General features: G+C 74.2%; 44 protein-coding genes and 2 tRNA genes (2 of these 46 cut by a window edge). 31 read left to right on the top strand and 15 right to left on the bottom strand.

All coding sequences use genetic code 11. From position 1 onward, the window contains the following. The 3 genes from C3V41_RS04660 to C3V41_RS04650 all read left to right on the top strand — a co-directional run. Positions 1–192, top strand: the 3' end of a protein-coding gene (locus C3V41_RS04660) for a DAK2 domain-containing protein (RefSeq protein WP_106110667.1). The gene continues 1719 nt to the left of window position 1, outside the view; only the last 192 of its 1911 coding nucleotides appear in the window; its start codon lies off the left edge, out of view; it ends in the stop codon at positions 190–192. An 85-nt stretch (positions 193–277) separates the two neighbouring features. After that, positions 278–2683 (top strand): ATP-dependent DNA helicase RecG, encoded by a 2406-nt coding sequence (locus C3V41_RS04655; RefSeq protein WP_106110666.1) that lies wholly within the window; start codon positions 278–280, stop codon positions 2681–2683. Positions 2684–2776: 93 nt separating this feature from the next. Beyond that, positions 2777–4156 carry an MFS transporter gene (locus tag C3V41_RS04650; protein ID WP_106109303.1) on the top strand — a complete coding sequence of 460 codons (1380 nt, stop codon included), beginning with the start codon at positions 2777–2779 and terminating at the stop codon, positions 4154–4156. Between the two features lie 8 nt (positions 4157–4164). Here C3V41_RS04650 and C3V41_RS04645 read toward each other — a convergent pair whose 3' ends face one another. Continuing rightward, the gene (locus C3V41_RS04645; RefSeq protein WP_106109302.1) at positions 4165–5169 is read right to left on the bottom strand and encodes a LacI family DNA-binding transcriptional regulator; all 1005 of its coding nucleotides are present in this window, start codon (positions 5167–5169) and stop codon (positions 4165–4167) included. A 62-nt stretch (positions 5170–5231) separates the two neighbouring features. Here C3V41_RS04645 and C3V41_RS04640 point away from each other — a divergent pair, with 62 nt between their 5' ends. Beyond that, positions 5232–6725: a sulfatase-like hydrolase/transferase gene (locus C3V41_RS04640; RefSeq protein WP_106110665.1), complete on the top strand. Its 1494-nt coding sequence runs from the start codon at positions 5232–5234 to the stop codon at positions 6723–6725. An 8-nt stretch (positions 6726–6733) separates the two neighbouring features. Here C3V41_RS04640 and rsmD read toward each other — a convergent pair whose 3' ends face one another. Continuing rightward, positions 6734–7303 carry a 16S rRNA (guanine(966)-N(2))-methyltransferase RsmD gene (rsmD, locus tag C3V41_RS04635; protein WP_106109301.1) on the bottom strand — a complete coding sequence of 190 codons (570 nt, stop codon included), beginning with the start codon at positions 7301–7303 and terminating at the stop codon, positions 6734–6736. Between the two features lie 147 nt (positions 7304–7450). Between rsmD and coaD the strand changes: the two genes are divergently transcribed. From coaD to C3V41_RS04605, 6 genes are all read left to right on the top strand, one after another. Beyond that, positions 7451–7945, top strand: coding sequence for a pantetheine-phosphate adenylyltransferase (gene coaD / locus C3V41_RS04630; RefSeq protein WP_106110664.1), 495 nt, complete (start codon positions 7451–7453; stop codon positions 7943–7945). A gap of 75 nt (positions 7946–8020) precedes the next feature. Continuing rightward, positions 8021–8572 carry an ATPase gene (locus tag C3V41_RS04625; protein ID WP_106109300.1) on the top strand — a complete coding sequence of 184 codons (552 nt, stop codon included), beginning with the start codon at positions 8021–8023 and terminating at the stop codon, positions 8570–8572. 91 nt (positions 8573–8663) lie between these two features. Next, on the top strand, positions 8664–9230 hold the full coding sequence (locus C3V41_RS04620) for a YceD family protein (protein ID WP_106109299.1): 567 nt from the start codon (positions 8664–8666) through the stop codon (positions 9228–9230). Next, complete coding sequence (rnc, locus tag C3V41_RS04615; protein WP_174714796.1) at positions 9227–10036, top strand: ribonuclease III; 810 nt, start codon at positions 9227–9229, stop codon at positions 10034–10036. Before C3V41_RS04620 ends, rnc begins: the two co-directional genes overlap by 4 nt. Continuing rightward, on the top strand, positions 10029–11000 hold the full coding sequence (mutM, locus tag C3V41_RS04610) for a bifunctional DNA-formamidopyrimidine glycosylase/DNA-(apurinic or apyrimidinic site) lyase (RefSeq protein ID WP_106109297.1): 972 nt from the start codon (positions 10029–10031) through the stop codon (positions 10998–11000). The genes rnc and mutM overlap by 8 nt, the downstream gene beginning before the upstream one ends. 138 nt (positions 11001–11138) lie before the next feature. Then, entirely contained in the window at positions 11139–11792 is a 654-nt protein-coding gene (locus tag C3V41_RS04605) for a response regulator (RefSeq protein WP_106109296.1), read from the top strand. 5 nt (positions 11793–11797) lie between these two features. On the opposite strand, the gene C3V41_RS04600 is transcribed toward C3V41_RS04605, so the two are convergent. The 3 genes from C3V41_RS04600 to cydD are packed head-to-tail and all read right to left on the bottom strand — an operon-like array spanning position 11798 to position 17464. After that, positions 11798–13801, bottom strand: a complete 2004-nt coding sequence (locus tag C3V41_RS04600; RefSeq protein WP_106109295.1) for a GAF domain-containing sensor histidine kinase — start codon at positions 13799–13801, stop codon at positions 11798–11800. Continuing rightward, positions 13794–15629, bottom strand: coding sequence for a thiol reductant ABC exporter subunit CydC (cydC, locus tag C3V41_RS04595; RefSeq protein WP_106109294.1), 1836 nt, complete (start codon positions 15627–15629; stop codon positions 13794–13796). The genes C3V41_RS04600 and cydC overlap by 8 nt, the downstream gene beginning before the upstream one ends. Next, a complete protein-coding gene (gene cydD, locus C3V41_RS04590; RefSeq protein ID WP_217350954.1) occupies positions 15626–17464 on the bottom strand; it encodes a thiol reductant ABC exporter subunit CydD in 1839 nt (612 codons plus the stop codon). The genes cydC and cydD overlap by 4 nt, the downstream gene beginning before the upstream one ends. Positions 17465–17633: 169 nt before the next feature. Here cydD and C3V41_RS04585 point away from each other — a divergent pair, with 169 nt between their 5' ends. Both C3V41_RS04585 and C3V41_RS04580 read left to right on the top strand, forming a co-directional pair. Further along, complete coding sequence (locus C3V41_RS04585; protein ID WP_106109292.1) at positions 17634–18665, top strand: LacI family DNA-binding transcriptional regulator; 1032 nt, start codon at positions 17634–17636, stop codon at positions 18663–18665. A gap of 33 nt (positions 18666–18698) precedes the next feature. Further along, positions 18699–19346 carry an ABC transporter substrate-binding protein gene (locus C3V41_RS04580; protein ID WP_106109291.1) on the top strand — a complete coding sequence of 216 codons (648 nt, stop codon included), beginning with the start codon at positions 18699–18701 and terminating at the stop codon, positions 19344–19346. Positions 19347–19677: 331 nt separating this feature from the next. Here the strand turns inward: C3V41_RS04580 and C3V41_RS04575 are convergent, their stop codons facing one another. The 4 genes from C3V41_RS04575 to C3V41_RS04560 all read right to left on the bottom strand — a co-directional run bounded on the left by C3V41_RS04575 (position 19678) and on the right by C3V41_RS04560 (position 25253). Further along, complete coding sequence (locus C3V41_RS04575) at positions 19678–20763, bottom strand: sulfite exporter TauE/SafE family protein (RefSeq protein WP_106109290.1); 1086 nt, start codon at positions 20761–20763, stop codon at positions 19678–19680. Continuing rightward, a complete protein-coding gene (locus tag C3V41_RS04570; RefSeq protein ID WP_106109289.1) occupies positions 20764–22215 on the bottom strand; it encodes an anaerobic sulfatase maturase in 1452 nt (483 codons plus the stop codon). A gap of 388 nt (positions 22216–22603) precedes the next feature. Further along, positions 22604–23734, bottom strand: a complete 1131-nt coding sequence (gene cydB, locus C3V41_RS04565; protein ID WP_106109288.1) for a cytochrome d ubiquinol oxidase subunit II — start codon at positions 23732–23734, stop codon at positions 22604–22606. Between the two features lie 31 nt (positions 23735–23765). Then, positions 23766–25253: a cytochrome ubiquinol oxidase subunit I gene (locus C3V41_RS04560; protein ID WP_106109287.1), complete on the bottom strand. Its 1488-nt coding sequence runs from the start codon at positions 25251–25253 to the stop codon at positions 23766–23768. A gap of 483 nt (positions 25254–25736) precedes the next feature. Between C3V41_RS04560 and C3V41_RS04555 the strand changes: the two genes are divergently transcribed. The 7 genes from C3V41_RS04555 (at position 25737) to C3V41_RS04525 (ending at position 35033) form a co-directional block, all read left to right on the top strand. Beyond that, the gene (locus C3V41_RS04555) at positions 25737–28658 is read left to right on the top strand and encodes an Rne/Rng family ribonuclease (RefSeq protein WP_106109286.1); all 2922 of its coding nucleotides are present in this window, start codon (positions 25737–25739) and stop codon (positions 28656–28658) included. A 294-nt stretch (positions 28659–28952) separates the two neighbouring features. Next, on the top strand, positions 28953–29261 hold the full coding sequence (gene rplU, locus C3V41_RS04550) for a 50S ribosomal protein L21 (protein WP_246742112.1): 309 nt from the start codon (positions 28953–28955) through the stop codon (positions 29259–29261). A 61-nt stretch (positions 29262–29322) separates the two neighbouring features. Further along, positions 29323–29577, top strand: coding sequence for a 50S ribosomal protein L27 (gene rpmA / locus C3V41_RS04545; protein WP_106109284.1), 255 nt, complete (start codon positions 29323–29325; stop codon positions 29575–29577). Between the two features lie 90 nt (positions 29578–29667). Further along, on the top strand, positions 29668–31236 hold the full coding sequence (obgE, locus tag C3V41_RS04540; protein ID WP_106109283.1) for a GTPase ObgE: 1569 nt from the start codon (positions 29668–29670) through the stop codon (positions 31234–31236). A 119-nt stretch (positions 31237–31355) separates the two neighbouring features. Then, positions 31356–32444 carry a glutamate 5-kinase gene (gene proB, locus C3V41_RS04535; RefSeq protein ID WP_106110663.1) on the top strand — a complete coding sequence of 363 codons (1089 nt, stop codon included), beginning with the start codon at positions 31356–31358 and terminating at the stop codon, positions 32442–32444. A gap of 194 nt (positions 32445–32638) precedes the next feature. Further along, positions 32639–33970 carry a glutamate-5-semialdehyde dehydrogenase gene (locus tag C3V41_RS04530; protein WP_106109282.1) on the top strand — a complete coding sequence of 444 codons (1332 nt, stop codon included), beginning with the start codon at positions 32639–32641 and terminating at the stop codon, positions 33968–33970. Further along, positions 33948–35033: a DUF998 domain-containing protein gene (locus C3V41_RS04525; protein ID WP_106109281.1), complete on the top strand. Its 1086-nt coding sequence runs from the start codon at positions 33948–33950 to the stop codon at positions 35031–35033. The genes C3V41_RS04530 and C3V41_RS04525 overlap by 23 nt, the downstream gene beginning before the upstream one ends. A gap of 21 nt (positions 35034–35054) precedes the next feature. Here the strand turns inward: C3V41_RS04525 and gnpA are convergent, their stop codons facing one another. Both gnpA and C3V41_RS04515 read right to left on the bottom strand, forming a co-directional pair. Beyond that, the gene (gene gnpA / locus C3V41_RS04520) at positions 35055–37241 is read right to left on the bottom strand and encodes a 1,3-beta-galactosyl-N-acetylhexosamine phosphorylase (RefSeq protein WP_106109280.1); all 2187 of its coding nucleotides are present in this window, start codon (positions 37239–37241) and stop codon (positions 35055–35057) included. 52 nt (positions 37242–37293) lie between these two features. Further along, positions 37294–38070 (bottom strand): DeoR/GlpR family DNA-binding transcription regulator, encoded by a 777-nt coding sequence (locus C3V41_RS04515; RefSeq protein ID WP_106109279.1) that lies wholly within the window; start codon positions 38068–38070, stop codon positions 37294–37296. A gap of 289 nt (positions 38071–38359) precedes the next feature. On the opposite strand from C3V41_RS04515, the gene nadD reads away from it, so the two are divergent. The 11 genes from nadD to C3V41_RS04460 all read left to right on the top strand — a co-directional run bounded on the left by nadD (position 38360) and on the right by C3V41_RS04460 (position 51890). Then, positions 38360–39001 carry a nicotinate-nucleotide adenylyltransferase gene (gene nadD, locus C3V41_RS04510; RefSeq protein WP_246742216.1) on the top strand — a complete coding sequence of 214 codons (642 nt, stop codon included), beginning with the start codon at positions 38360–38362 and terminating at the stop codon, positions 38999–39001. Beyond that, positions 38994–40577 (top strand): hypothetical protein, encoded by a 1584-nt coding sequence (locus C3V41_RS04505; RefSeq protein ID WP_106109277.1) that lies wholly within the window; start codon positions 38994–38996, stop codon positions 40575–40577. The genes nadD and C3V41_RS04505 overlap by 8 nt, the downstream gene beginning before the upstream one ends. A gap of 27 nt (positions 40578–40604) precedes the next feature. Then, the gene (rsfS, locus tag C3V41_RS04500) at positions 40605–40997 is read left to right on the top strand and encodes a ribosome silencing factor (RefSeq protein ID WP_106109276.1); all 393 of its coding nucleotides are present in this window, start codon (positions 40605–40607) and stop codon (positions 40995–40997) included. A gap of 2 nt (positions 40998–40999) precedes the next feature. Next, entirely contained in the window at positions 41000–41722 is a 723-nt protein-coding gene (locus C3V41_RS04495) for a histidine phosphatase family protein (RefSeq protein WP_106109275.1), read from the top strand. Between the two features lie 138 nt (positions 41723–41860). After that, a tRNA-Ala gene (locus tag C3V41_RS04490) sits at positions 41861–41933 on the top strand. A gap of 18 nt (positions 41934–41951) precedes the next feature. Beyond that, positions 41952–42024 (top strand) — tRNA-Ala (locus tag C3V41_RS04485). Between the two features lie 105 nt (positions 42025–42129). Next, the gene (locus C3V41_RS04480; protein ID WP_106109274.1) at positions 42130–42975 is read left to right on the top strand and encodes a DUF4132 domain-containing protein; all 846 of its coding nucleotides are present in this window, start codon (positions 42130–42132) and stop codon (positions 42973–42975) included. Positions 42976–43340: 365 nt separating this feature from the next. Continuing rightward, positions 43341–45806 carry a hypothetical protein gene (locus tag C3V41_RS12770; protein WP_165271576.1) on the top strand — a complete coding sequence of 822 codons (2466 nt, stop codon included), beginning with the start codon at positions 43341–43343 and terminating at the stop codon, positions 45804–45806. Then, positions 45806–46885, top strand: a complete 1080-nt coding sequence (locus C3V41_RS04470; protein ID WP_106109273.1) for an AAA family ATPase — start codon at positions 45806–45808, stop codon at positions 46883–46885. Before C3V41_RS12770 ends, C3V41_RS04470 begins: the two co-directional genes overlap by 1 nt. After that, the gene (locus C3V41_RS04465) at positions 46882–50229 is read left to right on the top strand and encodes a DUF5682 family protein (RefSeq protein WP_106109272.1); all 3348 of its coding nucleotides are present in this window, start codon (positions 46882–46884) and stop codon (positions 50227–50229) included. The genes C3V41_RS04470 and C3V41_RS04465 overlap by 4 nt, the downstream gene beginning before the upstream one ends. Then, positions 50226–51890, top strand: coding sequence for a hypothetical protein (locus C3V41_RS04460; protein ID WP_106109271.1), 1665 nt, complete (start codon positions 50226–50228; stop codon positions 51888–51890). Before C3V41_RS04465 ends, C3V41_RS04460 begins: the two co-directional genes overlap by 4 nt. Before the next feature lie 9 nt (positions 51891–51899). Here the strand turns inward: C3V41_RS04460 and C3V41_RS04455 are convergent, their stop codons facing one another. The 3 genes from C3V41_RS04455 to C3V41_RS04445 form a co-directional block, all read right to left on the bottom strand. Beyond that, positions 51900–53171, bottom strand: a complete 1272-nt coding sequence (locus C3V41_RS04455) for a beta-ketoacyl-[acyl-carrier-protein] synthase family protein (protein WP_106109270.1) — start codon at positions 53169–53171, stop codon at positions 51900–51902. Beyond that, positions 53171–53416 carry an acyl carrier protein gene (locus C3V41_RS04450; RefSeq protein ID WP_254423718.1) on the bottom strand — a complete coding sequence of 82 codons (246 nt, stop codon included), beginning with the start codon at positions 53414–53416 and terminating at the stop codon, positions 53171–53173. Before C3V41_RS04450 ends, C3V41_RS04455 begins: the two co-directional genes overlap by 1 nt. Positions 53417–53563: 147 nt before the next feature. Further along, positions 53564–54742 carry a PucR family transcriptional regulator gene (locus C3V41_RS04445; protein WP_106109268.1) on the bottom strand — a complete coding sequence of 393 codons (1179 nt, stop codon included), beginning with the start codon at positions 54740–54742 and terminating at the stop codon, positions 53564–53566. A gap of 170 nt (positions 54743–54912) precedes the next feature. Here C3V41_RS04445 and aspA point away from each other — a divergent pair, with 170 nt between their 5' ends. After that, positions 54913–56385, top strand: coding sequence for an aspartate ammonia-lyase (gene aspA / locus C3V41_RS04440; RefSeq protein WP_106109267.1), 1473 nt, complete (start codon positions 54913–54915; stop codon positions 56383–56385). Positions 56386–56442: 57 nt separating this feature from the next. Here aspA and aceE read toward each other — a convergent pair whose 3' ends face one another. After that, positions 56443–57671, bottom strand: partial view of a pyruvate dehydrogenase (acetyl-transferring), homodimeric type gene (aceE, locus tag C3V41_RS04435; protein WP_106109266.1) — the 3' portion only. It continues 1522 nt past the right edge of the window; 1229 of the gene's 2751 nt are visible here — the last part of the coding sequence; the start codon falls outside the window, past its right edge; the stop codon is at positions 56443–56445.

Genomic DNA, 57671 nt, shown 5'->3' with positions numbered 1-57671 from the left:
GAGCTCCTGACCGTCATCCTGGGCCGCGACGCCGTCCCCGACGTCGGCGCCCTGGCCGCCGGTGCCGCCTCGGGGACCTCCCCGGGCGGGGGCGTCCACAGCGCCGACGACCTGGGCGGGGGCGACAGCGTGGAGGTGGTCGTCCACGCCGGCGGCCAGATCCGCCCCGACGTCCTGCTGGCCATTGAGTAGCCGAGCCACCGCCCCGGGGACCGGGCCCACGGGCCGGGGCGCCGTCGTCCCGCCCCCGGAGTCCGTGCCGGTCCTGGAGCGGCCCCTGGGGCGCCTGGTGGGCGGCCGCACCGCCGCCCAGCTCGCCCGGTACGGCCTGGACACTGGCGCCGACCTCATGCGCCACCTGCCCCGCCGCTACGACACCTGGGGGGAGCTGACCGACCTGCGCACCCTGGTCGACGGCGAGCAGGTCACCCTCCAGGCCGAGGTCACCCGCTGCTCCTCGCGCCGCACCCGCAGCGGCCGCCCCCCGGCCGTCCTGGAGGCCACCGTCACCGACGGCGTGGGGGAGATGGACGTCGTCCTGTTCGGGACCGTCAGGCTCATGTCCACCTACGCCACCCGCCTGGCCCCGGGCACCACCGTCCTGCTCAGCGGCAAGGTGGGGCGCCACCACGGGCGCCGCCAGCTGGCCAGCCCCCGCTTCCAGGTCCTGGACGACCTCGACCAGGCCGGGCGCGAGGCCCTCCTGGCCCGCCCCGTCCCCATCTACCCGGCCACCGACGCCCTGCCCTCCTGGCGCGTGGCCACCGCCGTGCGCACCGTGCTGGACCAGCTCGGCCCCGACGACGTCCCCGAGCCCCTGCCACCCGACCTGCGCGCCCGCGAGCAGCTGGTGGACGCCCTGACCGCCTACCAGTGGGTCCACGCACCCGCCACCACCGCGCAGTGGAAGGCGGCCCGACGGCGCCTGCGCCACGAGGAGGCCCTCGTCCTGCTGACCGCCCTGGCCGCCGCCCGCGCCGAGCACGCCGCCACCACCAGCGCCGTGGCCTGGCCCGTCCCCGCGCCCACCGGCTCCCTGCGCGCCGACCTGGACGCCGCCCTGCCCTACGCCCTGACCGGCGCCCAGCAGCGGGTGGGGGAGGAGATCGCCCAGGACCTGGCCTCCACCGTCCCCATGCAGCGCCTCCTGCAGGGTGACGTGGGCAGCGGCAAGACCCTGGTGGCCCTGCGGGCCATGCTCCAGGTGGTCGGGGCCGGCGGGCAGGCCGCCCTCCTGGCTCCCACCGAGGTCCTGGCCGCCCAGCACCGGGACTCCCTGGAGCAGCTGCTGGGGCCCTGCGGGCAGGCCGGGCGCCTGGGCGGGGCGGACGCGGCCGCCCCGCCCGCCCCCGGCGTCGTGGCCCCCGGCTCCACCCCCGTCCCGCCGGCCGGGGACGTCGTGCGCGCCACCCGCGTCCACCTCCTGACCGGCTCCACCCCCGCCCCCCGGCGCCGCGAGATCCTGGCCGCGCTCGCGGGCGGGGAGCCGGCGGTCGTGGTGGGCACCCACGCCCTGCTCGCCGAGACCGTCCAGCTGCCCTTCCTGGGCCTGGTGGTGGTGGACGAGCAGCACCGCTTCGGCGTCGCCCAGCGTGACGCCCTGCGTGAGCGCGGGGCGGTGGCCGACCCCGTCACCGGCGTGCCCCGCACCCCGCACCTGCTGGTCATGACGGCCACCCCCATTCCGCGCACCATCGCCATGACCGTCTTCGGGGACCTGGCCGTCAGCGTCCTGGACGAGCTGCCCGCCGGACGCGGCCGGGTCCAGACCTTCCTGGTGCCCTGGGACCGCCCCGCCTGGGTCGCGGGCCTGTGGCGCCGTGCCGCCCAGGAGGTCGCCGCGGGCGGGCGCGTCTACGTGGTCTGCCCCCGTATCGACGCCACCGACACCGCCGGGGAGGAGGACGGTGCCGGGACGACGGCGGGCGCGGGGGAGGCGGCTGGCCCCGGGCGCGGCGAGCGCGGGCAGGGCCGCGCCAGCCCCGGCCGCCCCACCGGCCCCGGGGGTGCCGGGCGCGGGCAGGGTCGCGGCGGGGCGCCCCCGCCTCCGGGCGAGGCCCCGGGGCGCCCCCTGGCCTCCGTGGCCGAGTGGGCCCGTCTCCTGGCCGCCGAGCCCGCCCTGGCCGGGGTGGGTGTCACCAGCCTGACCGGCCGCATGAGCCCGGCGGACAAGGAGGCGGCCATGCGGGCCTTCGCCTCCGGGCGCTGCCCGCTCATGGTCTCCACCACCGTGGTCGAGGTGGGCGTGGACGTGCCCGAGGCCACCATGATGGTGGTCCTGGACGCCGACCGCTTCGGCCTGTCCCAGCTCCACCAGCTGCGCGGGCGCGTAGGGCGCGGCAGCCGGCCCAGCGTCTGCATGGCGGTCACCGGCGCGGAGGTGGACTCCACCGCCTTCCACCGCCTCAAGGCCTTCGCGGGCACGACCGACGGCTTCGCCCTGGCCGAGGCGGACCTGGAGCTGCGCAGCGAGGGCAACGTCCTGGGGGCCGCCCAGTCCGGGCGCCGCAGCGACCTGGACCTGCTGCGGGTCACCCGGGACGCGGACCTCATTGAGCGGGTGCGGTCCCAGGCGGAGGCGATCGTCGCCGCCGACCCCGGCCTGGAGGACCACCCCGCCCTGGCCGCCGCCATCACCCAGCGCCTCGACGAGGAGAACCAGGCCTACCTTGAGCGGTCCTGAGCGACAGGGGCCGAAAGGTGTCACCATCTGCACTTATCACGTGATAAAGTAGGGCCCACTCGCCCATCCCGCCAGCAAAGGAGCTATAGAGCCATGGGTCAGTCAGCGACGGGCACCGTCTACGTGGACGCGCGCCGGGCCCGCTTCATCAAGCGATGGTCCCCCACCCTCATCGCCTTCGGGGAGTTCATCGACGGCTACGACCTCACCGTCATAGGCGTCGCCATGGTCTTCCTGACCAAGACCTTCACCCTCACCGCGGCGGACAAGGGCCTCCTCGTGGCGATCTCCTTCGTCGGTACCGCCCTGGGGCTGGTCCTCTTCGGCGACATCGCGGACCGGGTGGGCCGCAAGAAGGTCTTCGCCTTCAACCTGTGGGTCTTCATCGTCACCGCCGTCGGCGCCGCGTTCATCACCCAGGTGTGGATGCTGTGGGTGATGCGCTTCCTCATCGGCGTGGCCATCGGCATGGACCTGTCCACCTCCTGCGCCTTCCTCGCCGAGGTCGCCCCCAAGTCCAGCCGCGGCCGCCTGGCCGGCTCCCTGCCCACCATCACCCTCATCCTCGGGGCCATCTTCTCCATCCTCCTGGCGATGTTCCTCAAGGCCGTCGTGCCCGTGGCGCACCACGACTGGGTGTGGCGCGGCATGTTCCTCTTCGCCGCGCTGCCGGCCTTCGGCGTCCTCATGCTGCGCAAGCAGCTGCCTGAGTCCCCCCGCTGGCTCATCCAGAAGGGCCGGGACGAGGAGGCCTGGCAGATACTGGACGCCCTGGAGCTCTCCGAGGAGGTCCTCCAGGCCCCGCCGCGCCGGACCAACCGCGAGTACCGCCGCCTCTTCAAGGGCGAGGCCCGCCGCCGCGTACTCGTGTGCACGGCCTTCTTCATGCTCAACACCACCGCCGGCCCCGTCGTGTCCTTCATGGGCCCGGTCATCTTCGAGCAGGCCGGCGTGCCCGCCGGGAACAACCTCCTGATCTCCCTGATCGCCAACTGCGTGGGCCTGGTGGCCGTCCTCATCGGCGTGCGGCTCATTGACTCCGTCAACCGCCGCAGCCTGGGCCTGGTCACCGCCGCGGTCCTCACCGTCGCGGCCCTGACCATGGGGCTGCTGGGGCAGGCCTCCCAGGTCGCCCTGTTCGGCTCCTTCATCGCCTGGTCCTTCGCCACCTGGCTCGGCCCGGCCGTCCTGTGCCTGGTGTGGGCCTCCGAGGCCTACCCCACCGAGCTGCGGGGCTTCGGGCAGGGGCTCACCCAGTCCCTGTCCCGCATGATGTCGGCGACCACCGCCTTCCTGCTCCCGGGGCTCATTAACGACCACGGCTTCTACGCGATCGCGCCCTTCAGCGTCGTCTACGCGCTCATGTTCCTCCTCGTCCTGCGCAACCCGTGGCTGGCGTCCACCGCCGCCAGCCTGGAGGAGGTCACCGCCACGGCCGACGTGCCTAAGGCCGCGGAGGCCGTCGCCCCATGAGCCCGTCCTCAGCCCCGGGGGGACCGCCCCCGGGGCCGGGTGGTCGTGCGGACCCTGGGACTCGTCCCCAGGGTCCGGCACAGGCCCTTCCTCCCGCCGTCGATGACGGCCTGGACGGCCAGGGCCCCGAGCTCGGCCACGGGCCACGTCACGGTGGACAGCCCCAGCGCCTGGGACACGCTCTGCGTGGCGTCCCCGAAGCCGATGACCTGCAGGTCCTGCGGGACCCTGACGCCGTGCTGGCGGGCCGCGAGGACCGCCCCGGCCGCCAGCTGGTCGTTGGCCCCGAAGAGCAGGTCCGGCGCCCCCTTCTCCAGCAGGGCCGTCATGGCCGTCAGGCCGTCCTCGATGAGCCACCCGTCGGCCCGCACCACCCGGGCCCCGGCCAGCCGCTCCAGGAAGGCCCGGCCGCGCGACCACAGGGGCCCCGGGCCGGTAAGGTGGACCGGGCGGCGCGTCCCCTCCAGGTCCGTGGCGGCCAGGACGGCCCTGACCCCGACCTGCTCGTCCACGCCCAGGCTCACGGCCCCCGGGGCGGGGACGGCCGGCTCGCCGGTACGTACCCACGCCACCGGCACCTCGGCCTTGAGCAGGATCCGGCGGGTGGCGTCGTCGAGGTCCTCCGGACGGCACACCGCCCCGGCCAGGTCGACGTCGCCCAGGGCGTGCACCAGGGCCTGGCCCGGATCCTGGTCCACGGGGACCGGCAGCACGAAGTAGCCCAGGGACCGGGCCCGGTCCATCGCGCCAATGAGGATCTCGTTGACCACCGGCAGGCGCAGCGCGTGGGAGCGGTCGGGGACGACGACGGCCACCACCCGGCTGCGCTGGTAGCGCAGCGTGCGGGCCGAGGCCCGTGGGACGTAGCCGACCTCGGCGGCCGCGGCCCGCACGCGCTCGGCCGTCGCCGGGGCGAACCCCAGCCTCTCCGCGTGCCCGTTCATCACGTGCGACACGGTCGCCAGCGAGACCCCCGCCAGGCGGGCCACGTCCGCCCTGGTCGCACGTCCCATCAGACCTCCCCTGCTCCCGACCAATGATAACGACCAGAGACACCACCCGAGAGGTGATCACCATGACGCAGCCGCACCCCAACGTGCTGGTAGTCCTCACCGATGACCAGGGCCCCTGGGCCATGAGCCGCACGTGCCCCGAGCTCGTCACCCCGGTCCTGGACGACCTCGTGTCCCGCTCGACCAGCTTCGAGAACTACTACTGCGCCTCCCCGGTGTGCTCCCCGTCGCGGGCCTCCCTCCTGACCGGGCGCATGCCCAGCGCGCACGGGGTCCACGACTGGCTCGTGGGGGAGCGCCACCCCGACGCCCACGAGGACGACTACCTCGGCGGCCTGACGACCCTCCCGCAGGCGCTGGAGGAGGCCGGGTACGTGTGCGCCATGGTGGGCAAGTGGCACGTGGGCTCCTCTAAGCGCCCCGCCCCCGGCTTCAGCTACTGGTACGCCCACCGCCTGGGGGGCGGGCCCTACTACGGCGCCCCGGTGTGGACCAGGGACGGGCGACGGGCCGAGGAGGGGCGCTACCTGACCGACGCGATCGCCGAGGAGGCCTGCGCCTTCCTCCGCCAGGCCACCGGCGGCCCGGCCGGGGCGCAGGACGCCACCCGCAGCCCCTTCTACCTGCAGGTCTGCTTCACCGCCCCCCACTCCCCGTGGGTGGACGCCCACCCCAGGGAGCTGACCGACCTGTACGCGGACTGCGACTTCCCCTCCGTCCCGCGGGAGGAGCGCCACCCCTGGGCCCGGGCCCTGGACGACTTCGACGACGCCTGGGCCGACCCGCTGCCCAGCCTGCGCGGCTACGCGGCCAGCCTGTCCGGCGTCGACCGCGCCCTGGGGGCCGTCTTTGACGAGCTGCGCGCGTGCGGGGCGGAGCAGGACACGATTATCGTGTACATGTCGGACAACGGCTTCTCCACCGGTCACCACGGCGTGTGGGGCAAGGGCAACGGCACCTGGCCGCTCAACTTCTGGGAGAGCTCGGTGCGCGTCCCCTTCCTCGTCCACCTCCCCGGCCAGACCCAGGCGCGGCGCGTGACGGCCCACGCCTCGGCCTGCACCTTCCTGGAGACCGTGTGCGAGCTCGCCGGGGTCAGCGCCCCCGAGGACCCCCTGCGCGTGGCCGGCTCCGTGGCCGGGCTCGTCACCGGGCAGGTGCCCGACACCCCGGAGGCGAGCGTCGTCGTCTACGACGAGTACGGTGGCGGGCGCATGATCCGCGACGGGGACCTCAAGCTCATTGAGCGCCACGTCGGCCCCACCGAGCTCTACGACCTGGCCCAGGACCCCCAGGAGCGCGAGAACCTGGCCTCGCTGCCCGCCTACGCCACGGTCGTCTCCGACCTGCACGCCGCCCTGGAGGACTGGTTCGCCGCCCACGAGAACGCGGTGGACCGGGCCTGGGAGCGCGACGTGCGCGGCCGCGGGCAGGTCCACCCCCCGCGCCGCGGCTACGACGACGCCCGCACCTACGTGCCCGGCGGGCCCTCCCTGGACGGGATCCAGGCCGGGGGGGACGACGCCGGGGACGACGCCGGAGAGGACGCTGGCTGAGAGCCGCCTCAGCCCTCCCCGGCCGGAGCGGCGAACCACAGGACGGTCTCGCCGTAGCGCCTGTGGGCCAGGCGCTCCAGGCCCACGGGCCAGGTGGGCTCGGGGGTGCGCGAGGAGCGCTCGACCACGACCACGCCGGCGGGGGCCAGCCACGGGTCCCGCGCGCGCACCAGGGGCGCCAGCATCGCGGCCAGGTCGGCCTCGGGCAGGTGGTAGGGCGGGTCCAGGAGCACCAGCTCCACCGGGGCCCCGGCCACGCCGGCCAGGAAGGGGACCACCTTGGCGGTCACCACGCGCACCCCGCGCAGCCCCAGACAGCGGGTGTTGCGCGCGCACACGGCGGTCGCTGCACGGGAGGAGTCGACCAGGGTGACGTCCGTGGCGCCGCGGCTGGCCGCCTCCAGGCCCAGGGCCCCCGAGCCCGCGCACAGGTCCAGGACCCGGGCGCCGTCGAGCACCCCGTAGTGCCCCAGGCGGGCGAAGAGCGCCTCCCGCACCCGCTCGGAGGTGGGACGTGTCCCGCCGCGGGGCACCTCAATGCGTCGGCCCCCGACGCTGCCTGCCACGATCCTGGTCATACCCGGAGCCTACGTGAGGGCGCGGGGCGGTGGGGGCGGCCGACCTGGGACGACCGTGACCGGACTGTGACGACTCCTGACCGGCGAGGGTCCCCCACCGCCTGACACGCTCCCACTACCCTGCACGCCGTGACCAGCACGCCCAGCATCCCGGCCGGGGAGGCCCTCGCGGTCTGCCCCGGGAGCTTCGACCCCCTGACCCTGGGGCACGTGGACGTCGTGGAGCGGGCCGCGGGCCTGTTCACGCGGGTCGTGCTGGGGGTCGCCCACAACGCCGACAAGGCGGGACGCCACCTGCTGAGCCTGGAGCAGCGCCTGGACACGGCCCGGGCCTCCCTGGCCCACCTGCCGGGGGTGGAGGTGGACGTGGTCCCCGGGCTCCTGGCGGACTACTGCCGCCGGCGCGGGGCCACCGCCATCGTCAGGGGCCTGCGCAACGGAACCGACCTGGACGCCGAGCTGCCCATGGCCCTGCTCAACCGTGACCTGGGGGGCCCCGAGACCGTGTTCCTGGCCGCCGCCCCCGGCCACGCCCACCTCTCCTCCTCCCTGGTCAAGGACGTGGCCCGCCACGGGGGGGACGTCAGCGCCCTGGTGCCGGCCCCCGTCCTGCCCGTCCTGGTGGCGGCCCTGGGCACGTGAGCCCGACGCCGTCACGCCGCACCCGCCCGCGGCAGCCCACACCAACACGCACACCTACCTGACCTAGGGGACGTCATGACCAGTCGTACCGGAGAGCTCCTGACCATCCTGGACGAGCTCGACATCCTCATCTCCACGGCCCGCACCATGCCCATGAGCGCCCTCGTCATCGTCCACCGCGAGGAGGCCCTGGACCTCATCGAGCGGGCCCGGGCCGCCGTGCCCACCTCCGTCCGGGAGGCCCAGAGCGTCCTGGACGAGGCCACCGACCGGGTCGCCCAGGGCCAGGCGGAGGCCGAGCGCATTGTGCGCCGCGCCCAGGACGAGGCCGAGCAGCTCATCGCCTCCGAGAACGTGGTGCGTAACGCCACCCAGCGGGCCGACCTCATTGTGGAGGCCGCCGAGGCCCAGGCCGCCCAGCTGCGCGCCGGGGCCGACGACTACTGCGACAAGGTCCTGGCCGGCCTGGAGAGCGAGCTCGCCCGCGTGGGTGACCAGGTCCGGGCGGGCCGGGAGGTCCTGGCCTCCCGTATCGGGGAGACCGCCGCCCCCCAGGCGCAGCCCGCGGTCGTCGAGGAGCCCCGACGCCGCGCCGTGTGGTCGGTGGACCCCTCCGCCACCCGCTGAGCCGCCCCGGTAGGCCGAGAGGACGCCGGGACGCGGTACATTCGGTACCGCAAGCGCCGGCCACCCGGCAGGACGCACCCCAGGAGGACACGTGAGCGCCCCGAGCGGACTCGTCATTGACATCGTCGACCTGCCCCACGCCGTCGGGGCCACCAAGGACGTCCGCCTGCGGGTCCCCGCCCCGCCCGGCCTGGGCACCGCCGTCATCGGCACCCCCGAGGGCAGCCCGGTCGCCGTGGACGCCACCCTGACCGTCCTCGCGGACGGCGTCCTGGTGCGCGCCACCGCCGACCTGCACGTCCACGGCGAGTGCGTGCGCTGCCTGCAGGACCTGGACGAGGACCGCACGGTGCGCCTCGAGGAGCTCTACCACCTGCCCCGTGGGGCCGCCCAGGACGAGGAGGACCAGGACGTCCTGCTGCTGGGGGAGACCACCCTGGACCTGGAGCCGGCCCTGCGTGACGCCCTGGTCGGGGACCTGCCCTTCCGCCCCCTGTGCCGCCCCGACTGCCGGGGGCTGTGCCCCGGGTGCGGTGAGCGCCTGGACGACCTGCCGCCCGGCCACCACCACCAGGACCGCGACCCCCGCTGGTCGGCGCTGGCCAGCCTCCTGGCCCAGACCCCCCAGGACGACGCCGACGGCCAGGGGCGCGCCTGATGGGCCGTCGCAGCGCCCCCGCCGCCCGCCGTGACGTGGAGACCCTCGTCTTCCGCTGGGGCCCCACGATCGACCCCGACCTGCTCGTCCTGGCCCTGACCCACCGCTCCTTCGCCCACGAGAACGGCGGCCTGCCCACCAACGAGCGCCTGGAGTTCCTGGGGGACTCCGTCCTGGGCCTGGTCGTCACCGAGTACCTCTACCGCGCCCACCCCACGGTCCCCGAGGGGCAGCTGGCCAAGATGCGGGCGGCCACCGTCTCCGAGCCGGCCCTGGCCGCCGTGGGCCGGGACCTGGGCCTGGGGGAGTTCATACGGCTCGGCAAGGGGGAGACCCTCTCAGGGGGCCGGGACAAGGACTCCATCCTGTCCGACACCGTCGAGGCCCTCATCGGCGCCACCTACCTCACCCACGGCCTGGAGCCCACCCGCGTGGTGGTCGAGCGCCTGGTCTCCCGGTTCCTGGCCCAGGCCCGCACCCGCGGCGCCGGGCTGGACTGGAAGACGAGCCTCCAGGAGCTCGCCGCCGTCCACGACCTGGGCGCGCCCGTCTACCAGGTGACCGGCGAGGGCCCCGACCACGCCCGCGTCTTCACCGCCACCGCCGTGATCGACCACGAGGTCTACGGCACGGGCACCGGCAGCTCCAAGAAGGTGGCCGAGCACGACGCCGCCGAGGCCGCCTACGCCGCCATCCTGGCCGCCCGCGGGGACGGGGGCCTGGATCTCCCCGGTGTCAACGACGCCCTGAGGGCCGACCTGGTCGCGCACGCGCAGGACGCCGGCACCACGCCACCCGGTGCCTGAGCTGCCCGAGGTCGAGGTGGTCCGTGCGGGCCTGGAACGCTACCTGGTCGGCCGTGTCGTCAGGGACGTGGAGATCCTCGACCCCCGCCCCCTGCGCCGTCAGGCCGGCGGGCCCCAGGCCCTCGTGCGCACCCTGACCGGTCGCACGCTGACCGCCGTGGTGCGGCGCGGCAAGTTCCTGTGGCTGCCCCTGGACGACGGGCGCGCCCTGAGCGCCCACCTGGGTATGTCCGGGCAGCTGCTGGTGCGCGGGGTGGCCTCCCGCCCGGCCCGGCCCCGGTACGTGCGGGACGTACCTGCGGCGCCACGCCACCTGCGCGTGCGCATGCACCTGGAGCCCGCGGCGGGGGACGACCCCCGCGGGGCCGCCCTGGACCTGGTGGACCAGCGCATGCTCGGCGGGCTGCACACGGTGGACCTGGTCCCCACCCCCGACGGCGCCCCCGGCGGCGCGGGCAGCCCCCTGGCGCTCCTGCCCGCCGACGCCACGCACATTGCCCGCGACCTGCTGGACCCCGACCTCGACCGCGCCGGGGCGCTGGCCCGGACGCGCGCCTCCCGGCGGGCCGTCAAGACCCTCCTGCTGGACCAGGGCCTCGTGTCGGGGATCGGCAACATCTACGCCGACGAGGGCCTGTGGGAGGCCCGCGTCCACGGCCTGCGCCCGGGCACCTGGCTCGGGCCGCGCGTGGCCGACCGCCTCCTGGACCTGGTCGCCGCCGTCATGCGGCGGGCCCTGGCCGCGGGCGGGACCAGCTTCGACGCCCTCTACGTGGACGCCGAGGGCGCTGCCGGGTACTTCGCCCGCGAGCTGGCCGTCTACGGGCGGGCCGGCCAGTCCTGCCGACGCTGCGCCACCGTGCTCCGCCGTGAGACCGTGGGCGCGCGCAGCCACACCTTCTGCCCGCGCTGCCAGAGGCGCCCGCGCCACCCGGCCGGCCCCGCACCCGGCACGTCCGCCTGACGGCATGCCCCGGCCGCCTGCCGGACGCAGCGGCCGCCCGCACCCGGGACGTCCGCCCCGGGCGCGGGCGGGCACGGGCCGGACCGTCCGCCACGATCTGTGTGACGTAGGTCCCCGGGCGCTGCTAGGCTCAGGGGCATGCCGAACGTCCCTTCCGCAGAGACCATCCGCGTCATGATCGTGGATGACCACGAGATCGTCCGCCGTGGAGTGTCTGAGATCATTGACCGCGCCGACGGCATGGAGGTCGTGGCGGAGGCCGGGGGACGCGCCGAGGCGGTCCGCCGTGCCGAGCTCATGCGCCCCGACGTCGTCCTGGTGGACCTCCAGCTGCCCGACGGCACCGGCATTGAGCTCATGCACGAGCTGCGTGACCTCGTCCCGGACGCCTTCCCCATTGTCCTGACCTCCTTCGACGACGACGACGCCCTGGCCGAGGCCCTGGAGGCCGGGGCCCGCGCCTACCTGCTCAAGACCATCCACGGCGCCGAGATCAGCGACGTCGTCCGGGCGGTCGCCTCCGGCCGGGTCCTCCTGGACGAGCGCACCGTCACCCGGCGGCGCGCCGACCACGACGACCCCACCGCGGACCTGACCAACGCCGAGCGCAAGGTCCTCGACCTCATTGGCGACGGCATGTCCAACCGCGAGATCGGGGAGCGCCTGGGCGTGGCGGAGAAGACCGTCAAGAACCACATCACCTCCCTCCTGGCCAAGATGGGCCTCCAGCGGCGCACCCAGGTGGCCGCCTGGGTCGCGGGCCAGCGGGCCAGCGGCTGGCGCAACGGCTGAGGTGCTCAGGCCCCGTCCAGGGGCACCCGCCAGGTGAAGCAGGTGCCGCGGCGCTCCCCGTCGGAGCGGGCCCGCGGCCCGATGACGAAGCTGCCGCCGTGACGTCGCGCCCGCTCGGCCATGTTGGAGGTCCCGGAGCGGCGGGCCACCGTGGGATCCACCCCGACGCCGTCGTCCCGGCAGACGATCTCCACCACCGGGGAGCCGCTGAAGGTCGGCGCGCTGCCCGAGGCGGGGCCCTCGGCGGGCAGCGCCGCGCCCGCCCGCCCGCCCTGCCCCCCCGGCGGCAGGACGCCCTCGAGCTTGACGTCCACGGTCACCGAGGAGGCGTGGGCGTGACGGGCCACATTGGCCAGGCCCTCCCTGACCACGGCCACCATGTCGTCAGCGACCTCCGGGTCCACCGCCGCGTCGATCAGGGCGATGAGCTCGTCCTCCCCGGCCCGGTCGGCCGCGGACAGCCCCCGCCCGTCCACGCTGAGCAGCAGGGAGGGGGCGTAACCCAGGGATGTCCGCGCCAGGGAGGCCTCCCGGCGCAGGCGCTCCACCACCGAGACGTCCTCGTCACGGTCACGCAGGGAGCGCACGATCGAGCGGATCTGGCGCACCGAGTCGTCCACGGCGGCCAGGGAGGCCTCCAGGGCCCGGCAGGCCGTGGCGAGCCGCTGGTCCCGCCCCGCCCCGCAGCCCTCCGACTGGGCCTCCAGGCGCTCCTTGGCCGCCGAGATCTGCATCCCGGTGGCGAAGAGCTGCTGGATAGCCAGGTCGTGCAGGTCGCGCCCGATCCGGTGACGCTCGTCCAGGAGGGTGGCCACCTCCTGGGCGTGCTGGGCGTCAGCCAGCTCAAAGGCCATGGTGGCCTGGCCCGCCACCAGCTCGGCGATCTCCAGGTCCTGGTGGGTGAAGGGGGCGGCGCCCTCCTCGCGCACCAGCAGCATGACCCCCACGCCCCGGCCCCGGTGGAGCATGGGGGCGTACAGGGCGGGGCCCAGGCGCGCCAGGGACTCCACCAGCAGGTCCCCCTCGGCCCAGGCCCGTGCCAGGGACTCCACCAGCAGGCCGGTCTGGTGGGCCAGCGTGGTCAGGGCCCGCCCCCGGGCGGGGAAGCGGACGCCAATGAGCTCCGAGGCGTGGGTGCCCTCGGCGATCTCGCACACCCAGGTGTCCCCGACGCTGGGCAGGATGAGGGCCGCCGTGTCGGCGTGGGCCACCGTGCGCACCCGGCGGGCGATGAGGCTGAGCGCGTCGTCCTCCTCGGCGCCGGAGAGCAGCAGGGTGGTCAGCTCCTGGGAGACCGACATCCACTGCTCGCGCTCGCGGGCCTCGCGGTACAGGCGCGCGTTCTCCACGGCGACGGCGGCGGCCTCCGCCAGGGTCAGGACCACCGTGACGTCGCCGTCGTCGAAGCCACCGGGCTTGTCGCACAGGTAGAGGCGCCCGTAGACCTGGCCGTGCAGGCTCAGCGGCGCGGACAGGACCGAGCTGGCCGCCCCCTCCTCGATGACGCCGGTGAAGGCGCCGGTCACCGCCAGGTCGTTGTCGACCAGGACGCCCGCCTGGTGGGGGCCGGTGGGGCAGGCCGACTCCAGGAGGGAGTCGAGCTGGGCGGGGGAGGCCTCGACCTGCCCGCAGGTCAGGGTGACCGGTGCGTCCTGCCGCTGGGAGGGGTCGGCGTGGCTGAGCACGGAGATGGTGCCCCAGGCGGCCCCGGTGATGGAGCAGGCCGACTCCACGAGCCGGCTCAGCGCCTCGGAGACCTTGAGCGAGCTGGTCAGGCCCAGTGCCGCCCGGACCAGGCGCAGGGTGTCCTCCTGGAGGTGGGGGGCGGCCTGGGAGTGGACGGCGTAGGGGCCGACGGCGTCCTCCTCGGGGCTGGGGCCCGTGGGCAGGACCAGGAGGAGGTCGTCGTCGGGCATCCCCGGGAAGACCGCGGGACGGTCCTGGGACTCCTGGGGCGGGAGGGGCTCCTGGGACCGGGGGAGGTCTGCGGGGGTAGGGGTGTCAGTCATCGCTCTGCTCCTGGGACACGGTCCAACGGTAGTCGTCGTCAGCGGACATGAGGTCGGCGTGGCTGCCCCGGCGCACGATCGTGGCGGGCCCCGACCCGGTTCGGCCCAGGACCAGGACCTCCTCGGCGTGGCCCAGGGCGCTCAGGCGGTGGGTGACCAGGAGGGTCCCCCGCCCGTCCCCCGCTGCCCCGCCGTCCCCGGAGGTGGCCCCGCCGTCCCCGGAGGTGGGCGCCCCGGCGCGCAGGAGGTCCGCGACCAGGCGGTCCGCGGTGTCGGCGTCCAGGTGCTCGCCGGGCTCGTCCAGGAGCATGAGCGGGGCGGGGCAGGCCAGGGCCCGGGCCAGGAGCAGGCGGCGCCTCTCCCCGCCAGCCAGGGTGGCGGCGTCGGAGCTGACCGGGGTGTCCAGGCCCCGGGGCAGGCAGGCCAGCCAGGGCCCCAGGCCCGCGCGCTCCAGGAGGGTGGTGGCCTGGGAGGCGGTCACGTCACCGCGGGCCACCCGCAGGTTCTCCAGGACGGTGGTGTCAAAGACGTGCGCGTCCTCGGCGGTGAGGGTGACCTGTGCGGCCACCTCCTGGCGCGCCGCGCCCCAGGGGGCGACGCCGTTGAGGGTGAGCGTGCCCGCCCGGGGCTCCAGGAGCCCGGCGAGGGTCAGCAGCAGGGTGGTCTTGCCGACCCCGGAGGGGCCCACCACGGCCAGGCGCCTGCCCGGACGCAGCTCCAGGTCGATGCCCCGGGCCACCACCGGCCCCCCGGGCCAGCCCACCGCCAGGTCGCGGGCGACCAGGACCGGGCCGCCGTCAGGAGCCGGGTGCAGGGGCCGAGGGGCGGGCAGGGCCGCCGTGGAGGCCTCAGCCGACTCCACCAGGGAGACAATGCGTACGGCGGCCCCGGCGGAGGCCACCAGCTGGGCGCTGGCCAGCCCCAGGGCGCTGGTGGCCTCGAAGGCGGCCAGGGGGACCAGCACGGTGACGGCCAGCATAACCGGGTCCAGCGTCCCGGAGGCCACCGCGGGCACCCCCACGGCCAGGCAGCCCAGGACCGCCAGGCCCATGGCCAGGGTGTCCACCGCGGCGGCCAGGGCGGCGGGGCGGGCGGCGCGGTCACGGGCGCGCGCCAGACGGCCCTCCAGGTCCGCCAGGCCGTCCATGACCTGTGCCAGGCGGCCGTTGACCGCCAGCTCGCCGCCACCTTCCAGGACGGTCATGACGGTGGCGGACAGCTCGGTGGCGTGCTCGGCCCGGGCCAGCTCGGCGGCCCGGGCCGCCCGGACGGTGGCGGCCGGCCCCACGACCCCGGCCAGCAGGAGGCAGGCGGCCAGGACGGCCCCGGCGGGAGGGTGGACCAGCGTCACCCCCAGGCTCGTGGCCGCCCCCACCACGCCCGCCACCCACATGGGCAGCCAGGCGCGCACCACCAGGTCGCCCACGGCGTCCACGTCGCGGCCGACCCGCTCCAGCACGTCGCCGCGCCGCAGCCCGGCGACCACGTCGGCGCGCGAGGCGGCCAGGGCCGTGTACAGGCGGGTGCGCAGGGCGGTCATGCCGCGCAGGGCGGTGTCGTGGGAGGCCAGGCGCTCGCAGTAGCGCAGCACCGGCCGGCTGACGCCGAAGAGGCGCACCGCCACGGGGGCCACGCCCAGGGCGGCCACGTCGGGCATCTGCGAGGCCCGGGCAATGAGCCAGGCGGCCACGGCGGACAGGCCCACGGCACTGGCCAGGGACAGGCTGCCGGCCAGCACCGAGCAGGCCAGGCGGCCACGGTCCAGGTCCAGCAGGGTGGTGGCCCGGCGCAGCGCCCGGCGCTCGGCGGGGGTCAGGACCAGGCTCATCGGGCTCCCTCCGCGGCGGCGTGGGCCGATGTCGTCGTGGCAGGTCCCGTCGGCGTCCGGCCGCCGGGGGGCTTCGGCCCCGCCCCCGGCGCCGTGGGGGCGTCAGGCGCCCCGGCCGCCGGCCTGCCCCCGGCCGCCGGGGCGTCCTGGACGCCTGCCAGGGCCGAGTCGGGCTCGCTGCGTACCGTAATGACGTCCTGGGCCAGGGCCAGCAGGGCGGGGCGGTGGGCAATGACCAGGACGGTCCTGCCGGCCCCCATGAGGGCCCGCACGGCCTCCAGGACGTGGGCCTCGCTGGCGGCGTCGAGGTGGGCCGTGGGCTCGTCCAGGACCACCAGGGGGGTGGTGGAGGCCAGCGCCCGGGTCAGGGCCAGGCGCTGGCGCTGGCCCACCGACAGGCCGACCCCGCCCTGGCCGATCCGGGTGAGCCAGCCGTCGGGCAGGGCGGCCAGGACCTCGGCCAGCCCGGTGGCGCGGGCCGCCGAGACGACCTCGGGCGGCGCCTGACCCCCGGCGCGTCCGGCCGCCTCGGGCCCCATGACGTTGTCCAGGACGGTGCCGGGGGACAGGACGGGGCGCTGGGGCACCCAGGTGACCTGCTCCCACCAGGCCGAGGGCTCGATACCCGCCAGGTCGGTGAGGTCGCCGTCGGCCCCGCCTACCAGGACGCGCCCGCGGTCGGGGTGCAGGAGCCCCAGCACCACCTGGCTGGTGGTGGTCTTGCCGGCCCCCGAGGGCCCGGCCAGGGCCGTCAGCCGCCCGGGCCGGATGGTGGCGCTCAGCGGTGCCGGGGCCCAGGAGCCGCGGGCGGCCACGGCGACGCCGTCGAGCTCGATGGTGGCGGTGGCCAGGTCGGGGCAGGGGCCCGTCCCGGTCTCGGGCAGGGGGACCTGCAGGATCTCGAAGACGGCCTGGGCGGCGGCGGTGCCGCCCGCGGAGGCGTGGAACTGGAAGCCGACCTGCCGCAGGGGCTGGTAGACCTCGGGCGCCACCATGAGCACCAGGAGGCCGGTGGCCAGGTCCAGGTCGCCGTACACGAGGCGGAAGCCGACCTCCACGGCCACGACGGCCACGCTCAGGGTGGTGAGGAACTCCAGGACGGCCCCGGACAGGAAGGCCACGCGCAGGGTGGACATGGTGGTGCGGTTGTAGGCGCGCCCCAGCTGCTCCACCCGCGCGGCCGGCCCCTGCTCGCGGCCCAGCGCCTTGAGGGTGGGTAGGCCGGCGATGAGGTCCAGCACCTGGGCGCCGAGCCGCTCCATGGCCGCCAGGCGGTCCCGGGAGTGCTGCTGGGTCAGGCGTCCGATGAGGACCATGAAGACCGGGATGAGGGGGATGGTCAGGACCACCGCCACGGTGGAGGCGAGGTCCTGGGTGAGCATGACCAGGGCGACGGCGGGGGTCACCGTGGCGGACATGAGCAGCTGGGGCAGGTAGCGGGTGAGGTAGGGCTCGATGTCGTCCAGGCCCCGGGTCAGCAGCGTGGAGGTGGTGGCGGCGTGGGTGGCCTGCCAGCGCGGCCCCAGGGCGGCGGCGTGCTCCAGGACCCGACGGCGCAGCTGGGCGACGGTGTCCCGGGCGGCGCGGTGGGCCAGGGTCTCCTGGACCAGCAGGACGACGGCGCGCGCCACCACGACCGCCGCCAGGCAGGTGGCGAGCGTGGCGACGGCCCCCGGCGCGGTGGGGTGGGTGACCACCGGCGAGACGGCGCGGGAGACGAGGTAGGCCTGCGCCACGAGGAGGCCGGCGGTGAGGGTCCCGGTGACCGCCGTCGTCACAATGTAGCGGCGCGCCGCGCGGGCGTACCGCATGAGGCGGGGATCCAGAGGCTTCACCCTCCCAGGATAGGCGGTCGGGACCTTGGGCCTTGACACGGGGGTGGATCCGGTGGGAGGACGTCAGGCGCACGGCAGCGAGGAGAGGCGCACAAAATGTGACGAATCGCATTTCAATCGTTTGTTCAAACGTTTCACCTCAGAAGGCCATGGTGTGCATCATAGTGCCATGCCAGCCAGGAGGGTCCAGCTCGCCGACGTCGCCGCACGCAGCGGCGTCTCGGTGTCGACCGCCTCCTACGTCCTGAGCGGCAAGGACGGGGCCCGCCGCTTCAACGAGGGCACCCGCAGGCGCGTCGTGGAGGCGGCGCGTGACCTGGGCTACGTGCGCAACCGGTCGGCCCGGTCCCTGAGGCAGGGGCGCACCCGGACCGTGGCGCTCTTCTACGAGGCGCCCATGGACCGCTTCGTGGAGCGCTACCAGCTCCAGGCGGTGCGCACCCTGCGGGAGCGCGGCTACCTGCTGGTGGCGATCGCCGTGGTGGACGGCGAGGTGGACACCGTTGTCGAGGCGATCCGCTCCGGGATGTGCGACGGGGCGCTCGTGGCCTGCTCGGAGCGGACCGGGCTGCGCCTGGTCGCCGCCCAGCCGACGCCGCCGCTGCCCGTCCTGCTCCTGGGGGCCACCGCCCCCTGCCCGGGCTACGACGTGGTGATGACCGGGGAGCCCCAGGCCGTGGAGGAGGCCCTGGCCTGCCTGTGGGACGCCGGGGCCCGCCACGTCCTCTTCGCCGGCCAGCACCGCCAGGAGGAGCAGGTGCGCTCGGACCTGCGCTGGCAGGCCTACGTGCGGTTCATGGGGGCGCACGGCAAGGAGCCGGGGCTGCTCATGACCTGCGCGCCGGACATCGCCTGCGCCTACCAGCAGGCGGTCGCCGTGCTGCGGGAGGCCAGGGACCGGGACGCGCTGCCGGACGCCGTCTACTGCGCCGCGGACCGCACCGCCATCGGCGTCGTGCTCGCCGCCCAGCACCTGGGCATCCCGGTCCCCGCCCGGATGTCCGTCCTGGGCACCGGCAACTCCCAGGACGCCGAGTACCTCGACCCGCCGCTGAGCACGATCGGTATGACGCAGGCCTCTATCGCCGCCGTGCTGGAGCACTTCTGGAGCCGCCTGAGCGACGACTCCACCCAGGCGTCCGCCATCACCGAGCGATGGCGGCTGGTCCCCCGCGGGACGACACCCGCGGTGGGGCTCTGACCAGGATCTTCCCAACTCAGCATAGGAGACGCAATGACGCGTACCCCCTGGACCTTGGCCCGTCGTTCCTTCCTGCTCGGCGCAGGCCTGACCGCCCTGGCGGCCTGCAGCTCGCCCGCCGGGGTCGGTGGGGCCGACACCGGCTCCACCGGTGTCACCGGTGGGCGCACCGGCAAGGAGCTCCTCCTCTACCTCTCCGCCGGGCACGACTACCAGCCCTACCTCGACGTGATCAGGAGGTTCGAGACCGACAAGGGCGTGAAGGTCACCGTCCAGACCTTCCAGTGGAGCGACCTCCAGCAGAAGCTGACCGCCGACTTCCTCTCCGGGGACACCGCCGACCTGGTGGAGGAGCCGGGCGGCTTCTGGGCCACCCGGTTCGGCGCGGACGGCAACATTATGTCCCTCAACGGCTTCCTGGAGCAGGAGCCGGGGTTCCTCGACGACTTCGTCCCCGCCGGGGTCCAGGTGCGCCAGGCCGGTGGCGCCACCTACGCCGTCCCCCTGCACGTGACCATGGGCGGCCTGGTCTTCGCCAACCAGGACATGCTCCAGGCCGCCGGCGTGCAGGTGCCCACCACCTGGGAGGAGTTCCGCGCCGCCGCCCGGGCCATTGTGGCGGGGCGTCCGGTCCGTGCGGTCCTGACCACCCCCGTGCGACCCAGCCCCCAGGCGCGCTGAGGCCGCCTCCCCTCCTTCGCGAGAACGGTACTTATTCGTCGCGAGAACGGTACTTGTTTGTGCTGAGAACGGGCATACTCACAGCTGCCTCACAGGACCGGCCAGCCGGTGCGGTCCTGGGCGGGTGCCGCCTACCTGCCGCCTGGTGGTACCGCCTCCGGGACGTACCTTGGTCATTGGGGACGTACCTTGGTCAGTGGGGACGTACCTTTAAGGTACGTCCCCGACGGCTAAGGTACGTCCCCGGCAGAGCCCGGGGTCAGGCGGCCGGATCTTCTTCGGCGTGGACGTGCCCCGACGTCCCCGGCGGATCCCGGGGCCAGGCGGGCAATCAGGTGGCACCTATGAGGCTGCCGACCGCGACGGCCAGCAGCAGGGCGGCGAAGAGGGCGTTGAGGGTGGAGGCCCGCAGGCGCTGGGACAGAGGGCCTCCCACGAGCCCGCCGGCGGTGGAGCCGAGGGTGAACAGCGCCACCGTGCCCCACGCTACCTCCAGGCCCCCGCTGGCCCGCTGGGCCAGGGAGACCAGGGCGGCGATAATCATGACCAGCAGGGACGTCCCTGCCGTCTCCCGCACGTCGCAGTGCAGGACCAGCAGGAGCACGGGGACGACGGCGAAGCCCCCGCCCACCCCGAAGAACCCCGTGAGCAGCCCGGTCAGGGTGGCTGTGAGCACCACCGTGAGGACCCGCCTCGCGCCCTGGCCCGCACCCACCGGGGTACTCGGCCCGGCGCCCTGGTCCGGCCCGGCGCCCCGACCCTGGCCAGGTGAGCCAGAGGCGGGGGCGTCCGGTACGGGGGTGGTGCGGCCACCGGGCCCATCTACGGTGCCGGGCCTGTCTGCGGCATCCGTGTCTGGCCCGCCCACGGTGCCTGTGCCTGGCCCGCCCACGGTGCCTAGCTCATCTACGGCATCCGGCCCATCCGTGGCGTCCGGCCCACCTACGGCGCCGGGTCCGTCTGCGGTGCCTGACCCACCCGCGGCGTCCGTGCCCGTGCCGCCTATGGCGTCCGGCCCGCCCAGGGCCTTCCTCTGGAGGCCCTCGTCGCGGCGCTCCCGCAGGGCCCGGCGGGCCATGAGCGCCGCGACGACGACCAGGAGGGCGCAGAACATGACCATGAGGGCCTCCCCGTCCACCTGGGCGCTCAGCCAGGAGCCGCCCCAGGCCCCGGCGGCCGAGAGCAGGCCGAACAGCGCCCCGTCGCGCCACCGCACCTGCCCGTGCCGGGCCCGGGAGGGCAGGGCCGCCAGCGCGGTGACCAGGACGATCACCAGGGACCCGGAGGCGGCCTGGTGCGGGCTCTGCCCCAGGACGTAGACCAGGACGGGGACCGACAGGATGCCGCCGCCGGCTCCCAGGGCGCCCACAATGAGGCCGACCCCGGTACCGATGCCGAGTGCGAGGAGAAGGGCCATTCAGTGCTCCTGGGTGCTCAGGGCCAGCCGCTCCGCCCGGTCGGGACGGGGGCGCTGACGCAGGGTCATGATCTCCGCAGGCGCGCGGCCGACCTGGATGAGCCGGGCCATGGTCCGCAGGTCGGGCAGGATCCGGGTGTAGAAGGCCCGGTAGCCCGGGCACAGGTAGTTCATCTCCTCGCCGTCGGCCGTGCGGACGAACCGGTCCTTGGGGCAGCCCCCGTGGCACAGCGGCAGCACCGGGCACCTCAGGCAGCCCGCGGGGAGCTGGACCCGTTTCTTGGCGGAGAAGTCACGCATCCGCGGCGTGGCGGCGAGCGTGGCGAAGGAGGCGTCGGCGACGTTGCCCAGCAGCCAGTCCGGCTCGACCCAGTGGTCGCAGGCGTAGACGTCCCCGTTGAACTCCAGGGCCAGGTTCACCCCGCACTCGGGGGCGTGCACGCAGGTCGGGTAGATCCCGAACAGGGCCGACAGGGCGGAGTCGACGTCCTGCACGAACACGTCCCCCACGTCGTGGGCCACCCACTCCTGGAACACCGCGGTCAGGAAGTCCCCGTACCCCTGGGGGGTGACGGAGCGGGAGGTGACGGCGTCCCCGCACTGCTGGTACATGAGCGGGACCAGCGGCTCGGGGCCGCCCGGGCCGCCCGGGCCGCCGGGACTGTGCTCGGGGCCGCCCGGGCCCCCGGGGCGGGTGCCGCCAGCCCCTGTGCCCCCGGTACTGCCGGCCCCTGTGCCCCCAGCCCTGCGGGGCGCCGGGCGCCGTCGGCCCCAGCCCAGCTCGGCCCGGGCCAGGTCCGCGGCGTTGACCCGCTCCACAATGGGGATGAACTGGAGGTAGCGGGCCCCCAGGTCGTCGCGGAAGTGGCGGTAGACCTCCAGGGGGTGGGCCTCGTTGGCGTGGTGGACCGTGCACAGGACGTTGGTGCGCACCCCGGCCTCCTGGAGGATGTCCCAGCCCCGCCGCACCAGGGCGTAGGTGCCCCGCCCGCCCTTGTTGACCCGGTAGGCGTCGTGCAGGGCGGGGGGGCCGTCGAGGGAGACCCCCACCAGGAAGTCGTTCTCGGCCAGGAAGCCCGCCCACTGTCGGTCAATGAGGGTCCCGTTGGTCTGCAGGGCGTGGACCACCTTCTGCCCGGGGCGCCGGTAGACCTCGCAGAGCCGGACGACCTCGCGGTAGAAGGGCAGGCCCCGCAGGGTCGGCTCCCCGCCCTGCCAGAGCATGGTGACCTCGCCGTCGCCGCTGGCCGCGAGGTACTCCGCCACGTAGGTGCGCAGGGTCTCCTCGCGCATGAGCTGACGGGGGACATCGTAGAGGAGCTCCTTGGACAGGAAGAAGCAGTACTGGCAGTCCAGGTTGCAGGCCGCACCTGTGGGCTTGGCCACCACGGACAGGGGCAGGCGCCGTCGCGCCAGGGGGCCGCCGGGCGCCCCCGGAGCCGTGTGGTCCATTCAGAGTCCTCCTCTCGCCCGGGTGCCTTCCACGGGTGCTGTCGCCGCGCCTCCGTCCCACCCGGCTACGGTGCCGGGTGTCGAGGTCGGGCGGGCGCCGACCGGCGGCAGGCCCCAGTCTGTCACGTCCGCTACCGGCTCCGCGAGGAGGTGGTTACCACGTCTGCGCAGGTTGCGGCTGGTTTGCGAAGGGCGCGCCCCCAGGTGGCCGGCCTCAGGGGAGGCGCCCCCCAGGTGGTCGCCGCCGGTCCTCGGCCCTCGACGACACGTGTGGCCCACCCTCCGCAGGGGGCGGGCCACACGGACGGATGAGCGCCCGTGGCCGCCAGCTGACAGGTGTCCTGCTCGTGGGCGACGGCGGCCACCGGGCACCCGGCCGCGTCGCGCCTCAGTAGCCGATGTGCGCCTCGGGCTGGGCGGAGTCGCGCACCCTGGTGGGGTGCAGGCCCTCGTCGGGGTCAATGGTCTCGGCGTGGACGCGGGCCGAGAAGACCTTGTAGCCCCAGACCGTGTAGAACAGCACCACCGGCACGAAGGCGACGGCGGCCACCAGCATAATGACCAGGGTGGTGTCCGCCGAGGCGGCCGCCACGTAGGTCAGGGAGTAGGCCGGGTCGATCGAGGAGCGCATGACGTCGGGTGCCATGGCCGCGAAGATAAAGGCCACCGCGGCACCGATACCCACGAAGTGCAGGGCGAAGGCCCAGCCGTCGCGTCCCCGCAGGCAGGCCAGGTAGGAGGCCACCAGGCCCGCGGCAGCCAGGACCAGCGGGATCCAGGACAGGACGTTGGGGGAGTAGGCCAGCTGCGCCCACAGGGCCCACACGGCCGTGACCGCCGTGGAGGCCAGGGAGGTCCTGCGTGCGAGCCTGCCGGCCCTCACCGACAGGTCGCCCCCGGTCTTGAGGGCCAGGTACAGGGCGCCGTGGTTGAGGAACAGCAGGGCGGTCACCGCCCCGCCCAGGAGGGCGAAGGGGGTGATGAGGCTCCAGAAGCCGCCGGTGAGCTGGTGGGCGGTGCCCGCCAGCAGGGTCCCGGCGGGCACCTCCGCGGCGGGGACGGCGGCGCCTGAGGCGGTCTCAATGACCTCGATCCTCATGCCGGAGACCAGGTTGGCGAACGCCGCGCCCCACAGCACGGCGGGCAGCCAGGAGCACGCCGTCAGGGCCCAGTCCCAGCGTGCGCGCCAGGTCTCGTCATTGATCTTGGCCCGCCACTCCAGGGCGCAGACGCGCACAATGAGCGCCAGGAGGATGAGGAACAGGACCAGGTAGGCCCCGGAGAACAGGGTGCCGTACCACTCGGGGAAGGCGGCGAAGGTGGCCCCGCCGGCGGTGAGCAGCCAGACCTCGTTGCCGTCCCAGTGGGGGCCGATGGTGCGCAGCATGGCACGGCGCTCGCGCTCGTCGCGTGCGAGGAGCCTTATGAGCATGCCCACGCCGAAGTCGAAGCCCTCGAGGGTGAGGTAGCCGGTCCACAGGACGGCAATGAGGATGAGCCAGAGGGTGGAGAGCGTCATGGTGTGTCCTTGTTTCCTTGTGCTTCCCTGGTCAGTAGGCGAAGGACAGGCCGGGGGCGACCTCGCCGTCGTCCTTCCTCACGGGGGTGCGTACGCCCTCACGGACGTAGCGGCGGAAGAGGAGCAGCCAGACGACGCCCAGGCCCGCGTACAGGAGGGTGAAGACGACCATCGAGGCCAGGACGGTGGCTGAGGAGACCACCCTGGAGACGCCGTCGGCGGTGAGCATGTGGACCATGGAGGTGGGGTCGGCCAGGTTGGGGACGACCACCCAGGGCTGGCGTCCCATCTCGGTGAAGATCCACCCGAAGGAGGCGGCTATGAATGGCAGCGGCATGGTCCACAGCGCCACCCGGGCCCACGGCCTGGCGGTGATGAGACGGTCCCTGCGGCTGAGCCACAGGATAACCGCCCCCACCCCCACGGACACCGTGCCCAGGCCGATCATCATGCGGAAGGACCAGAAGGTGACCATGACGTCAGGGGTGTAGTCAACGGGGTTCCCGGCGGTGTCGGTGGCACCGTAGGCCCTGGCGTAGCTGTCCTGGAGGTCGCTCAGGCCGGGCATGGTGGCGCCCGGGTCGTTGGTGGCCATGAAGGAGTAGACGCCGGGGACCTCAATGAGGTGGACGACGCCGTCCTCGCAGCTGCCGAAGGCCATGGCGGAGAAGCCCGCCCCCGCCGTGGTCTCGCACAGGGCCTCGGCGGCGGCCATCTTGGCGGGCTGCTCCCTGGCCACGAGCTGCCCCTGCACGTGCCCGGTACCCGCCACCAGGACCCCGGCCACCAGCATGACCCAGGCGCCCAGGCGGGCGGTACGCCGCCACAGGGACCGGGCCTCGACCTCCTGCCCGGCGCGGGAGGCCTTGACCATCCACCACACCGACACGCCCATAATGACGGTGCCGGCCACGAGGAAGGCGGTGGTGACCACGTGCCCGAAGGTGACCCAGGTCAGCTCGGAGGTGAGGATCTCGACGAACCCGCCCACGCCGTCGAGCTCGGCACGCCCGGTGGTGGGGTTGACGACGGCTCCCACGGGGTGCTGCATCCAGGAGTTGGCGGCCAGGATGAACAGGGCGGAGAAGTTCACGCCCAGGGCCACCATCCAGATGCAAGCGTTGTGGAGCCGGGGGGAGAGGCGGTCCCAGCCGAAGAGCCACAGGCCCAGGAAGGTGGACTCCATGAAGAAAGCCAGGAGCGCCTCGAAGGCCAGCGGCGCACCGAAGATGTTGCCCACGAAGCGGGAGTACTCCGACCAGTTCATGCCGAACTGGAACTCCTGGACGATGCCGGTGGCCACCCCCAGGGCGAAGTTGATGAGGAAGAGCTTGCCGAAGAACTTGGTCGCCGTGAGCCACTGCGGGTTCCTCGTGCGCAGCCACAGGCTCTCCATGGCCGCCACCAGGGGGGCCAGGCCGATGGTCAGGGGGACGAGGAAGAAGTGGTAGACGGTCGTGATGCCGAACTGCCATCGAGCCAGGTCGAGGGAGTCCAGCGCCAGGGGTACGTGGACCATCGACGCCACCTTTCGAGGACGACTATGAGACTGATAGGTAGGTCCATGACCTAGGTCAAGGATGTATAGGCGGAGTGTACTGTCACAGGATGACAGGGTGTCGCAAAAACTGGGTCCCCTCGCAGGTGACGTCCAGGATGTGACGCATCTTTCAGATGTGCTGTCGCTGGCGCCGCCTGCGCCTACAGCGATACCGACCCGTTGGCCCGGGGACGGGGGACGGGGCGGGTGGCTACCTGTGAGAGGATGGTGCTGGCCCTCCGCGCCTCGTACCGGTGCAGGGGCCCGACCCCTGCGGGACACCCCGACCAGGAGCCTTGCGCCGCCCAGAGCGTTGCCGCAGTCCTGGTTGCGCGGGTACCCGCGGGCCGGCGCCACCGTGCGCGCACAGACTTTTCTGCTCCGTCACCCGCGGAGCAACGACCGCGCCGCGGCGCCGGTGGTACGACGGCGTCGCGGACGCCCGGAGAGTAGAGCCCCCATATGGCACCCACTGGACAGACGACCACGCCCGAGGAGCCCCAGGAGACGGCCGAACAGCCCACTGCCCGTGCCCCAAGGCGTCGGCGCAAGGCCACCGCGGCCGCCACCGCTCCCGAGCCCGCCCCCCAGGCCCCCGCCCAGGACCTGACCCAGGGCCCCGCTGGCTCCGCCCAGGACCCGGGTGCCCCCCAGGACCCGGGTGCCGCCCAGGACGCCGACCCGGCACCAGCCCCTGAGCCGACCGCCTCCCCGGCCGGGGGGCAGACGGCCGCCACCCGGGAGGACCGGGCCGAGGACTACTCGCCCCGGGAGGCACCGGGCCGCCAGCCCCGCCGTCGGCGCAAGGCCACCGCGGCCGCCACCGCCCCCGAGCCCGCCCCCCAGGCCCCCGACCAGGACCTGACCCAGGGCCCCGCCGGCCCCGCCCAGGACCCGGGTGCCCCCCAGGCCCCCGACCAGGCCGGTGCCCAGGTCAGCGACCAGGTCGGTGCCCAGGATGTGGACCAGGACCTCACCCAGGACGTGGACGACCAGGACGACCAGGACGAGGCCCCTGACCAGGACGAGGGAACCGGTCCCCGGGCAGCGGACCGGGGCCCCGAGCCCGGCCCCGACCAGGAGCCCGAGGCGCCTGGTTCCCCCACGGATCCGGACCAGGAGCCCGAGGCCGTCCTGCACCTGCCAGCGGCCTCCCTGCTCTTCCAGGTCCCCGACCCCTCCCGGGCCCGTCGTCGGCGCAAGGCCACCGCGGCCGCCACCGCGCCAGCCCCCCGGGCCGCGCAGGACCCTCCCCAGGAGGACGCCCAGGCTGACCAGGACGCTGACGGCGGGGACGCCAGCGGGGACGCCAGCGGCGAGGGCACCGCCAAGGGCGCAGGGTCCCGTGGCCGCACGCGCCGCCGTCGTAAGGCCACCGCGGCCGCCACCGCGCCGGCCCCCCAGGTCGGTGAGGCCCCCGACCAGGCCGGCCCCGCCCCGGAGGAGGGGACCGCCTCGGAGGAGGCCGACGCCCCGGAGGAGGGGGCCGCCCGGCGCAGGCGCCGCCGCGGCGGACGGGGTCGGCGCTCCCGGGGGCAGGGCGCCGAGGCCCCCGAGCAGACCGGTCAGGGCGAGCCGGACGGCGAGGAGGACGCCCAGGCGGTCGAGACGCCCGAGGCCGAGCCGACCTCGTCCACACGTCGGCGGCGACGGCGCTCCCGGTCCCGTTCCGACGCCCGGGAGGCGCGTCGGGACGTGCGTGACGAGGTGACCGCCCTGAAGGGATCCACCCGCCTGGAGGCCAAGCGCCAGCGCCGCCGGGAGGGGCGGGCCGCGGGACGGCACCGGCCCATCGTCACCGAGGCCGAGTTCCTGGCCCGGCGCGAGTCCGTGGACCGGCAGATGATCGTCCGGGAGGTCGACGGCCTCAACCAGATCGCCGTGCTGGAGGACGGCCTCCTGGTGGAGCACTACGTGGCGCGGCGCACCCAGTCCTCCATGGTGGGCAACGTCTACGTCGGGCGGGTCCAGAACGTCCTGCCCTCCATGGAGGCCGCCTTCGTGGACCTGGGCAAGGGGCGCAACGCCGTCCTGTACGCCGGCGAGGTCAACTGGGACGCCGCCGGCATGGAGGGCAGGCCGCGCCGTATCGAGGACGCCCTCTCCAGCGGCGACCCCGTCCTGGTGCAGGTCACCAAGGACCCGATCGGGCACAAGGGCGCCCGCCTGACCAGCCAGGTCACCCTGGCGGGCCGCTACCTGGTGCTGGTGCCCGGGGGCACCATGACCGGCATCTCCCGCAAGCTCCCCGACACCGAGAGGGCGCGCCTGAAGAAGATCCTCAAGAAGGTCGTCCCCGACGACGCCGGCGTCATTGTGCGCACCGCCGCCGAGGGCGCCAGCGAGGAGCAGCTGGGGGCCGACGTCGAGCGGCTCCTCAAGCAGTGGAGGACCATTGACAAGAGGTCCCAGTCCATCTTCAGGGGCTCCGCCAAGGCGCCGGCCCTCCTCAAGGGCGAGCCCGAGCTGGCCCTGCGCGTGGTGCGTGACGTCTTCAACGAGGACTTCCGCAAGCTCATCGTCTCCGGCCCGGAGGCCTGGCGCACCATTAGCGAGTACGTCTCCGACCTCAGCCCGGACCTGGTGGAGCGTCTCGAGCACTGGGTGGATCCCGAGGACGTCTTCACCGCCCACCGCATTGACGAGCAGCTCGCCAAGGGCTTCGACCGCAAGGTGTGGCTGCCCAGCGGCGGGACCCTGGTCATTGACCGCACCGAGGCCATGACGGTCATCGACGTCAACACCGGCCGCTTCACGGGGGCCGGGGGCACCCTGGAGGAGACCGTCACCCGCAACAACCTGGAGGCCGCCGAGGAGATCGTGCGCCAGCTGAGGCTGCGCGACATCGGCGGCATGGTGGTCATCGACTTCGTGGACATGGTCCTGGAGTCCAACCGGGACCTGGTCCTGCGCCGGCTGGTGGAGTGCCTGGGCCGGGACCGCACCCGCCACCAGGTCACCGAGGTCACGTCCCTGGGCCTGGTCCAGATGACCCGCAAGCGGGTGGGTCAGGGGCTCGTGGAGGCCTTCTCCACCCCGTGCGAGTGCTGCGGCGGCCGGGGCTTTATCGTCCACGACGCCCCGGTGGAGAACCAGCAGGTGGACATGTCCGCCTCGGCCTCGCGCTCCGCCGAGCGGCGCGGCCGCCGGTCCCGCTCCGAGGGCCCCAGGAAGACCAAGGGCGCCGCCAAGGCGGCCAGGAAGGCCGCCAAGGAGGAGGCCCCCAGGAAGGATGCCGAGGACGCCGGTGACACGCCGGGGCAGGCGGAGGCCGCGTCGGCCCCCGAGCACGACGAGGCCCGTGCCGCCGTGCGTGGCGCCCTGGCCCAGATCGCCGCCGCCGCTGAGCACGCCCACGAGGCCAAGGAGGACCCGGACGCCTGACCGGGTGGGTGCCGGCGTCGGGCACGGGGGCGCCCCCGTGCCCGACGCCGGCCCGCGAATCCTGCCGGAGTGGCTCACGGCCCGTAGCCGCCCCGTGCCTAACGCGGTGGGGCCACCGCGCTGGCGTGCGGAATAACACAGGCACCCGCTTGCCCCCGAGGTTGGCCCCCGGCCGGACATCCCCTAGAGTTGTCTGCCGGTGCCTCGCGCACCATTGCCCAGGAGATCGCCCTCCTGCCCGTCCGGGCCGAGGTCGTGGCGGTCTGAGACGCACTCGACAGAATTGAGCAACAAGTGGTCTACGCGATCGTCAAGGCCGGCGGCCGTCAGGAGAAGGTCTCCGTCGGCGACGTCGTGGTCGTCGACAAGCTCGCCGGTCAGGTCGGTGACGAGGTCAACCTCGCCCCCGTCATGCTGGTGGACGGCGACAAGGTCACCGCCACCGCTGCCGACCTGGCCAGGGCCCGTGTCACCGCCGAGATCGTCGGTGAGGAGAAGGGCCCCAAGATCCGTATCCTGAAGTTCAAGAACAAGACCGGCTTCCGCAAGCGCCAGGGCCACCGCGCTCAGCTCACGGCCGTCAGGGTCACCGCCATCAAGTGACCTCCCGGCGTCTTAGCCCGGCGTCCTGAACGCTCCCGCACGAGAAGAAAGAAGCCTCACCATGGCACACAAGAAGGGCCTCGGCTCCTCCCGCAACGGTCGTGACTCGAACGCCCAGCGCCTCGGTGTCAAGCGCTTCGGCGGCCAGGTCGTCAAGGCCGGCGAGATCCTTGTCCGTCAGCGTGGAACCCACTTCCACCCCGGCCTCAACGTGGGCCGCGGCAACGACGACACCCTGTTCGCCAAGGTCGCCGGCAGCGTCGAGTTCGGTACCCACCGCGGCCGCAAGGTCGTCAACGTTCGGACCGGGGCCTGAGCCTCCTGCGCCCCGCAGACCCTGAGGGCGGACGGCCGTAGCCGTCCGCCCTCGTGCTGTAGGCCGCCCCCCACCCCACAGGAGACCCACATGCCCACCTTTATCGACCGCGTCGTCCTCCACGCCCGCGGCGGGGCCGGCGGCGACGGCTGCACCTCCGTCCACCGTGAGAAGTTCAGACCCCTGGCCGGTCCCGACGGCGGCGACGGCGGGCACGGCGGGTCGGTCACCCTCGTGGCCGACCCACGCACCAGCACCCTGCTGAGCTACCACCGCTCACCCCACCGGCGGGCCGGGTCCGGCACCCCCGGCATGGGCGGCTGGCGGCGCGGTACGGACGGCCAGGACCTGGTCCTGCCCGTGCCCGAGGGCACCGTGGTCAAGGACGACCAGGGGCAGGTCCTGGCCGACCTCCTCCAGGGCGGGGACCAGGTCGTGGTGGCCCAGGGCGGTACCGGGGGGCGGGGGAACTTCTCCCTGGCCTCCTCCCGGCGCAAGGCCCCCGGGTTCCACCTCCTGGGCCTGCCCGGCCAGGTGCGTGACGTCACCCTGGAGCTCAAGAGCATCGCGGACGTGGCCCTGGTGGGCTACCCCAGCTCCGGCAAGTCCTCCCTCATCGCCGCCATGAGCGCCGCCCGCCCCAAGATCGCCGACTACCCCTTCACCACCCTGGTGCCCAACCTCGGGGTGGTCGAGGCCGGGCAGGTGCGCTACACCATTGCCGACGTGCCCGGCCTCATCCCCGGGGCCAGTACCGGCAGGGGGCTGGGGCTGGAGTTCCTGCGCCACGTGGAGCGCTGCGCCGTCATCGTCCACGTGCTGGACTGTGCCACCCTGGAGCCGGACCGGGATCCCCTCAGCGACCTGGACACCATCGAGGCCGAGCTGGCCGCCTACGCCCAGCGCCTGGGGGAGGAGAACGACCCGGAGCGCACCGGGCGCCCCCCCCTCATGGAGCGTCCCCGGGTGGTGGTACTCAACAAGGTGGACGTCCCCGACGCCGCCGAGATGGCCGAGTTCGTCACCCCCGACCTGGAGGCCCGCGGCCTGCCGGTCCACGCCGTCTCGGCGGTGGCCCGCACAGGCCTGCGTGAGCTGTCCTTCGCCCTGGCCTCCCTGGTGGAGCGGGCCCGCCAGGACGCCGCCCACGAGGCCGTCGGGGCCCGGCCCGTCATCCGCCCCGCCTCCGTGGGACGGCGCGCCAAGGAGCCCGTCGCCACCGTCCGGCGCGTGGGCCACCCCGTGGAGGGCCACGTCTACCAGGTGCGCGGGGAGCGGCCCGAGCGCTGGGTCCTCCAGACCGACTTCGCCAACAACGAGGCCGTCGGCTACCTCGCCGACCGCCTGGCCGCCGCCGGGGTCGAGGAGGAGCTGGTGCGGGCGGGGGCCCACGCCGGCGACCCCGTGCTCATTGGCGAGCTGGACGGGGGGGTGCTCTTCACCTGGGAGCCCACCGTGACCACCGGCGCCGAGCTCCTGGGCGCCCGGGGGACCGACACGCGGGTGGAGGACTACCACCGCCGTACCAACACGGAGCGTCGGGCGGCCTACCACCGGCGGATGGACGCCAAGGAGGCCGCCCGGGCCGAGCTGCGCGAGGAGGCCGAGCAGGGCCTGTGGACCGACCCAGGGGCCTGGGACGAGACGGACGAGGTGTGAGCGTGGGCGGCGTCGAGCGTCCCGGGAGGCCGACCGCGGGCCGCGGGGCCGGTCCACAGGCCGCGGGCCCGCAGCCTGCGGCCCAGGGGCGGCCTGCCCGCCTGCCGTCAGGGGCCCGGGTGGTCCTCAAGATCGGCTCCTCCTCCCTGACCCGTGACGACGGCGGGCTGGACCTCAACCGCATTGACGTCCTGACCCGTCTCATTGCCAGCCTGCGGCACCGCGGGCACGACGTGGTCCTGGTCTCCTCCGGGGCCGTGGCCGCGGGCCTGCCCGCCCTGGGCATGGAGCGCCGTCCCACGGAGCTGCGTCTGCTCCAGGCGGCCGCCTCGGTGGGGCAGGGGCGCCTGGTCACCAGCTGGCAGACGGCCATGAGCGCCTACGGGACCGTGGCCGCCCAGGTGCTGCTCACCGCCCAGGACGTGGCCGTACGCAGCCACTACCGCACCGTGCGGGCCACCTTCGACGCCCTGCTGACCATGGGGGCCGTGCCCATAGTCAACGAGAACGACGCGGTGGCCACCACCGAGTTCAGCCTCGGGGACAACGACCGCCTGGCGGCCCTCGTCTCCCACCTGGTCACCGCCGACGTCCTGGTCCTGCTGACCGACGTGGACGGGGTGTGGACGGCCCGGCCCGGGACCCCCGGGGCCCGCCCCCTGCGCTACGTGGCCGGCGGCGCCGACCTGGCGGGCGTGGACGTCTCCGACAGGGGCTCGGCCCTGGGCACGGGGGGTATGCGCACCAAGGTCCAGGCGGCCACCATCGCCTGCGCCTGCGGAACCGCCACCCTCATCGCCCGGGCCGACGACGCCGTGCCCCTCCTGGGCGGCTCCGCCCTCCCGGACGACCTGGGGACCTGGCTGGCCCCCACCGGCCCGCACCGCCCCAGCCGACGCCTGTGGATGGCCTACGCCTCCGTGCCCGAGGGGCGCCTGCTGGTCGACGCCGGGGCGTCCCGGGCCCTGACAGTGGGCAAGAAGTCCCTCCTGCTGCCCGGGGTCACGGGGGTCGACGGCGACTTCGAGGCCGGGGCGGTGGTCGAGGTCGTCGGCCCCCGGGGCCCGGTGGCGCGCGGCGTCTGCCGCTACGCGGCGGCCGAGGTCGCCGAGGTGCTGGCGCTGCGGGGCTCGCGGTGCGCGGTGCCCGAGCACGTGGCCCCCGTGGTCCACCGTGACGACCTGGCCGAGCTGCCCCGGATCCCCTGAGCCCCGTGCCGGGCCCCTCACCCAGGGCTCCTGCACCGGCGCCGGCGAAGGGCCGACGAGCCCGTGGTGCGCCCCTGCTACGAGGACGCCGGCGCCGGCGAAGGGGCGACCGCGCGCCCGCAGGCACCCGCCCGCGACGCCGCCCGGGTCGGCTCTGGCGGGGGCCGCCCCAGGGGGCTGTGTAGAGTGGGGTCATGACGCAGACACAGACGGATCCGAGCTCCCAGGTGCCCGACGGCGTCGGGGCTGACGCCACCGCCCTGGTGACCCGGGTCGCCCGGGCCGCCCGCGCCGCCCAGAGGCCCCTGGCCGCGGCCACCACGGAGCTCAAGGACCGGGCCCTGGAGGCCATGGCGCGGACGCTGCGCGACCGGGCCCCGGACGTCCTGGCCGCCAACGCCGCCGACGTGGAGCGGGCCCGAGCCGCCGGCATGAGGGAGGGTCTCGTGGACCGCCTGGCCCTGAGCACCACCCGCCTGGAGGGGGTCGCCGGGGCCCTGGAGGAGCTCACCACCCTGCCCGACCCGGTGGGGCAGGTCGTTGACGGCCGACGTCTGCCCAACGGCCTGGAGGTGCGCCGCGTCCGGGTGCCCCTGGGGGTGGTCGGCATGGTCTACGAGGCCCGTCCCAACGTCACCGCGGACGTGGCGGGCCTGGCGGTCAGGTCCGGCAACGCCGTCGTCCTGCGTGGGGGCTCCGCCGCGCGGGACTCCAACGCCGCCATTGTCGCGGCCCTGCGCTCGGCCCTGGCCTCGGTGGGCCTGGGGGAGGACCTGGTGTCCAGTATCGACGCCGCCGGGCGGCAGGGCGCCCGGGCCCTCATGCGCGCCCACGGCCTCATTGACGTCCTGGTGCCCCGGGGCGGGGCGGGGCTCATACGCACGGTGGTGGAGGAGTCCACCGTCCCGGTCATTGAGACCGGGTCGGGCAACTGCCACGTCTACGTGGACGCCTCGGCCGACCTGGCCCAGGCCGTGGACGTCGTGGTCAACGCCAAGACCCAGCGGGTGGGGGTGTGCAACGCCGCCGAGACCCTCCTGGTCCACCAGGCGGTGGCCGGGGACTACCTGCCCGCCGCCGCCGCGGCCCTGTGGGAGGCGGGCACCACCCTGCACGCCGACGCCGCCGCCCGCGCCGTCCTGGCCGAGGCGGCCCGGGGGCGTGAGGACCTGCTCGCGGAGGCCGGTCAGGAGGACTGGGCCACCGAGTACGGCTCCCTGGACCTGGCCGTGCGCGTGGTACCGGACGTGGACGCCGCCGTGGAGCACGTGCGCGCCTACGGCACCGGGCACACCGAGGCCGTCCTGGCCCGGGACGTGCGGGTGGTCAACGCCTTCGTCGCGGGGGTGGACAGCGCGGTGGTCATGGTCAACGCCTCCACCCGGTTCACCGACGGCGGGGCGCTGGGCCTGGGTGCCGAGCTGGGCATCTCCACCCAGAAGCTCCACGCCCGCGGCCCCATGGGCCTGGAGGCCCTGACCAGCACCATGTGGATCGTCCAGGGTGACGGGCATATCCGTCCCTGAGTGTCCCGGAGCCGGGGACGCGCGGGCCGGAGCCGGGGACGCCCGCCCCGGACGTCGGGGGGCCGACGCAGGACTCCCGCGTTCCTGCGGCCCTCGTCGTCGGGCGCGCCCCGGGCGAAGGGCCGATACCCCCTGGGCCTGCGGGGACCGGGACCCCGGTACGGCACCGGGCGGGGAGCCCGAGGACGGCCGGACCGCGCCACGCGCCCCCCGGCGCCTGCGCACCAGTGCGGTCCTGCTCACCCTGGCCGCCCTGGCCTACTCGCTGTGGCTGCTGCCCCCCATGTGGACCTCGGGCCTGTCCGTCCGCGACGCCTACGTCTCCGAGCTGGCCGCCACGGGGCGCCCCACGGCGGCGGCGGCCCGCGCCGGGGACGTCACCTTCGCCCTCCTGTGCCTCCTGGCCTGCCTGGCGGTCCTGCGCCCGCTGCCCGGCACCGCCCCGGCGCGGCGGGACGGCACGGATCGTGTGGCTGGCAGGGATCCCGGATGCGGCGCCGCTCCGGCGCGGTGGGACGGCGCCGCCCGCCCGGACCACCCCTCCCCGGGCGCCGGCGGCCCCCCGGCGGGCCGGCACGTCCCGGCCCGGTGCCGGCGGGGGTGGACCCGGTGGGGCTGGTGGCTGTGGTGGGGCGGGCTGGTGGTGACCGCCACCGCCACCCTGGTGGACGCCGCCGCCCCCATGGACTGCGCGCTCTCCCTGAGCTCCTGCCAGGCCCAGCTGGCCCAGCACACGTCCTTGAGGCACCACGTCCACGAGGCCGCCTCCATTGTGGTGGGCGCGGCCTGGGTGGCGGTGCACCTTGGCGCCTTCCTGGCTACCCGCGGCACCCCGGCCCGGGGCCCCTGGCAGGTGACCCGGCGGCTCTCCCCGGTGGTCCTGGCGGTCACCGTGGTCTACTCGGCCCTCTCCGGCGTCCTGGAGCTGGTGGGGCGCGGGGCCGGCGTGACCCAGCGTGTCCACCTGCTCGTGGTCCTGGTCTGGTGCCTGGGGGTGGCCGCGGACCTGTACCGGCAGGGCCGCGGCCGCGCCCGCCCACGGTCGGGCCCGGGTACCGGGTGAGGCACCCGGGCCCGGCTGGCCTCAGTCCTCCACGTCCACCCAGGCCCAGCCCATGGGCTCCAGCTCCAGCTCCCAGGAGCGGCCCTGGCCGGTGACGGTGGTGGAGACGGGCTCGTAGGCGTTGTTCGTCACCAGGAAGCGTCCCCGGTCCGGGTACCAGGCCACCTCAGTGGCCGTGTCGGAGGTGAACCACCAGGTCTCCACCAGGTCCTCACGCCCGGCCGCCCAGTACAGGGCGCGCTGGAGGGTGCGTGAGTTCTCGTGGGAGTAGGGCAGCCCGGAGAAGTAGACCGCCCGCCCCCGCCCGAACTCGTTGGCGGCGATGCGCACGGTGCCGTCCTGGTAGGACAGGACCTGGGTGCGGGGGCTCACCGCGTAGATGTCGTGGCCCGCGCCCTCGCCGTCGTCAAAGGCCCCCGACAGGTCCGCGGTCACGGGGTGGGAGCCCACCACGGTGGGGTAGCGGTCGGTGGACAGGGTGAGCTGACGCTCCTCGTCCACCCCCAGGACGTCGGAGAGCTGGAAGAAGGATCCGCCCTTGGCGTAGGCGGTGGGCTCACCCACCCCGATGAGGCCGTGGCCAGCCGCCACCCAGGAGCGCAGGAGCTCCACCAGGCGCGGGTCGTCCCAGACCGGGCCGCCGGAGTAGGCGGTGTCCGCCGCCCCGGCGTTGACGAGCACGTCCACGTCGTCGGGCACCCCGCTGGCGAGCACCTCCTCAAAGGCCAGGAAGCGGACCGTGAAGGGCAGGCCGGCCAGGGACTCCAGGACCCCGACGTAGGAGTAGGTGGCCTTGTAGCGCAGGGCGTGCGCCACCATGTGGGTCTGCCAGGAGCGCAGGGCGCCCCAGTGGTTGAGGACGCCGACGACGACGGGCGCGTCCTGGGGGCGCTGGCCGCCGGAGAACTCGTGGATGTCGCGGAACTCCTGGGCGATCTGCGTAATGCGTGACACGAAGTCGGGGAACTCCAGGGCCAGGGAGACGTAGCCGCCGTAGCCCATGCGGTCCAGGGGGTGGCGCACCACGGCCCGCCGGGAGGTCATCCAGGAGTCGTTGGCCTGGCCCACCGGGTCCCCGCCGTCGTGGTTGAACACGTCGGGGAAGAAGTAGGGCAGGAAGCGGATCTCGGTGTACCTCACCGCCGGGACGTCGCTAATGAGACGGGTGGTGGCGGCGCTGCCGGCGCTGCCCACGACGGCGTCCAGGCCGATGGAGGCGAAGTGCTCCCCGTAGGGCTCGGTGCCGATCCAGTTGTCGCCCAGGAACATCATGGCCTCACGGCCCGCCGCGTGGGTGATGTCCACCAGCTCCTTGGCCCGCCGGGCCACGAACCGGCTGGTGAAGTCCATCCAGTCGCGGAAGCGGGGGGAGGGCACCCGGAACGGGGAGTTGTAGTAGCCGGCGTCCACGAAGTCCTCGGCCCGCAGGGCGTAGCCGTACTCGGCCTCGAAGGCGTCCAGGGCCTGGGGGGACACCGAGGCCGAGTAGCCGAACCAGTCCACGAAGCGCTCCTTGGCCTGGTCGTTGAAGGCGATGGTGAAGTGGTAGAAGAAGGTGGTGAAGCGCACCACGTCCACCTCGGGGTGCTCGGCGAGCCAGGTGGTCAGGGCCTGCCGGGCGTGCTCCCACACCCCGTCCTTGCGCACGTCGTAGGGGCGTTCCCTGACGCGGGTGGGGTCGGTCTGCCCCCAGCCGTTGGTGATGTAGTTGTACATCTGGGTGGTGTCCCACACCTGGTCCGCCAGGAACCCGACGGTGTACTCGTGCCAGGGGACGGGCTCGTGGACGGTCAGGACGCCGGTGGACTCCTCCACGTCCCAGCCCGGGACCGGCACCACCTGGCCGGTGGTGCGGTCAATGACCTCCCAGAAGCGCTCGACGCGCTCGTAGCAGGGGCGGAACTGCTCCCGGTAGTACCCGGCCAGGACGTCGATCCGCAGCGGGCCGGGGCCCGTGGCGGTGACGCGCTCGCTCATGAGGTACTGGTTGACGAGGGTGTCGGGGTGGGCCAGGGCCCACTCCTGGTCCCCGCGGGCCGGGAAGTAGGTGGAGTACACCTTGTCCACGAGCTCGGAGGCGATCTCGGGCAGCCAGGTGCCGTCGGAGTTGCGTACGGCGTCGGCGCCGAGCGCGGCGGCGAGCTCACGGATCTGGTCGTCAATGCCCTCCTGGATGGGCATGGTGACGCGACCGGTCGTACGGGGCATGGTTCTCCTTGAGGGCGGTGGGGGAGTGCGGTTCGGGTGCTGGCGCGGGGCCTCAGACCTGGCGGATCGTGATGCCCGCCTCACGGATGGGGGCGAGCTGCTCCTCGGTGGCGCCGATGTCGGTGATCAGCATGTTGATCTCGTCGGCACGGCAGATCAGGGCGAAGGTGCTCCTGGAGAGCTTGGTGTGGTCGGCGACGACCACGACGCGCTGGGCGGCGCGGGCCAGGGCGTAGTTGACGGCGGCCTCGCCCTCGTGGAAGGCGTAGGCCCCCGTGGCGTCCATGCCGTCCACGCCCAGGAACGTGGTGTCGACCGAGATGCGGGGGAGGATGAGGTCGCTCAGGGGCCCGGTGAGCTCGTAGGAGCGGGCCCGGGCCACGCCCCCGGTGACCACCACGCGCACGTTCTGGCGCACGGTGAGCTCGGAGGCGATATTGACGGCGTTGGTGACGACCGTCACTGGACGGTCGGGGTCGATGCCCACGGGCAGCAGGGCGATCTCACGGGCGACCTCCGTGGTGGTGGTCCCTCCGTTGAGGCCGACGGTGTCCCCGGCCCTGACCAGGGCGGTGGCGGCCCGGGCGATCCGGGTCTTCTCGTCGGCCATGCGGGAGGCCCGGTAGCGCAGGGGGAGCTCGGCGGAGGTACGGTTGGCGTAGGCACCGCCCCGGGTACGGGTGACGAGCTGCTGGTTGGCCAGCAGGTCGAGGTCCCGCCGGGCGGTGGCGGCGGAGACGTTCAGGCGTGTGATGATGTCGTCGATGTGGATGCTGCCCTCCTCGACGACGATGCCGAGTATGGCCGAGAGGCGTTCGTGACGGGTCATCTCGTTCTCCTTGGGATGATGACGGCGGTGGCAAGATCGTGGAAGCTACGCTGAAGGACCGCTCGCTATGAGCAACCGGGTGCTTGGTCAGGCGATAATAGCATCATTACAGATCATAGGTCGTGATCGCGGGCGAGGTCGTAACCTGCACGTGACTCAGGAGACGTGGCAGGATGGTAGGTAGTGCGAGCCCGGTCGCACGCGCGAGTACATGTCAAGGAGAGGGAACGTGCCTCAGCCCCCGCAGGAGCGTGACGCAGCCGACTCTCGTCGCCTGCGCATCGGCATTATGGGCGGCACCTTCGACCCCATCCACCACGGCCACCTCGTGGTCGCCAGCGAGGTCCAGGACGTCTTCGCCCTGGACGAGGTCATCTTCGTGCCCACCTGGGCCCAGCCCTTCAAGAGGGACCGCCGGGTCTCCAAGGCGGAGCACCGCTACCTCATGACCGTCATCGCCACCGCCCCCAACCCGCGCTTCACCGTCTCGCGGGTGGACATCGACCGGGGCGGGACCACCTACACGATCGACACCCTGCACGACATCGCCGCCGAGTACCCCGGCGCGGAGCTGTACTTCATCACCGGTGCGGACGCGCTGGCGCAGATCCTCACATGGAAGGACAATGAGGAGATCTTCAACCTAGCGCACCTGGTGGGCGTGACCCGCCCCGGCCACGTCCTGACCGACCCCGGCCTGCCGGGGAACGTCTCCCTGGTCGAGGTACCCGCCATGGCGATCTCCTCCACCGACTGCCGGGAGCGTGTCGGGCGGGGGAGCCCGGTGTGGTACCTCGTACCCGATGGTGTCGTGCAATACATTCGCAAGTACGGCCTGTACCGCAGGGCCGAACGGACGGCGTCCGTGACGTCGATGACCGCCCGTGTCGCGCGGGAGCAGTCCATGAGGAAGGAGAACGTCGATGAGTGACAACGACGTCAACGCCCACTCTGGTGGCCCCGCTGCCGCTCCAGCGGGAGGCCGCGGCTCGAGCCGGCGGGCCAAGCGTGCTGCGGAGCGCGCCGCAGAACGTGAGGCATATATCACAGGGCAGCAGCCTCTACTGACACGTCGGGAGCTCAAGCGCCTGCGTGAGGAGGCCGAGGCCCTGCGTGCGGCCGTCGCCGCCGGTGAGATCACCCCCGAGGAGGCGCGGGCCCTCCAGAACCCCCTCCTGGAGGAGGGCGGCGGCCTGCCGGCCTCGTCGGCCCGCGCGGGCGCCAGGACACCGGCACCCCGGGAGCGCGGCCGGGCCGGGATACCGGGCCGAGGCGGCCCGGCGCCCGCCGCCCGCCCCACCCCGCGGCCTGTGGCCGCCCCGCCCGCCCGCCCGGTCCCGGCCGCGGGGCAGCCCACCCGGCAGGTGCCTGTCTCCGGGCGCGCCTCCGCCACCCAGCAGTCCACCCGCCCCGTGCCCACCACAGGACGCACCCCGGTCGTCCGCGAGGCCCGCAGGCCGGCCTCGCCCGCCCGCCCGTCCCCGACCTCCCGCCCGCTACCGGGGCGGTCCGGTGCGCAGACGCCCGCCCGCCCGGCGACGCACGAGGACCCCGTACCCGGCCGGACGCGGCCGGTGTCCCGTCCGGTCCCCACGCCCTGGGAGCCGCTGCGGGCCGTGTCCCCCGTCCCCGCTGCCGGGGGCCACGGGATCGCCACCCGCAGGGAGCCGGCGCCTCCGTCCTCCGCCCCCGCTGCCGGGGGCCACGACACCAGGCCCCACCACACCCACCACACCCACCACGCCCCGACGCCCTCGTCCCCGGACACCTCCGGGCGCACCCCGGGGCGCAAGGGACGCCTGAGCCAGGTGGTGGGTGCCACCACCAGCGCCACCAAGCTCTCCGACTCCCAGATCGAGGAGATCTCCGCCGTCTCCACCGGGCTCCTGCCCGCCGCCGAGGCCCAGGACGAGCCGGTGCCCCTCTCGCCGCCCTCGGCCGAGTCGGCTGACCCCGCCGACGCCGTCGTGCCCGCCCGGCGCTCCCTCATGAACCGCCTGGCCACCGACGCCCCGGAGTCGGCGGGGACGGACCGCGTCCCCGCCCCGGCCCCCGCCACGCCCTCACGGCGTCCGATCGTACGGATCCCCTCAGGGGTCCAGGGGGTGCGCACGGTGGACCACGAGACCGGGGTGCTTCAGAACGTCCAGCCGGTGGACGCCGAGTTCGACGGCCTGGAGACCCCCCAGTGGAGGGCCCTCCACGACAGCATCGCCCGCAAGGACGCCGCCCGGGGCGCCGCTCCGGGCGCGGCCGCCCCGGCACCGGCACCGGCCCCGGAACCGGAGGCCGTCTTCCCGGACGAGGAGGTCTTTGCGGAGGAGTCCGTCACGAACCTGGAGGTCGGCTACGAGCCGGAGGACGGGTCCCGGCTGGGCCACTACCTTCTCATCGGGCTGCTGATCCTGGTCCTCCTGCTGGTCCTGGGCACGGTAGCCTGGTACGTCGTGACGCAGGCTGACAGCAACGCTGCCGCCACGGGCGTCAGCACGCCCCTGCTCCTCTAGTTCCGCACCACACAGTCAAGGAGTCCTGTGACCGCAAACCCGGAGACCGCCGCCCTCGCCGCCCTGGCCGCCAGGGCCGGGGCGCTCAAGAAGGCCACGCAGATCGTCGCCATCGACGTCTCCGAGCGCCTCGCCCTGACCGACGTCTTCCTCATCCTCTCCGGCTCCAACGACCGCCAGGTACGGGCCATTGTGGACGCCGTGGAGGAGGCCCTGCTCAGGGCCGGGGCCCGACGCCGGTTCCGTGAGGGGACGCAGGAGGCCCACTGGGTGCTCCTGGACTTCGGGGACATCGTGGTCCACGTCCTCCAGGAGCAGGACCGTGAGTTCTACGCCCTGGAGCGGCTGTGGAAGGACTGCCCGCCCGTCGCGCTGCCGGACGACCTCGCCGAGGTGGCCGCGGCGGCGGAGGCGTACTGAGCGTGACCGACCTCGTCCTGTGGCGCCACGGGGAGACCGACCACAATGTGGCTGGCCGTGTCCAGGGGCGCGTCGACGTGCCCCTCAACGCCACCGGGACGGCCCAGGCCGTGCAGGCGGCCCGGGCCCTGGCCGCCCTGCGCCCCAGCCGGATCGTCTCCTCGCCCCTGGCCCGCGCCCGCGCCACCGCCCAGGTACTGGCCGAGGAGCTGGGCGGTGGCACGGCCGTGCCGGTCGATGTCGTCGAGGACCTGGTCGAGCGCTCTTTCGGGGCGTGGGAGGGGCTGACCCGGACGCAGATCGAGACGGGCTGGCCCGAGGCCGCCCAGGTGTGGCGGGCCGGTGGGGACCCCCAGGGCGTGGGGGTGGAGACCCGGGCCCACGCCGCCGCGCGCGTGGGCAGCGCCATTGAGTCTCTCATGGCCCGGTCAGGCGGCGGCGGGCCAGCCCCCGTCAGCTCCCGCGGGCAGGCCGGGCCCGTCGGGGGGGCCGCGGACCAGCCCCCGGGGACCGGTCCGGTGGTGGTGGTCGCCCACGGCTCGGCCATCACCCTGGGCGCCACCTACCTGCTGGGGGCCGACCCCTCGGCGTGGTTCGGTCTCAAGGGGCTGGACAACGCCCACTGGGCGGTACTGCGCCGCTCCGGGCGGGCGCCGGGCTGGATGGTCGTGTCCTGGAACACGATCACCTGCCAGGCCGGGGACGCCGGCCTGTGGACCTCCTGAGCCTCCCCGCTGCGGGCGGGACCGGCGCGGTGGGCGGGTGCCACCGGGTGCGGGTGAGGTACCGCACTGGAAAATGATTTGCCTCTGGGCCGGTGACTCCATAAAGTTGTCGCCGTCGCCCGCGGGCGGCGCCCGTTCGGGGCTATGGCGCAGTTGGTAGCGCGCTTCCATGGCATGGAAGAGGTCGGGGGTTCGAATCCCCCTAGCTCCACTCCGACGCAGTCGGTTCGGGGCTATGGCGCAGTTGGTAGCGCGCTTCCATGGCATGGAAGAGGTCGGGGGTTCGAATCCCCCTAGCTCCACAGGCTCCCCGTCCTCCCGGCGTCCTGCCGGGGAGGTTTGTACCAGGTATCGTCTTGTTGGTAACGTTCCGGTGTACTTCCCGCCGTGCCACACAGGAGACGGACATGCAGGAGTGGACCCCGACAGGTACCGGGTACGAGCTCACGATCCGCGACGGCGCCGTGGTGGCTCGTAACGCCAAGGGCAGGGTCCTGGCCACCGTACCGTCCAAGGCCAGGAACACGGAGGCCTACGAGTCCCTTGCCGCCCTCCTCGACTTCCTGCGCACCCACGACGCCGAGGTCGGGGAGCAGGTGGAGCGCTGGTTCCTGCGCTCCCTGCCCGTGCCGCGCGTCCTGCTGACCCAGGTCTGGGCCGACGAGGCCTGGCGCTCCTGGCTGACCGACACCGTCGTCCTCACTGAGGAGGGCCAGACCGGGTTCCTGCGGGCCGCCGACGACGAGGGCCTTGGCGTCGTCGACCTGGACGGCGAGTCCCTGCTCCTGACGGCCGACCGGGTCCTCATCCCCCACCCGGTGCTGCTGCCCGAGCTGGAGGAGATCCGTGCCTTCGCCGTCGAGCTGGGCGTGACCCAGCGCCTGGACCAGCTCTTCCGTGAGATCCACCGCCTGCCCTCCCCGCCACCGGATCCGGAGGTCAGGACCCTGGAGACCTGGGCCGGCGGGGAGTTCGACCAGCTGCGCTTCGCCGCGGCACGGGCCGTTAGCAAGGGGTTCAAGATCTCCGGCGGCTACGCCACCACCACCGTCTGGGAGAACGGCCACCAGGTCGTGGCCCGCTACTGGATCGGTGTGGACAACCCCGACTACGAGACCAGCACCGGCGAGCTGTACTGGGAGAGCGAGGACGCCGTCCTGCCGGTGGCCAGTGTGGGGCCGGTGGCCTACTCCGAGGGAGTGCGCATGGCCGGGCTCATCTACGCCGGACGCAAGGTTGAGGTGGAAAAGTGATTAGTGATTCTGTGGTTGTTGGGTGTGGTGGTGTGGCTTTGAGTGGTAGAGGTGGTGGTGTGTGTTTTGTAGCTCGTTCTTATTCTTGTGGTGTGTTGGGTGGTCGTCGTGTGGTGAGGTTGGTGTCGGAGTCTTTGGTTGGTGTGGAGGATGCGTTGCGTGGTGTGTTGGGTTTGGTGGGTGTGGGTTGTGTGCGTGTGGGGTTTGGTTGTGGGCGGGTGGTGGGGTTTCCGGGGTGGGTGGTGGTGCACGACCCGGAGGGTGCGGGTCTGGCGCTGGGTCTGGTGGGGGATCTGGGGCGGGTGGCGCGTCTGGCTGGTTCGCGTCCGGGTCGGGCGATGGGTGTGGTGGAGGAGGTGGCTGGTGTGCTGGGTGGGTGCGCGCCGCACTTCCTGCCGACGTTCCTGGAGGAGGGGGCGCGGGTGTTCCTGGGGGTGGGGAACAGGGTGTGCGCGGCGCGGTTGTTCTCCTTGGCGCGGGAGGCCGAGCGGGTGCACGGTCTGGTGGTGGACGAGGTGCGTGACCGTGAGGTGTTCCTGGAGTTCGCCCTGGCGGGGGCGGTGGGTGCCGGGGAGATGGGGCGCCTGGCGCGGTCCCTGCCGGGGCGTACCTGTCCGGGTGAGGCCCTGGAGGCGTTCCTGGGGCTGAACGTGGAGCGGGTGCGTGGGGGGATGCCTCCCTACGCCTCCCTGGGGGCGGACCTGGGTCGTCTGGCCGTGGCCGCGGGCGTGGACCCCGAGCAGGTCCAGGCCCGCCTGCTGACAGCCCTGCTTCCCCTGCCGGCCACCTCCCGGGCCCCGGCAGGCTTCTGGAGGACCCACCGCCAGACCCTGACCACCCTGACCCACACCAACCCCCAAACCAGGCGCCTCCTGGAGGACCTGATCCGCTCCAACCCCCGGATCCGCCGCGCCCTGGCCGACGACCCCGGTCCCGGCCCCCAGGCGCAGGCCGCCCCCAGCCCTACCGGGCAGGCGGCCCCGGCCCCCTCCGTGGAGCCCGACGCCTTCGTGGTCAGGTGGGCGCAGCCCCGGGCCGGCAGCCGCACCCCCACCCGGGCCGACGTCCTGGCCCTGGGCCGGACCATGCACGGCTATCCGACCCCCATGGGCTACATGGGCAGGCTCGTCCTCGTGGCGGTCACCCACCCCGAGGTGCTGCTGGCCTGCGCCGCCATGCCCAGCCACTGCGCCGCCGTGCCCGGCCAGAGGCCCGACTGGGTGCGTGGCGCGGCCGCGCTCCACGCCGCCCTGGCCGACGCCGGCCTGGTGACGCCACGGACCACGGCCTACTCCTTCACGTTCCCCCGTGGCACCGAGCCCTACGCCTGCGGCACCCAGGTGGGTGACGACCAGGCGACGGGGACGGTCATTGACACGAGGCTGTCACGGATCAACCAGGACGAGTTCACGGTGTGCACGGTCCTGTCCCTGACCGGGACGGTACCCGCCCGTGTCGGCCCCTACCCGACGACCAGGCTCATGGGCTCCTCAGGGGTGGGGGCCGACGCCGTCAGCGACGCCTTCACCCGCCTCCTCCGCCAGGGACCGCCCCCGTGGGACCCGCGTCGGGCCGAGGCCCTGGCGCAGGGCACCGGCTGGTCGGTGGCCGCCGCCCAGCTCCTGCTGACCGAGATCCCGGCGATGCTGTGGAACTGGCCGCGCGCCGTCCTGGAGGACCTGCGCAGGCGCCTGCACCTGAGCGCGGCCCAGGCGCAGGGGGCGTCCAGCTTCCTGAGCCACCTGGACCCCGCCCTGCTCGTGGGCATGATCGGCGCCGGGGCGGCCGACCCCGCGCGGGTGGTAGCCCAGGGCCTGGACGCGGAGGCCATGGCCGCCTACTGGCAGGCGCACCGCGCGGGCTGGGTGGTCCTGCCCGACGTCCTGGCGCCCGAGGCCCTCACCGTCATGGGGCGGGAGGCCGACATCGACCTGTACGCCCTCATGCGCCGGGGCGTGGACCAGCGTACCCGCCTGGAGCCCCTGCTGTGGCTGGCCTCCCGCCTGGAGCGCGACCACCCCGCCCGCCCCTGGCTCGCCGACCAGCTCGAGGTGCTCAAAGGGAGCTGGCGTGAGCGCTCCTGGCAGGTCCGGGTCGATGACGGCGCCCAGGCGTGCGCCGTCCTGGGACTGCCCCCGCGTGCGGACGGCCGGGTCGGCGACGGGCGCACCGGCGGGGCGTGGACTCTCACGGACGGGCGGGCAGGCCACCTGGTGTGGGAGCCCGCCAAGGTGACCGACTGGCGGGCCGAGGCCGCCCGGGTGGCCGCCCTGGGGGAGCTGGCGGACTACCTGCGCGCCCCCGTCATCCTGCTCTCCGGGCGCTGCGACGAACTCGTCGCCGACCTGCGTGTCGCGGGGACCGGCGCCGGCCAGGACCCGCTGGCCAGCGCCCCCCAGGTGGTGGCCGACGTCTCCGCGGCCCTGGGCCTGGGAGCTGACGCCGCCCGCTACTGGCTCCAGCTCCTGGCCCTGCACCACCCCGCCGACCGGCAGGTGAGGACCTGGAACCACTGGGGCGCCGCCCGGCTGCGTCAGGCGGGCGCCGACCTGCTGGCCCGGGGCCTGGTGGTGGAGGCCAGGCGGGAGCGCGCGGGCCGGAGCCTCTTCCTGCCCGGCGGGTGGATGCCGGCCCGGGCCCCCCACCACCCGATGGAGGCGTGGAAGGCGCCCCTGTACGATCTCGACCGTAGCGACCGCGTGCGCCCGCGCCTGGCAGCCGTCCTGCCCCTCCTGCCGCTGGGGCAGGTCTTCGCCGGTGCGTGGCGGCGCTACCGTGACGGGGACCGCCCCGGCTACACCGAGCCGAGCACCCAGACCAGGAGACGTTGATGGAGCAGCAGGTCCCGCCACCAGAGGTCCTCTACGCCAAGGAGCTGGAGCGCCTGGCCCAGGAGACCGGCCCGCGCCCCCCGGGCTGGAGGCTCACCCCCCAGGCCGTGGTCGCCTTCGTCTGCGGCTCACCACGACTGCACGTCAGCCGCAAGTTCGTCGGCGACGTCTCCCTGGTGGAGCGCTGCGTGGTGACCCTGGCCGGGCAGCGGGCGCTGCTGCTCGTGGGCGAGCCCGGCACCGCCAAGTCCATGCTCTCCGAGCTCCTGGCCGCCGCCGTCTGCGGCACCAGCGCCCTGACCGTCCAGGGAAGCGCCGGCACCACCGAGGACCAGCTGCGCTACGGGTGGAACTACGCCCAGCTCCTGGCCGCGGGACCCGCCCCGGAGGCCCTGGTGCCCTCCCCGGTCATGGCCGCCATGGCCAGCGGACGGGTGGTCCGGGTGGAGGAGATCACCCGCTGCCTGCCGGAGGTGCAGGACGCCCTGGTCTCCGTGCTCTCCGAGCGCCGCCTGGCCGTCCCCGAGCTCGGCGACCACGCCGTGGCCGCCCGCCCCGGGTTCTGCCTCATTGCCACCGCCAACCTGCGCGACCGGGGCGTGAGCGAGATGAGCGCCGCCCTCAAGCGCCGTTTCAACTTCGAGGCCGTGGAGCCCATCGCCGACGCCGACGCCGAGGTCGAGCTGGTGCGGGAGCGCACCCGCCGGGCCCTTGAGGGCGTGGGCGCCCCCGCCAGCGTGGACGACGTCGTCGTGCGGACCCTGGTCACCGCCTTCCGGGACCTGCGCGGGGGCGTGAGCCAGGAGGGGTGGGCCGTGGAGCGGCCCTCGACCGTGCTCTCCACCGCCGAGGCCGTGGCGGTCTCGGAGTCCATCGCCCTGGCCGGGGCCTTCTTCCCCCACGCCCGCGACGGCCTGCGCCTCGTCCCCGGCCAGCTGCTGGGGGCCGTGCGCAAGGACGACCCCCAGGACGGGGCCCGCCTGCTGGCCTACTGGGACGCGGTGGTCAGGCGGCGGGCCGAGCAGGGCAGCCCCAGCTGGGTCCAGCTGTGGCAGCAACGCCACGTGCTCGAGACATGACCGACCCCGCCGGAGTCGTGGACCGGCTGGTGGCCAGCCGGGAGCCCTACCTGGTGGGCGTACGCCACCACTCGCCCGCGCTGGCGGCCGTCCTGCCTGCGCTCCTGGAGGAGGCCGACCCCCAGGTCCTGGCCATTGAGCTGCCGTCCCAGGCCCGGGGGTGGCTGGGCTGGCTGACCCACCCCCGGGCCCGCGCCCCCCTGGCCCTGGCCTTCTCCCACGAGGGGGACATGGCCTTCTACCCCATGGCCGACTTCTCACCCGAGCTGGTCGCCCTGCGCTGGGCCCGCGACCACGGTGTCGAGGTGGACTGCATTGACCTGCCCGTGGGGGCGGCACACCCCGAGGATCCCGGCGGCCTCAAGGAGGAGGACGAGGAGGGCGCCCGGTCCGAGGAGCCGGGGGGCGCCCTCTGGCAGGCCCTGGCCCGGCGGGCCAGGGCGCGCACCGAGGACGCCGAGGAGATCTGGGACCGGCTCGTGGAGGCCCACGCCCCCGGATCCACTCCCGGGCAGGTGCGCACCGCCGCCCTGGCCCACGGCTGGGCCGCCCGCTGCCGGGCCGGGCGCCCCGACGCCCTCACCCTGGCCCGTGAGGAGTCCATGCGCCGCCGGACCGCCCGCCACCTGGCCGCCGGCAGGCGCGTGGCCGCCCTCGTCGGGGCCTTCCACGCCCCGGCGCTGCTCGACGTCGTCGGCTACCAGGAGGCGGAGGGGACTGAGGACCCTGACGGGGTCGTCGGCTGCGTCGTGGCCTACGGCTTCGCCCAGCTCGACTCCCGCTCCGGCTACTCGGCTGGTATCCGCGACCCCGCGTGGCAGCAGCTGGTCGTCGACTCCGGCCTGGATCCTGAGCGGATCAGACAGGACACCACCCAGGTCGTGACCCTCGTCACTCGCGGGCTGCGTGACGCCGGGCACCCGGCCGGGCCTGGTGAGGCCACCGCCACCGCCCGCTTCGCCCTGGACCTGGCCACCCTGCGGGGCCTGGGCGCCCCCTCACGCCGTGAGCTCATTGAGGCCACCACCTCCGTGCTCGCCCAGGGCGAGGTCCTGGGACGCGGGCGGGCGGTCGCCTCGGTCCTGGAGGATGTCCTCGTCGGTGACAGACGCGGCTCCCTGGCCCCCGGGACCCCGCGTGCGCCCCTGCGCGACGCCGTCGTCGCCGAGCTGGAGCGCCTGGGACTGCCCGTGGACCGGCCCCGCACCCTCACGCTCGCCCCCGCCCGGGGAGGACGTGAGCTGGAACGCCACGTCCTGCTCCACCGCCTGCTCACCGGAGGCATTGGCTACGGGACCTGTGAGGACCCCCGCAGCTGGCGAGGGGCCCCGAGGGTCACCCTGACCTGGCATCTGGCCTGGAGCGCCGCCACCGAGGCCGGTATCGAGCTGGCCGCCCCTCGCGGACTCACCCCCGAGCAGGTGGCCACCAGCACGCTCATGACCCGGCCCCTGCCCGACACCCCCGCGCTCCACCGCCTGCTGACCGACGCCGCGCAGTGCGCCAGCACCCCGGCCCTGGAGCGGGCCCTGGACCACCTCGCCCCCCAGGTGGCGCAGGTCGGCTTCACCGACGCCGTCGCCCTGGGCGGCGCCCTGGCCGACGTGGCCCTGGCCCGCGTGCCCGGGGCCGGCCTCCTGGGCCAGGACGTACGCCGGCGGGCCGGGCTGCTGCGTCAGGAGCTCACCGGCGCCGCACTGCGGGAGCTGGCCGGCCTGTCAGGATCGGACCGGCTGGAGGACGCCGCGGCCCTGGCCGCCTTCGCCACCGAGGCGGCCGACCACGAGCTGGGCCTGTCCCACGCCCTGGCCCACCTGACCACCCACGGCTCCCCGCTCATGCAGGGGGCCGCCTCGGGGCTCCTGCTCGACGCCCCCGGCCAGGACGGCCTGTCCCGGCGCCTCGTCTCCTGGCTGAGCGCCCCCACCGCCCGGGCCCGTCACGACCTGCGCCGCAGACTGGCGGGACTGCTGGTCACGGCGGGTGGCCGCCTGGAGACCGCCACCGCCACCCGGGCCCTGGTGGAGGAGGTCTCCACCATGGCCGACGCCGAGTTCGTCGGTATCCTGCCCGCCCTGCGCGGCGGCTTCGACGTCCTGGCACCCGAGGACCGCGAGCGCCTCCTGGCGGACCTGGCCCACCAGCTCGGCCCGGCCCCCGCACTGGTCCTCAGCCTTAAGGACACGGTCGCCGCCGCCCGCTACGACACCCGGGCCCGCCACCGCCTGGCCCAGCTCGGGCTGGCCGACCTGGCCTTCTCCCCGGCCCAGCGCTGGCGTATGGTGCTCGGCACGCAGCAGCACCGGCTCTCCTCCCGGGGGCGACGTATGGCCTCCGCCCTGGACGAGCTCTACGGACGTCGCCCTGAGGGCCTGGACCCCGGGCGCCGCTCTGAGGGCCGGGGCCCCTCCCAGCTGGGTGCGCGCCAGTGGCGCGAGGAGATCGAGGTGCTCTTCGGCCACGACGCCGTCGAGGAGATCCTGACCCAGGCGGCGCAGGCGGGCCGGGCTGACGTCCTGGAGTCCCTGGACCCGGCCGAGGTACGTCCCTCCGTGGAGCTGCTCACCACCGCCCTGTCCCTGGTCGGCTCCCTGCCCGAGGCCCGTCTGGCCCGCCTGCGTCCCCTGGTGGCGCGCCTCGTGAGGGAGCTGACCCAGGCGCTGGCCGTCCGTCTGCGGCCCGCGCTGACGGGCCTGTCCGGGGCCCGGCCCACGCGCCGCCACGTGGGGCGGCTCGACCTGTCCCGCACGCTGAGGGCCAACCTGCGCCACGTGGTGCCCCTGGACGGGCGGGCGCAGGTGGTCCCCGTCCACCCGGTGTTCCGCCAGCCGGTGGCCAAGGAGGCGGACTGGCACCTCATTGTGGTGGTGGACGCCTCCGGGTCCATGTCCCGCTCCGTGGTCTTCTCCGCCCTGACCGCCGCCGTCCTGACCGGCGTGCCCTGCCTGGAGGTGACCTTCCTGGCCTTCTCCACGGAGGTGATCGACTTCTCCGGGTACGTGGACGACCCCCTGGCGCTGCTGCTGGAGGTCCGTGTCGGGGGCGGTACCGACATTGCCGGGGCCATGAGGGTGGCGCGTTCGCGGGTGCGGGTGCCCGGCCGCACCCTGTGCGTGCTCGTCTCGGACTTTGAGGAGGGCGGGTCGGTGGCGCCGCTGCTGGAGCAGGTCGAGGCCATGCACGCCGCCGGGGTGCGCCTGGCGGGGTGCGCGGCCCTGGACGACGCCGGGGTGGCGGCCTACAACGTCGGCACGGCCCGGCAGCTTGCCGCGGCCGGTATGCGGGTGGCGGTCCTCTCGCCCCTGGACCTGGCCCGGTGGGTGGGGGAGGTGGTGCGCGGATGAGGATCGACCCGGCCCTCCAGGCGGCCACGGTGGACGCCCTGGCCCCCCGGGTCCGGCGTCGTGTGGACGCCCTCCTGGCCGACCCCCCTGAGCTGGGGGAGGTGGTGCGTCTGGGGAGCGCCACGGTGAGGGTGGCGCAGGCGGAGGTGGTCAGTGAGCCCGGGCAGATCGCCTGCGACTGCCTCCTGGCGCCCGCCTGCGCCCACCGCGCCGTCGTGGCCCTGCTGCTCCCGCTCGCCGAGGCCGGTCAGCCCAGCCAGACCGATCGGGCCGATCAGGTCAGTCAGGCCAGCCAGACCGATCGGGCCGGTCAGACCGGCCGGGCCGAGCCGGGGACGGGCCCTTCGGACCGGCCCGGTGCCGGGGAGGCGGCCCGTGGGGGGCGGGGCCGCGGGGAGGGCCGCGGGCCTGCCGGGGGCGGGCTCAGCCAGGAGCAGCGGGAGGTGCGCGCCTGCCTGCTGGACCACCTGGCCCGGGTCCTCCAGGTCGGTGTGGTCAAGGTCCCTGCCTCCCTGCGCTCGGCCCTGGCCAGCGACCTGCACGCGGCGCGGGTCCACCGCCTGCTGGTGGCCGAGAGGGCCCTGACCGCCTTCCTGACAGGCCTGTCGGACCCCTCCCAGGAGCGGGTGGAGGCCCTGGGAGCCCTCCTGGGCAACCTCTACCGGCTCGGGCGGGCCGATAAGGCCGGTCAGGTGGGCCCTGACCTGCTGGGGCGGGCCCGGGCCGCCTACCACGAGGTCGGGGGCCTGGTCCTGAGCCCCCTGGCTGCTGAGCCGGTCCTGACGGCCTCGGGCTTCGCCGGTGCCGAGGTCACCTACGTGGACGCTGCCGGCCGGTCCTGGACCCTGAGCCGGGTGCGGCCCGGTGGGGCGGGCACGGTGGCCCAGCGGTACCGGGCCGGGGAGGACTGGGGCGGGGTCGAGGAGTCCCTGGCGGTCCTGTCCCGGCACGTGCTGGTGGTCGGTGGGGCGCGGGCCAGCGCGGAGGGGCGCCTGGGCGGGGGCGCCTCGGTGCGGGTCGCCGTCCAGGGGCCCTGGCAGGGGTGGGGGCGGGTGGGCGTACCGGGCCTGGTGGTCGTGGAGGGGCACCCCACCGGGGGTGACCGGGCCGGGTTGGAGGTCGACGGCGTCCGGCTGCGTCTGGGGCGTGCCGCCCGCGCCCTGGGGGCGGGCCTGGCCACGGAGCTCTTCGGGCGGGTCCGGGACGCGCGGGTGCGCTGCCTGTGCCGTCAGGGGCAGTCCGGCCTGGAGCTGCTGGGTATGGGTGCCCGGCCGCCGATCGTCCTGCCTGAGGAGCTGGGCGGGGTGTGGTGGCCGGGCCTGGACCGGGTGGACCGCGGCTGGGTCGTGGGGGAGCTGGGGCCCCCTGAGCCCGCGGGCACCGGGGAGGGGACCCGGGACTGGGACCAGGAGGTGCCCTCCGTGACCCAGGTGACCAGCCGCTGGCTCAGCCGGGTCCTGGAGGCCGGGGCCGTGGTCCTGGCCTCGGACTACCTGGGGCGGGACGTGACGTGGCTGCGCGCGGCCGGGGCGCCCTTCGCCGCTGAGCTCCTGGAGGGCCTGGCCCGGGCGGGCCAGGAGGGCAGCCGTCGTTTTGACGGCGCCTGGGTCAGTGACCCGGTGGGCCTCATGTGGGCCTGGCTGGCGCTGGCCGAGTACTGACGCCGGTGCCTAGCCGCGGGTGAGCACCAGGGCCACGTTGTGCCCGCCGAAGCCGAAGGACGTGCTGACCGCGGCCCGCAGCCCGGGCGCCGATCGTCCTGCCGGCCCCACCACGTCCAGCCCGGTGGCGCTCACCTGGGGGTCCACCCCGCCGGGCAGCAGGGTGGGGGGCAGACGGCCCGTGACCAGTGCCATGACCGTCAGGACCGCCTCCAGGCCCCCGGCGCCTCCCAGGAGGTGCCCGGTGGAGGACTTGGTGGCGCTCACCCTCGCTGCGCTGAGGACCCGGGCCAGCACCCGGGCCTCGACCACGTCGCCGACGGGGGTGGAGGTGGCGTGGGCGTTGACGTGCCCCACCGCCTGCGGGGCCACCCCGGCGCGCCCCAGGGCCAGGCGCAGGGCCCGCTCCTGGGCCCTCCCGCTGTCCTCGGGGCGGGCCACGTCGTAGGCGTCATTGGTCACCGCGGCCCCGGCCAGGACCGCCAGGACCGGGGCGCCCCGTCGGGCCGCGTGCTCGGCCGCCTCCAGCACCAGGATCCCCGCCCCCTCGCCCAGCACGAAGCCGTCACGGTCCGGCGCGAAGGGGCGTGAGGCCGCCGCCGGGTCCTCGTTGCGGGTGGACAGGGCCCTCATGGCGGCGAAGGCCGCCACCGTCATGGGGTGCAGGGCGGCGTCGGTCCCCCCGGCCACGACGACGTCGGCCCGTCCCAGGGCGATGAGGTCGGCCGCGGCAGCGAGGGCCTCGGCCCCCGAGGCGCAGGCGGCGACCGGGGCGTGGATCCCGGCCCGGGCCCCCAGGTCCAGTCCCACGGCCACGGCCGGGGCGTTGGGCATGAGGGCGGGCACGGCCGTGGGCGCCACCCGGCGCGGGCCCCGCTCCCGCAGGGTGTCCCAGGCCTGAATGACGGACAGGACCGGTCCCATGCCGGGGGAGACCACGACCGCCAGGCGCTCGGCGTCGACCTGCGGGGCCCCCGCCTGCTGCCAGGCCTCGCGGGCGGCGACCAGGGCGCACTGGCTGGCGCGGTCCAGGCGGCGCACCTGCCGAGGGGCCAGGACGTGGGAGGGCTCGACGGCCAGCGGCGCCCCGATGCGCACCGGCAGCTCGTGCCCGCCGACCTGCGTCACCTCCCGGGGCAGGGTGCGTACGGCGCAGCGTCCGGCGCCCAGGGCCTGCCAGGTGCCAGCCACGTCCCCGGCCAGCGGGTTGGTAGTGCCCAGGCCGGTGACCACGACGGCGCGCGGCGGGCCGCCTCCGGCCTGCTGGGCGGGAGGCGCCATCAGGCCCGCTGGGCGGACACCAGGTCCACCAGGGCGCCGACGGTGGGCAGGGTGGGGATGAGGGAGTCGTCCAGGGTCACGTCGAGGCGCTCCTCGACCTGGGTGGCGATGGTGAGCAGGCCCAGGGAGTCAATGTCGAGGTCCTGGGCGAAGCGGGAGTCGCGGGTCACCGCCTCGGGGGCAAGGGCGGCCTCCTCGGCGACGATCTGGGTGATGACGGACAGGATCTCGGCGGTGTCGGCCACTGCTCTCTCCTTGGGCTGGGACGGGCCGGGGGCGCCGTCGTCGGTGGGGGCAGGGGCATTGTGCCCCATGAGGGTGGGACCTTGTGCCCTGGACGTCCTTAGGTAGCCGGGTTTGGGCCGACGGCGAAGGGCGGTCCGGCGTGGTGGCTAGGCGTCCGCCCCCACCAGGCGGGCCACGATAATGGCCACGTGGAGCATGAGGGCGTCACGGGAGTCGGTGGGGTCCCAGCCGACCTGCTCACTGACCCGGCCCAGGCGGTAGCGCACCGTGTTGGCGTGGACGAACAGCGTGCGTGCGGTGGCCTCCAGGGACCCGCCCAGGGCCAGGTAGGTGGCCACCGTCTCCTCGAAGGGGTCGCCCATGAGGTGGAGGGGGGAGTAGACGCGGGCGAGGATCTGCTCGGTGGCCAGGGGGTCGCCGCCCAGCAGCCGCTCGGGGAGGAGCTCGTCGGCGTGGACCGGGCTGGGGGCCTCCGTCCAGCCGGGCAGGGCGCGCAGGCCCGACAGGGCCGAGCGCAGGGAGCCTCCGGCCCGGGCGACGTCGGCCGCCACCGGCCCCACGACGGCGGCCCCGCCCAGCTCCTGGGCCACCCGGGTGGCGGCCTGGTCCACCCTGGTGCCCGGTGTCTCCTCGTCGTGCGCCCCGCCCGCGGCATCCCCGCCCAGGACGATAATGACGGAGTCCCCCCGCACCGAGATGAGGGAGTCGGAGACCATGCCCCGGCACTGGTGGCGCAGGCGGGAGACCGCCAGGGCGTCGAGCTGGGCGCGTCCGGCCACGGCCACCACCGGCCCGGCGCTGCGCCACCCGGCGGCGGCGGCGCGGGTGGCGACGTCCTGGGAGGAGTCGTGGAGCATGGCGTCCACCGCCACGGACTCCAGGCGCGCCCCCCAGGCGCCGCGGGCCTCGGCGGCCCGGGCGTAGACCTCGGCGGCGGCGAACCCGACGTCCCGCCCGAAGGTCAGGACCAGGATCCGGACGGTGTCGTGCTCGTCCTCGGGGACCAGCAGGGGCGCCTCCTCCAGGACCACGTCCAGGACGGTGCGTACCAGCCCCAGGGTCTGGTCCAGGGTGACCACGCCCGTCAGCGTGGCGGGTGCCACGGAGAAGATGCGGGTGGGGCTGGCGGCGGCTGACCGGTTCTCCACCCAGTCCACGAACATCTCCACGCCCAGGCGTGCCACGGAGGCGATCTGCGTGCGGGCGTCCTGCGGGAGGCCGCGGTACCAGGTGTAGGTGGCGCTGACGCGGTCCAGGGAGTGCTCGACCAGGTTGTCCTGACGGTGACGCAGGGCCGTGATCCCAGGAGTGCTCAGCTCGTCCATGGGCCGATCGTACCCAGCCCGCCCGCAGGTCCCGCGCAGCCCGCACCGGTCGTGGTGTCAGGGAGCTGACGCGCCAGGGAGGAGACCGGCGTAGCATACGCCCTGTACGCCCGCCGAGTGAGGCGGGCACGGTCGCGATGCCCGGAGCCGGGCGAGAGGGAGACTCCGTGATGCTAGCCGCTACCCGCACTGAGACCGACCTGCTGGGGCCGCGCGAGGTCCCCCTGGACGTCTACTGGGGTATCCACACCCTGCGTGCTGTGGAGAACTTCCGGATCTCCGGGAGCACCGTGGGTCAGGAGCCCACCTTCGTGCGCGGCATGGTGCAGGTCAAGAAGGCCTCGGCCCTGGCCAACCGGGACCTGGGGACCCTGTCCCCCCAGGTCGCCGACGCCATTGTGTGGGCCTGCGACCAGATCCTGGACCAGGGGCGCTGCATGGACCAGTTCCCCGTGGACCAGTTCCAGGGAGGGGCGGGGACCAGCGTCAATATGAACACCAACGAGGTCGTGGCCAACCTCGCCCTAGAGCACATGGGCTACGCCAAGGGGCGCTACGACATTGTCAACCCCAATGACCACGTCAACAAGTCCCAGTCCACCAATGACGCCTACCCCACGGGGTTCCGCCTGGGCCTCTACCAGGCGATCAACGGCGTGGAGGTGGAGCTGTGCGACCTGGTGGACGCGATCGTGCGTAAGGGCCGGGACTTCTCCGGCGTGCTCAAGATGGGGCGCACCCAGCTCCAGGACGCCGTCCCCATGAGCCTGGGTCAGGAGTTCAAGGCCTTCGCGGTGCTCCTGGACGAGGAGATTACCCGCCTCATGCACAACAGCGCCCTGCTGCTGGAGGTCAACCTGGGTGCCACGGCCATCGGCACCGGGCTGAACACGCCCCCCGGCTACCAGCAGACGGTGCTGCGCCACCTGCGGGCGATCACCGGGCTGCCGATCGTGGGGGCGCAGAACCTCCTGGAGGCCACCAGCGACACCGGCGCCTACGTGTCCATGCACGCCACCCTCAAGCGTGTCGCGGTCAAGCTCTCCAAGATCTGCAACGACCTGCGCCTGCTCTCCTCCGGGCCTCGCGCGGGCCTGGGGGAGATCCGCCTGCCCGAGCGCCAGGCGGGCTCCTCGATCATGCCGGCCAAGGTCAACCCGGTGATCCCCGAGGTGGTCAACCAGGTCTGCTTCAAGGTCATTGGCAACGACGTCACCGTCACCTTCGCCGCGGAGGCGGGCCAGCTCCAGCTCAACGTCATGGAGCCGGTGATCGGGCAGGCCATCTTCGAGTCGATCTCCCTGCTCACCCACGCCATGCGGACCCTGCGGGAGCTGTGCGTCTGCGGTATCGAGGCCAACGAGGAGGTCTGCCGCCGCAACGTGCTGAACTCCATCGGCATCGTCACCTACCTCAACGAGGTCATCGGCCACCACAACGGCGACCTGGTGGGGCGTGAGTGCGCCCGGTCCGGTCGCAACGTGCGCGAGGTGGTCCTGGAGATGGGGCTGCTGGACGAGGACGTGCTCGACGAGCTCCTCAGCCCCGCCAACCTCCTCCAGCCCCGGTACCGTGACGCCAACGTCTACTCCGGCTCCGACCCCTCGGTCGAGGTGCTCCAGGACCCGGAGGAGGCCGACTGACGACGTCGTAGCGCCGCCTCGGGCCGTGGGGCTGACCCGAGGCGGCCCGAGGCGTCCTCAGGCGTCACCGCCCTGGGCGCCGGAGGCCCCGGCGTGGACGTTGCGCAGGTCGTAGCGCCTGACGGCCTGGGCCACCACGGAGCGGTCCAGCACCCCCTCCTCGGCCAGGGCCTGCAGGGCCTTGACCACCACGCAGTGGGCGTCAATGAGGTAGTGGCGCCTCGCGGCGGCGCGGGTGTCGGAGAAGCCGAAGCCGTCGGCACCCAGCGTGTGGTAGCGGCCCGGCACCCAGGCGCGGATCTGGTCGGCCACCAGGTGGTCGAAGTCGCTGGTGGCCACGAAGGGCCCGGGCTCGCCCGAGAGCCTGGCGGTCAGGTAGGGCACGCGCGGCCGGATGGGGTCCAGGAAGTTCTCCCTCTCCGCCTCCAGGGCCTGACGGCGCAGCTCCACCCAGCTGGTGACCGACCAGGTGGAGGCGCGTACGCCCCAGTCCTCGGCCAGCAGGCGGCGGGCCCGCTCGATCCAGGGCAGGGCCACCCCGGAGGCCATGAGGGTCACCTGCGGGCCGCTGCCGACGGGGGCGGCCGCGAGGCGGTGGATGCCCCTGACGATCCCCTCCACGTCCACGTCCTCGGGCTCGGCGGGCTGGCGGATCGGCTCGTTGTAGACGGTCAGGTAGTACATGACGTCCCGGTTGCGCCCGGAGTCCGGCCCGTACCAGCGCTCCAGGGCGTCACGCACAATGTGGCGGATCTCGTAGGCGTAGCCGGGGTCGTAGGTGACCACCGCCTCGTTGGTGCCGGAGATGAGCGGGGAGTGGCCGTCCATGTGCTGGGTGCCCTCACCGGTCAGGGTGGTGCGTCCGGCGGTAGCGCCGATAATGAAGCCGCGGGCCAGCTGGTCGCCGGCGGCCCAGAACTGGTCCGCGGTGCGCTGGAAGCCGAACATGGAGTACAGGATGTACACCGGGATCATGGGCTCGCCGTGGGTGGCGTAGCTGGTGCCGGCCACCTGGAACAGCGCGGCCGAGCCGGCCTCGTTAATACCGGTGTGCATAATCTGCCCGGAGGCGGACTCCCGGTAGGACAGCATCATCTCGGCGTCCACCGGGGTGTAGCTCTGGCCCAGGGTGTTGAAGATCTTCCTGGTGGGGAACAGGGACTCCAGGCCGAAGGTGCGCGACTCGTCCGGGACGATCGGCACGATACGGCGCCCGATGCCCTTGTCCTTAATGAGCTCCTTGAGCAGCTGGACGAAGGCCATGGTCGAGGCCACCTCGCGCCTGC

Origin of the sequence: Actinomyces sp. oral taxon 897 (assembly GCF_002999235.1) — a bacterium.
Classification (GTDB): Bacteria; Actinomycetota; Actinomycetes; order Actinomycetales; family Actinomycetaceae; genus Actinomyces.
The sequence above is the reverse complement of the archived record's forward strand: the minus strand, read 5'-3'. Positions and strand labels throughout refer to the sequence as shown.

What these genes read in the sequence shown, in the direction of transcription:
- C3V41_RS04650 (WP_106109303.1), top strand. Translation starts at nt 2,777, where the DNA reads ATGGGTCAGTCAGCGACGGGCACCGTCTACGTGGACGCGCGCCGGGCC.
- C3V41_RS04645 (WP_106109302.1), bottom strand. Translation starts at nt 5,169, where the DNA reads ATGGGACGTGCGACCAGGGCGGACGTGGCCCGCCTGGCGGGGGTCTCG.
- C3V41_RS04640 (WP_106110665.1), top strand. Translation starts at nt 5,232, where the DNA reads ATGACGCAGCCGCACCCCAACGTGCTGGTAGTCCTCACCGATGACCAG.
- rsmD (WP_106109301.1), bottom strand. Translation starts at nt 7,303, where the DNA reads ATGACCAGGATCGTGGCAGGCAGCGTCGGGGGCCGACGCATTGAGGTG.
- C3V41_RS04625 (WP_106109300.1), top strand. Translation starts at nt 8,021, where the DNA reads ATGACCAGTCGTACCGGAGAGCTCCTGACCATCCTGGACGAGCTCGAC.
- C3V41_RS04605 (WP_106109296.1), top strand. Translation starts at nt 11,139, where the DNA reads ATGCCGAACGTCCCTTCCGCAGAGACCATCCGCGTCATGATCGTGGAT.
- C3V41_RS04600 (WP_106109295.1), bottom strand. Translation starts at nt 13,801, where the DNA reads ATGACTGACACCCCTACCCCCGCAGACCTCCCCCGGTCCCAGGAGCCC.
- cydC (WP_106109294.1), bottom strand. Translation starts at nt 15,629, where the DNA reads ATGAGCCTGGTCCTGACCCCCGCCGAGCGCCGGGCGCTGCGCCGGGCC.
- C3V41_RS04585 (WP_106109292.1), top strand. Translation starts at nt 17,634, where the DNA reads ATGCCAGCCAGGAGGGTCCAGCTCGCCGACGTCGCCGCACGCAGCGGC.
- C3V41_RS04580 (WP_106109291.1), top strand. Translation starts at nt 18,699, where the DNA reads ATGACGCGTACCCCCTGGACCTTGGCCCGTCGTTCCTTCCTGCTCGGC.
- C3V41_RS04575 (WP_106109290.1), bottom strand. Translation starts at nt 20,763, where the DNA reads ATGGCCCTTCTCCTCGCACTCGGCATCGGTACCGGGGTCGGCCTCATT.
- C3V41_RS04570 (WP_106109289.1), bottom strand. Translation starts at nt 22,215, where the DNA reads ATGGACCACACGGCTCCGGGGGCGCCCGGCGGCCCCCTGGCGCGACGG.
- cydB (WP_106109288.1), bottom strand. Translation starts at nt 23,734, where the DNA reads ATGACGCTCTCCACCCTCTGGCTCATCCTCATTGCCGTCCTGTGGACC.
- C3V41_RS04560 (WP_106109287.1), bottom strand. Translation starts at nt 25,253, where the DNA reads ATGGTCCACGTACCCCTGGCGCTGGACTCCCTCGACCTGGCTCGATGG.
- C3V41_RS04555 (WP_106109286.1), top strand. Translation starts at nt 25,737, where the DNA reads ATGGCACCCACTGGACAGACGACCACGCCCGAGGAGCCCCAGGAGACG.
- rpmA (WP_106109284.1), top strand. Translation starts at nt 29,323, where the DNA reads ATGGCACACAAGAAGGGCCTCGGCTCCTCCCGCAACGGTCGTGACTCG.
- obgE (WP_106109283.1), top strand. Translation starts at nt 29,668, where the DNA reads ATGCCCACCTTTATCGACCGCGTCGTCCTCCACGCCCGCGGCGGGGCC.
- C3V41_RS04530 (WP_106109282.1), top strand. Translation starts at nt 32,639, where the DNA reads ATGACGCAGACACAGACGGATCCGAGCTCCCAGGTGCCCGACGGCGTC.
- gnpA (WP_106109280.1), bottom strand. Translation starts at nt 37,241, where the DNA reads ATGCCCCGTACGACCGGTCGCGTCACCATGCCCATCCAGGAGGGCATT.
- C3V41_RS04515 (WP_106109279.1), bottom strand. Translation starts at nt 38,070, where the DNA reads ATGACCCGTCACGAACGCCTCTCGGCCATACTCGGCATCGTCGTCGAG.
- nadD (WP_246742216.1), top strand. Translation starts at nt 38,360, where the DNA reads ATGGGCGGCACCTTCGACCCCATCCACCACGGCCACCTCGTGGTCGCC.
- C3V41_RS04505 (WP_106109277.1), top strand. Translation starts at nt 38,994, where the DNA reads ATGAGTGACAACGACGTCAACGCCCACTCTGGTGGCCCCGCTGCCGCT.
- C3V41_RS04480 (WP_106109274.1), top strand. Translation starts at nt 42,130, where the DNA reads ATGCAGGAGTGGACCCCGACAGGTACCGGGTACGAGCTCACGATCCGC.
- C3V41_RS04470 (WP_106109273.1), top strand. Translation starts at nt 45,806, where the DNA reads ATGGAGCAGCAGGTCCCGCCACCAGAGGTCCTCTACGCCAAGGAGCTG.
- C3V41_RS04465 (WP_106109272.1), top strand. Translation starts at nt 46,882, where the DNA reads ATGACCGACCCCGCCGGAGTCGTGGACCGGCTGGTGGCCAGCCGGGAG.
- C3V41_RS04460 (WP_106109271.1), top strand. Translation starts at nt 50,226, where the DNA reads ATGAGGATCGACCCGGCCCTCCAGGCGGCCACGGTGGACGCCCTGGCC.
- C3V41_RS04455 (WP_106109270.1), bottom strand. Translation starts at nt 53,171, where the DNA reads ATGGCGCCTCCCGCCCAGCAGGCCGGAGGCGGCCCGCCGCGCGCCGTC.
- C3V41_RS04445 (WP_106109268.1), bottom strand. Translation starts at nt 54,742, where the DNA reads ATGGACGAGCTGAGCACTCCTGGGATCACGGCCCTGCGTCACCGTCAG.
- aspA (WP_106109267.1), top strand. Translation starts at nt 54,913, where the DNA reads ATGCTAGCCGCTACCCGCACTGAGACCGACCTGCTGGGGCCGCGCGAG.